Here is a 55253-nt window from a genome sequence, read left to right as displayed (position 1 = left end):
CACATTCGCCCTCACATCCACTTCTCGGCGGTTTTCTATATTTCCAGCCACGAATCGGAATAGAGCGTCTGCCCCATGAGCACCCGGGTTGTCCTGGCATAGTCGCTCTCTTCCTTCGAAAGACTCGAATGGTCCACTTCCTCGCCATCCATGACGAGGTGGATGAGGGCTTCCACCTGGGGCGCCTCTCCGTGAGCGATGGCGATAAGCTCGGTGTCGAAGGCGTCGACAATGGCAGCATACATACCGTAGCGTTTAAGCATGACGAGGTATGTCCTGTTCATGATGCCCCTCAAGTGTGCCGGCACACCATTGGACACGTTCGACAGGCCGCAGGTGGATTTCGACGACGGCGCAATATCCGGGAGCATCATGACGAATTCGGTGCACCCCTGGATCTGGAGCTGCTGGGTGTTCACGGGCAGGATGATGGGGTCTATCCAGATATCCTCTTCGGATATGCCATGGCTCGCGGCCGCCGCCAGGATCTCGGCGGCGCAGAGTCCCCGTTCGTTCGCATCACGGGGAATCCCCTCGGCACTGAGGGTCAGGCCGATGAAAGGTGCATTGTACCTCTTCGCCACGGGCATGAGGGCCTCCATCCTTTCCGGTCTCGCTGAGATGGAATTGATGAGCGGTCTCGTCCTCGCAATCCTCAGACCGGCCTCTATAGCCTCTATGTTGGACGTGTCGAGGGAAAGCGGAAGGTCCGTCACCTCCTGCACGACGGCGACAAGCCATTCCATGAAATCGGGACCGGTCTTCCGCGCGGGCCCGATATTGAGATCGATCATATCCATCCCGGCTTGAGTTTCCGCCTCGGCCATCCTCTGAATAGGTCCGGCATCCCGGTTCTGGAACGCTTCGCCAAGCTTCTTGGACATAACGTTTAAGTTCTCGCCTATCAGAAACATGTCTGCCTCGCTTACGTAAACAGTCTTTGTTTGCTGCTGTCTCAGCTATGTCAACTCTTTAATAACCAATGACCAGGAAAGATATTTTTCCTTTTGGTTATTGAGATTCGGTCATTATCTTTTTCATCTGGTTATTGTAATTTGGTCATTGGTTATTATTATTATCCCATCGTCCACGTTTTCAAATACCCCGGTAAATGCGCGGCTTCACGGGGGCCTATCATTATCTTCCAGCCTTCCAGTTCCTCTTCGAGATCGCCAAGTATGGCGGCGGCGTAGCCGGGAATGATGAGACTGCGGTGCTTCACCCTGTCCTCCACGCCGGACTTCTTGACGAAGGACCCCACGAGGTCGCCGACGAATTTGCCGGCCGCCCAGGCCGTCATCACGGAGAGCCCTTCGGTGTCCATGATGCAAAGCCAGCTCGGCACGCGGGAATTCTCGATCTCGCCGCTGACTATGAAATAGGTGAGGGAGAAATTGCACGTTACAAGTACCGGCGAGTTCTCATCGGGATTGTTGATGGGGTAGATGCCTTCCTTCGTCGTCATCGGGCGCTGAGGATCGGTATATATGTTCAGCCTCTGAAGGAGAAGGGGGAATATGGTCTCACCGGTGATATCGCCAAGAACGATGATGCCCGCATATTTCGCGACGAAGAGCGATGCGATAAGGGTCTCCTTCATGGGATCGTCCGTCATCTCGCAGGGAAAGGTGATCGTGGAAAAACCGAGGGGTTTGAACTTGGCAAGGAGCGCGGCCCTCCTGATGGCCACCTGGTCCGTAAAGGAATCCCTTATGCCCCGTGTGGACGTATCGATGACAAAGTCCTTGAGTCCCATGGCCGTCAGTTTCCCGGTGAGGGTCGCCACTTCATCCAACCCGCTGCCGACAACCGCGAGGGGCAGCCCGTATTCCTTCGCGAGGGAACCGAAGACCTCGTAATTATCCGGTGTCGCCCCGTAGATTAGGGGCTTCCTGTCCCTCGCAATATCCAGAGCTTCCTTCATAACCGGCGCCTCGCCGCACATGAGGATGATGGCGCAAGGCCTCACAAGGGCTGCCTTCACGATGGCCATGAACCTGTCTCTGTTCCCGGTGAACTTTATGGCGGCCATCTCGGGCTTCATTGTCACCCCGACACGTTCATACTGGAAATATTCAAGCGCAGTGAGGCGCCGCTCCACCTCACCCTCATCCATCGCGTCAGTAATCAGGATGGCGATACCGGGCTTGTTGAAAAAGGTCTTCTCATGACGGAAAAGCACCGTCTCCCCGCCGATCCTGACGCCGTAATCATCGACGCCGATGGACAACTGCCTGATGGGCGGTGCGCTTGCGTCGGAAAGCTGGCCCTTCGCCTCGGCAGTGACGTGCGGGCACAGGTCAAGCTCCGTTTTTCCCGCGGCCAGCGCCATTGCAAAGGCAAGGCACGTGGGAAACTTACACTCCCCGCAATTGGTCTTGGGAAGAAGTTTCAATATCTGAATCCCCGTTAACGCCATCAAAGTCTCCTTTCGTTGAAGAGAATAACCAAAAGGAAAAACATCTTTCCTCCTGGCTATTGATTACTGGTAAATTGGTTATTGTATCTTCTTTTGGTCATTGGTGCCTGGTTATTGGTCATTGTCATTTCTTCTATAGTAAATCTTCCATCCCCAAACAGGGATGTCCTTTCTTTGTTATATATTCCAGCACCTCGTCCTCCGTCCTGGCCACTGTTTCGTCGGCGATCATGTCGGGCAGATCGGGGTAACCCAGTTCCTCGCCTCTCTTCTTGAGCCGTTCATAGACCTCGTCCTTGAGCCGTTTGGGCATCCAGGCCATCCTCAGGAGACCGCCATCACCACTCAGGAACTTCTTCTGCGTGATATTGTACTTGCTGTGGCCAAGGAACCCCGGCACCTGTGCCCCACCACCGACGGAACCGGCGAGACTGGTAAATTTCATGCCGCAGGGCGTCATGTCGGTGAAATCGCGGTCAACGGTCATGATGGCATTGCACATGGGCAGGATGGCGGCGATGCACTCGCAGCATCCGCATGTCGTCATGGGATCGACCATGAGGCTGTAGAGGCTCACGTTCTCCACCTTCTGGCGCGAAGCTTTACGGATATATTCATTACAGCCGCGGAACTGGCCATACCGTTCGTCGATGACGACGCCCTTCTGCACGGGCTGGTTGGGGCCTTCGGGGCTGATCTCGTAGGCCGCGCGGCAATCAAGCCAGTTGTATGCGCCGCAAAGACCCGTCCGTTCGGGGCTTATGACGCAGACATGGCTCGGCGCGAATGACTGGCACAGGATGCAGCTGTAAAAGGTCTCCACGCTCTCGTCCGTCATGCCCTCGATCCGCGCGTCTCTGTGCGCGTAAGAGGCCCTCGCAGTCTCGAGGATCTCACGGACCCTGGCCTCGTCGGTGTAGATCTTTACCTGCACCTTGTCGAAGATGGCTCCGAAGTCCTGGTGGTACTTGGCATGGATGATCCTGCCGATGTGTTCCAGGGCGAAGCCTTTGTCGACCGCCTGACGAGATATCCTGATCCAGGCGATGTCGCGCTGGCCGATGTGCATGATCCCCTGCGCCTGATTGATGAGATGATGATTCTGGCGTTCCAGGATGGGTTCGAAATCCTCCTGGAAATTGCGTCCCGCAACCTCCGCCACCATTGCAAAATGCAGCCGCGATCCGGGCGTGATATCGGAAACGTCGGAGCCGATGACCTCGATACGGCCGTCCTCCACCTCTTCCATTTTCTTTGATGTCGTCCATTCGACTGCTATCGTCCGACCTCCGCCCATTTCGAGATATATGTCCTCACCGCGGACCCGTTCGCCCTCGAATGCGGGCCCGTATGAAACCGGGATGGGCACCTTCGCTACCTGGACCTTGAGGCCCCGGACCTCGACGGCCTTCTGGACTATCTGGTCATGAGGGATGTCGGACACAACGTGTTCATAGGTGCAGATGCCCGTGGGAAGGACCTGCGGTATCGGTGTGTCGGCAATCGTCGGGAAACCCCAGTTGATCGCCCCCGCGGCGTTGGCATACCACTCGTCCGTCACGTCGCCGAGAGCGAGGACAAAGGCATACGTCCTGTCCTTGTTGTATATCAGGTTCCGCCTGAAATCGCCCGGCCGTACGCCCCCAAAGGCCATGGCGACGCGGCAGGCAAACCCGATGGCAAAAACGGCCTGATGTATGTCGGGCCCGAAAGGAACAAGGCGCGTGGGCCAGCCTATCTGCACGCCGGCCTCCCGAAGCTGCTCGGCAAAGCGTTTGCCGCCGTTCTGTCCGACCATGAAGACGTAGAGGTTCTTCTCCTGCAGTTCAAGGGCGATCCTCGACGCCGTGGCTGCGTCCGGCGCGGCACCGGCCACGGCCGCGAAGCCGGGGGCGGTTCCGTCGACGAACTCCACGCCCCTCTTCCTGAAGATCACGTCGTTCGCGGCGCCAAGCCACATCGTCCCTTCGGTGATCTCTTCGGAGTCGGCCGCATACCTGTCTGGCTCCTCGAGATACCGGACGGCCTCTATCATCTCTTCCGCGAAAAAGGTCGCCATGCCCGCATCGAGCGCCGGGGCCAGGTACGGCAGCGGCGTCGTTTCCCTGACGGGCGGCGGGATAAGTCTGCCGCACATCCCGAGGACGCGCTCCATGTCCTTCACCCGGGAGACAGCCATACCCGTCATCGAGTATATGATGGGAAGATAGTACGCCGTGTTGGGGAAACCTATCTCCTGATCGGGCCCGTATTTCTCCATAGCCTCGCGGTATTTCCCTTCGGCCTGGGTGAGTATCTTCCGGGCGCCCCGTATTGCCGCCGAAGCTATGATCTTAGACATTCATCCACCCCTTCGCCTTGCCGTTCTGAACTGTAAGCCTTGTCCGCGCAGCCATCAATCCATGGCCCTTCTCATGGCCATATCGTAAAGGACGCGCTCCCTCGCCTTGTCAATGCCAAGGGCCTTTCGCTTCTTATCGATATGGGCGATCATAAGCTGCGCGGCCTTCACCGGGTCTTCCTCGTAGGCCCACATGCCCTTGTATATGTCCTCGTATTCCCCGAAAAGATGCTCCGTGACCTTGTCGCTCCCCAGCGTGGGCCATGTGGTGCCGAAAACGGTAAATATCCCCGAGGTCACAAAATATTGACCGATCGCGATGGCCTTTTCACTCATCCATTCCGGGGCAGCCCCGGCGACAGGCAGGTCCGAAAGGTCATCGCCGAGACCGCCCTCCTTGACCATGGCCGTCGCCGCAATCAGGATCCTCGAGTTATCGACACAGGAGCCCATGTGGAGAACCGGGGGAATGCCGATGGCCTCGCAAACCTCTGCGAGCCCGCTGCCTGCATATGTATGGGCCGCCTCCGGAGTGAGCAGACCCGCCTTGCCGCATGCCATGGCGCTGCAGCCTGTCGTCAGAACGAGCACATCATTCCTGATAAGCTCCTTTATCATCGCGAGATGCGCGGCATCATGCTTGGTCCGCACATTGTTGCATCCCACGACGCCCGCGACGCCCCTTATCCTTCCGTTCGCGATATTGTCGTTGAGCGGCCGGTAGCTTGCCCGGAAAAGACCGCCCAGCAAATAGGTTATCGTTTCATGACTGAAACCCGCCACCATGTCCTGTCTCTCATTCGGTATGCAGACAGCGTGACGTCTGTTCGGGTAGTTCTCGATGGCCATCGCAAGGATCTTTTTCGCCGTGTCGAGACCGTGTTCAGGATGGAACTCGATATGCTCCGCACCCTCTATCATGGCCCGATCAGAGGTGGTAATGAGCCTGGTGTGAAAGCACTCCGCCACATTCGCCAGTCCCTGCATCTGGCACTGGACATCGACGGTCATGAGTTCGACCGCGCCCGTGATAAGGGCCAGCTCCTGCTGGAGGAAATTGCCCGCGCACGCTATGCCGTGGCGCATAAGCACCTCGTTGGCACTGCAGCACATACCGGCAAGATTGATACCCTTTGCTCCCGCCTTTTCCGCAAGTTCCTTGATGACCGGATCGCGGCTTGCCACGACGAGCATCTCCGGCAGAAGCGGCTCGTGTCCGTGGACAACGAGGTTGACGTGATCTTCCTTTAGAACACCGAGGTTGATCGACCCAAGCACGGGAACCGGTGTGCCAAACATGATGTCCTGCAGCTCCGTTGAGATCATCGAACCACCCCAGCCGTCGGCCAGGGCCGCCCGTGCTGCCTGCTGAAGGATGTGACGATAGTCCTGGTCAACACCCATATGCGTCCGGTGCATGACCTCCACGATCTCTCGGTCGATACCGCGAGGCATGACGCTGTGTTTCCTCCATATTTCCTGCCTGCGGAGAGGGGCTTTGTTCGCATATGCAAGTTCCCCGCTCTGTTTGCCGAACTCGTTCAGGGCCTTCTCACCAAGCTCTATGGCGATGTCCTTCACATCGCGTTTTTCTATGGTGATACCGAAATCAAGGGCCACCTCGAGGAGCTTTATCTCGTCCTTGATGGAGAAATCCTGCGTTTCGCCGCGGGCCACCTTGAGAAAGGTCATGACCACCTCGCGGGCGTGGTCCGAGTGGGAGGCCGAACCGGCGGCGACCTTTCTGGCAAAGTTTCGCGCCACAACGGTATCGATCGTAGCTCCGCAAACACCTACACGCCGTTTGCCTTCGTCCTTCTTTGAGCGCGGCATCCTGCAGGGACCCATGGAGCATACCTTGCAGCAGCTTTCCTCGACGCCTATGGGGCAGGGTTTTATCTCGTCGGCGCGGGAGAAAACGGTGGAAATGTTTTCCCGCTGCGCCTTGTCGATGAGCTCAATGGTTGCCTTGTCGATGCTTTTTTCCTTGCCGTCGGCCATTCTCTCTCCTTATTACGCGCAGAGCTCGCCTATCATATCCCTGACGAGGGATATGCTGTCGGGGTGACGCATCACGACGACATCCGCCCCGGCGACGAGGAGCGTCATCGCGGTGACCGCCTCCATAAGGACGGAGCGGCGCTTCTCATCGCCCAGCTTCGGGTCCTCATCTCTTGTCAGTCTCGTTTCCCTTGTCTTCCATACCTCCGGGGCAACGTTGCAAATGATGGGAAACTGAAGCTTGGCGTCCTCCTGCGTGAGCGCCGCCATCCTGTCGCGTTCTATCACCGAATAGGAATATTCGAGACCGTAGCCCAAACCGCCCGTGGTGGGATCGATAACGATCTTTTCGTCGTTGACGCCCAGATTGCCAAGGAGGATGTTGAGCTGTTTCGCCAGGTTGACGTCTATGGGAGACGATGCCATGACGACCTGACCATAGCCGATGGCCATGGCGCCTATCTGCTTGTAGTTCTTGTCAGAAACGGGGCCGATGGCGACATTCTTGCCCTCGCAGACCTCGGCGACCGATCTGAGAAGCTCGCTGTCCTTGTCATCATTTGCCGTGCCCCAGACAAGAAGGGGCACATCGATGGCGTCGGCCACCTTCTTGACGACCTCCACGACCTCTTCGGTCCCCTTGTTCTCACCGTTGGGGTCGGCGCTCCTGAGCTGGAGGACGATCATTTCCGCGCCGTAGACGTCGATGCACTTCTTTGCCCATGCGACGGGGTCGGAAAGTACATCCCCGTAGGGTTCGATGGCCCATTCCTGCCATTCATCGGGGGGACTGTCCCAGACCTCGAAGGCAACCCTGGGAATATTGGGCATATCGCCCTCGAAACGGTAGAAAGGATAACAGCCGGCGCCGCCTATCTTTACCGCCTTCGGCCCCGTGCCCAGCACAACCTCCTTGATCCGCCCCGTGTATTTTATCTTAGAAATTTCGAAGGCCATCTGTTCCTCCCCTGTCTTGAACCATATGATAATGTCATTCTCAGGCTTCCTGTTTTCTCTTTTCGCTGCCGTACCAGTCCGCACTGTACCAGTAGCGCATGGCGGAGCGGATGTAGCCAAGCCTTTCATCGCGGGTGGCAAGCTTCTCGCGCCAATCCCCGCGCCCGTCGGGCTTGCCTTCCTCGAAGGTGGCGCCGAGGACCCTTACCTTCCTCCCGGCATTATCTTCCTTTTCATCATATATATACCCTTCCATGCGTCATTTCCCTCCCGCGGCCATCCGGGCCGCCTTAAGCGTGTTCTCCATGAGCATGGTGATCGTCATGGGCCCTACACCACCCGGCACGGGCGTGATGACCGAGGCCTTCTCCTTAACCGATTCAAAATCGACGTCACCGCAGAGCTTAGCCTTACCCTCGGGCGTCATGCCTATCCGGTTAACACCCACGTCGATCACGACAGCGCCCTCCTTCACCATGTCGGCGGTTATTGCCTTCGCCTTCCCCGCTGCGACTATGAGAATGTCCGCCCTTCGGGTATGTTCCGCAAGGTCGCGGGTCGCTGTATGGCACATGGTCACGGTGGCGTTGGCATTCGTCTCCTTCTGGACAAGCATCATGGAGATGGGCTTGCCGACAAGATTGCTTCGCCCGACGACGACAACCTCGGCTCCTCTTGTCTCAATGCCTCCCATGGAAAGAAGCTCTCTGATACCGAAGGGGGTGCATGGATAGAACCGCGCCTCGCCTATCATCAGCCTCCCGAGGTTCATGGGATGCAGGCCGTCGACATCCTTGTCGGGGTCGATGGCGTAAAGGACCCTCGTTTCGTTGATGTGCTTCGGCAGGGGAAGCTGCACGAGAATGCCATGGATCGCAGGGTCATCGTTGTACTTTCCGATCAACTCCACGAGACTGTCTTCAGATACGTCTTCCGGCTGGTCATCCTGGACGGAATAAAAGCCAAGCTCCCTGGCGGTTCTCTGTTTGCCCGTGACATAACTCACCGAAGCGGGGTTGTCGCCCACGAGGATGGTCACGAGACCAGGCGTTACGCCCGTCGTCTCACGGAGCGTGATCACCTCTTGCGCGATCCGCTCCCGAACCTGCTTCGCGACCTCTGTTCCGCTGATGATCCTCGCCGTCATAAACGCTCCTTTATCACAGGCTCCATACTCCGTTCAAAAACCTGTCGTTCTGTCGAAAATGGCCCAGGCGTCAGCAAGGGACTTTGATGAGGGCTCCAGTTCAAAGACCGTCTTTCCCGCTGCATCGGCCCGCACGAGATCTTCGTCGTTCCTCACCGTGCCGCCGATGGCCACGTCCCTGTCTTCCGCCGCCCTTTGAAGAACGACGCTGTCCCTCTCGTTGAAGCGGTTGACGAGGACAACGGTCTGTCGTATGTGAAGACCCAGTTCCCCTATTATCGACAGTATCCGCGACACCGTGAGGATGCCCCGCGGTGTCGGGTCTGATATCACGTACAGCACATCCACATCCTGCGTCACCAGCCTGCTCATGTGTTCCATACCCGCCTCGTTGTCAACCACCACGAAGGCGTAGTTGCCTTTCAATGCGTCGATGTATTTTTTCGCCATGCTGTTCGCCGCGCAGTAACACCCGGGGCCTTCGGGCCTTCCCATGACAAGAAGATCAAAGCCTTTTGCCTCGATGACCGCTTCCTGCACCTTGTATTCCAGCCAGTTGTCCTTGCTCATGCCGGCGGGAACATCCTCCTTGAGCTTTTCCCGGGCCTCGCCTATGGTGGCGTGGACGCTCACACCCAGAACCTCGTTGAGGTTGGAGTTCGGATCGGCATCCACGGCAAGTACCGGCCCCTTTTTCACCTTTTCCACGAGATACCTGACAAGCATCCCGCCTATGGTCGTCTTACCGACACCGCCCTTACCCGCCAACGCAATAACTTTAGGCATAGTCGCCACCTTATATGCTTTCTTCCCTCCACGACAACGCTCTTCCTGGATTCCGGCCTTCGCCGGAATGACGGATGGAAGATCGTAGCGCCCCTTCACATCTTCCTGATGCATCCTCTACAGTTCGTAACCTGCAGCATCTCTTTTCCTTTTCCTGTCCCCTTCACGGCCTGGGACCTGGAACCTGAGACCCGGAACCGTCCTTTAGCACCCGCATCACTTCCGGAAAGGCCCTGTCATCCGTGTGCGGCAGGAACATGGCGGCCATGAACTCGCCCATGAACTGCACGCTGTCTGACAGTTCTAAGTTTGTCATCGACCGCGCCACCTCACCTGCCTTTTCAAAGAAGCCGCGCGAAAGCGCCGCCACCCGAGCGCCGCCAAGAGACGCATTCCCTATGAACCGGAAACGCTCTGCCGGCAGTTCGGGCAAAAGGCCTATCGCAATCGCCTTTTCAACATCGATGGAGTGACCGAAGCCTCCGGCAATAATAACCACACCGAGATCGCCAAATGCAAGACCCCCATGGCCGAGCAACACCTTGCACCCGGCATATACGGCGGCTTTCGTCCGCATGATGTTGTCAAGGTCTATCTCCGTTATGACAATGTCCCGCTCGATATTCGTTTCGGCGGCAAAACACAGGACATATTCGCGGCCGTTAACACCCTCCCTCACCCGCTCTGTCGTTGTCTCCAGCGAGAACTTGCCGTTGCGGTCGATAGCACCCGCGAGGAAAAGCTCGGCCACAATGTCGATAAGCCCGGAACCGCAGATGCCGAGCGGCTTCATCCTCCCGATGGTGAGGATCATCGGCTCAAGGGTGATGGGATTGACGCGCACCTTTTCAATGGCGCCCGGGGCCGCCCGCATCCCGAACTGGATCCCGCCGCCCTCGAAAGCAGGGCCGGCCGAACAGGAGGCACACAGGAGCCACTGCCCGTTTCCGAGCACGATCTCACCGTTGGTCCCGATATCCATGAAAAGTGAAACCCCGTCGCCCTCAGTCATCCCTGACAGCGCCACGCCGGATACGATGTCTCCACCCACGTAGGACGAGACGCCCGGGATGGCAAAAAGGCGTGTGTTGGCCCCGGCAGCGAGGCCGACCTCTCCGCAGGCGACAGGCGCGAAGGCCGTCGAAAGTGGTGTATAGGGCGCAAGCATGATATGCTTCGCCTCGATCCCGTAGAAGAGGTGCATCATTGTCGTGTTCCCCGCCACGACAATGTGACTGATGTCGGCAGGATCGATATGCCCATCTTCCAGAAGTTCACCGATGAGCAGATTTACCGTGGACACGACGACACCCTGAAGCTTCTTGAGCCCCCCGCGCTTTCTCGTGTACATGATCCTCGAAATGACATCCTCACCAAAACTGATCTGCCCGTTGTAGTCAGAGGACGAGGCCACTATCTTCCTGTCCCTTTCGCCCCGGTCGCAGGCAAGGAGCTGGGCCGCGATCGTCGTTGTCCCGATGTCGACGGCAACCGCATAGTGGAATTTTTCCCTGTCACCCTTTGCGATGTATGTGACCTCTCGCTGACCGCTCATCGTCACGTCAACGGTAACATTCCAGTCGGCATCCCTGAGCCTGGTGCCAAGGTTGCGCATCACCCCGAGGGACAGAGCAAGCTCTTCACATCCGACCCTCGGCGCCAGTTCCCGCACCATTCTCGCCGCATCGGAAACGCTGTCCTGCATGTCGGGCCGGGGAAGTGTGAGGTTCAGCCTTTTCACCAGGGGCTCGAGGCCATATTCACACAGAAGCGCTTCATCGATGGCCCCGGCGTCGACGTCGCTCATGATCGTGGACTTTCTCAGGACGCTTCTGTCAACCTGCGATTCCAGGGGGATCTCGACCACGGCATCCCCTGCGACCGAGGAGGCGCAGGCAAGACGAAAGCCTGCGGCATAGTCGCTTTCAGTCAATGAAGGATGGGCGGATGATTCCAGGGGCCCCTCGGCGATCCGTACCCTGCATTTTCCGCACACACCCCTTCCGCCGCAGGATGCATTGATGTGCACCCCCGCCTTCATGGCGATCTCGAGTAAATTCTCTCCCCTTTCTGCCGGAATGATCCGATCTATCGGCAGAAATCTTATCCTGTATTCTGGCGGCATAGTTTGGAATTTTTATTGTACCAAATTATCCCCTCTTTGAACATACCCTAATTTGGGCAAATCCCGTTCTCGCCATGACTGCCGTAAGGCTCTGTGTTCACCATCATAAATCTAGGAGGCCTTCGGCGAACGTAGCCTTCTAAAAGCTGTATTATCAACAAATTAACGTTGACAACAAAACTCAAATATTATATAGTGTTCATCATAATGAATTATGTATAGCGCGCCCGTCATAAAGAAAACCTTCGAAGTCCTTTCGCTCGTTGTTGACAGCAAGAGACCTCTCGGCGTCACGGAGATAGCGAGAACTCTTGCGTTGAGCAAGAGCACCGTCTTCGGCATACTCAAGGCCCTCCAGGAAGAGAACCTCATCGTGAAAAGCAAATCCACCAAGCGTTACACCATTGGGGAAGAGCTCTTCAAGATCGCAAAGAGAGTGCTTCAGGGCGGGGAACTCAGTTCCGTCGCCCGCCCGTTCCTTGAAAAGCTTGTCGAAGATGTCGATGAAACGGTCTTTCTCTGCGTCCGCGAGGATAGCGTCGTCAAGGTTATCGATACCATAGAAACGCGAAAGAAGCTGAAGATATCGTCCCCCGTGGGGACGCGGCTGCCGATTACGGCATCGGTCTTCTGCAAGGCCCTTCTCGCTCCCATGGAAGATAACGAGATCCGTGATTTTCTCAAGGAAAAAGGCCTGCCCAGGTACACCCCGAACAGCATCACCGACCTCGACCGCTTCATCGATGAGATACGGGTGACACGGAAGCGTCACTACAGCCTCGACCTCGAGGAATATCTCATGGGCGTCAGGGCAATAGCCACTCTCGTCTATGCCAACGATTATCCCGTCGGCGCCATCTGCATCCTCGGCTTCACCGGCTCCATGCCCACCGACAAACTGCCCGACATGGCTCAACGCCTCATCAACACCGCCCAAAAAATATCGGAAAGGCTCTCACAGTAGAGACAGTCTCAGGTCTCAGGTTCCAGGGAAAGACCGAGTCTCTCTGGGCCCGCGTGTCATCCCCGCCAGGCCCGGCTCGCCGCGAACTTCTTTTGCGTTTTTGCTGTGCCATGGCATAATATCCGGAAGGAAAGATCAGACAGGGGGACAATGAACCATGACAATTCCGTACAATCCCGTCCACGCCGAACTCGAAGGCCTGCCCAGAGAAACACTTATTGAACTCATCAAGATGTATTCACTGAACTGGCATACCTGCGACGGCCTCTGGTTCTCCGGGGTGGAGGACCGCTGGGGCACCGAGAAGGCGCTGGAGATCGACATCCACATGTGGGATGTCTCCTCGAGGCTGGAGGCGCGGAGGATAAAGGAGGTGCTTGCCATACCGGACAATGCGGGACTGGATCAGGTTATGCGTGCCATCAATTTTATGAGCTGGGCCGCAAAGTGTTCTTATACCATCGAAAAGAATGATGGAATAGCTGTTCTCACCGTCACATCCTGCCCTCCCCAGGAGGCCCGCATCAAATCGGGGAAGACGGTATTCGCGTGCCGGCCCACCTTCGAGCATGGTTTCACCAATGTTGCCGCCGTCATCGATCCCGGCGTCAAGGTATCCTGCACATATTGCCCTCCCGGCCCCCACCCCCCGGACAGCTGGTGCCGGTGGGAGTTCGCGAGCCCGAAGACGGCAGGATAATAATAACAGGGACGGGCATTGCCCTGCCCCGCACGGCCCGTTGCCTCGTCTCTTACACGTTCATCTCAGGTACGTCGTCTTGTCCTTTACGGCCTTTCGCGGGACCTCACGAAGAGGGGACGCGCATTTTCCCAGGCATATGAGGGCAAGCGGCATCTTTGCCCCGTCGATGCCCAGTATCTCCCTTATGGCCTTCTTGTCGAACAAGGTGAACCAGAGCGAACCGAGCCCCAGGGAACAGGCGGCAAGGTGCATGTTCTGGATTGCGGCGGCGCATGCCGCCTGGTAGCCCATACTACCCTCTTCGGTGAACATGTCGAAACCCGTCTTTTTCGGGTCGCCCACCACCGCGATGATGACAGGCGTCTGCTTCAGGAAACCCACCTGGTAGGAATCAAGCCATTTCCAGCCGCTTTTCTCAAATGCCCACACCCTGCATCGCTCGGCTTCATCGAAGATCTTGCCCCTCATTACCGAACTTGTGACGACGAGGAATTCCCAGGGCTGCATGTTGGCCGGTGACGGGGCCCATGTGGCAGCCTCCAGCACCTTTTCGATCACGTCATCGCCCACCGGGTCCGGAAGGTAATCCCGACAGCTCCTCCTTGTGCGCATAGCCGTGAATAGATCCATCTTCATCCCCCTTCTGCATGTATTTCCTTCAACACGGATGTTATCAGTCGATCAGGTTTATGTCAATCCCAACCTAATCCACCGGCAAATGATTGACATCATCGCCGGAGCGTTGTAAAATTAGTCATAGTGCCGGCGCGACCATGGATATCCGGCTCACAAACATCTCTCACCGGCTTGCGTTGAGACAAACCCTCGTATTTACCAATCCCACACTGAAGGTGGCTCAACTACAGGATAGCTTTATGTTTGACGTTCTACACTCTAAGTTTTTAGATGAAGGACCTCGAACATGGAGCATTGACCTGGCAGGGACTGACAATGAAAAAGAAAATGGCGCAAACAGTACTGGGCTCTCGAAACAGTCTGGCGGATGAACGTCGAAATACCGCCGATCCCACCGGGGAAGAGCTTTATAAGACTCTCGCCAACAATCTTCAGGTGGGCGTATACATCTCGGCAAACAAGCGGTTCCAATTCGTTAATCTCCACATTCAGGAATACACGGGTTATCCGGAAGCGGAGATGCTGGAGATGGACCCCCTCAGCGTCGTCCACCCTGACGACACGGAGAGGGCAGCCAGAGACGCCGGCGACATGCTCAAAGGTCTTCGGTCGGCACCCTTCGAATATCGGCTGATAACGAAGGAGGGACAGATCAAATGGATCATGGAAACGGTGACACCCATCATCTTCAAGGGACAGAAGGCCACCCTCGGCAATTCCATGGACATCACGGAACGCAAAGAGGCGGAAGAGAGTCTCCAGCAGCTTGATGCTCTCAAATCTTCCATCCTTGATGCCATTCCCCAGGCCGTTGTAGGGCTCGAGGACCGGCGGATCAATTTCGCGAACACCGCCGTGGAGGAGGTGTTCGGCTGGCATCCCGAGGACCTTATCGGCAAAAGCGTCACAGTCTTCTACCGGAACGATAAGGAGGCGGAGGAGATCGGCCGCCACTTCTACGGCACCCTGGAGCATCAACGGACATACGTGACTGAATTCAACTGCCGCCGCAAGGATGGCAGGGACATCCTGTGCAGAATGAGATCGGCCCGGATCGGAGACGCATTGCACCAACGGCGGATAGTCATCACCTACGAGGACATCACCGAGCAAAGGAGGGCGGAGCAAGAGCTGGCAAATTCGCGGGAACAGCTTCGCGACCTCTCCATATACCTTCAGTCCGTCCGGGAGAAAGAGAGTACCAGAATAGCCCGGGAAATACACGACGAACTCGGCCAGTCGCTGACGGCCCTCCAGATGGACCTTGCCTGGCTGGGCTCCCGCTTGCCCCCCGGAGACCTCTCGCTTGGTGTCAAGGTGCAGCGCATGAGCAGTCTCGTTGACACAACAATAGACAGCGTGCACCGGATCTCCACCGAGCTCAGGCCCATCCTCCTCGACGACCTGGGCCTTACGGCCGCAATGGAATGGCAGGTCGGGGAGTTTCAGGAACGAACAGGTGTGCAATGCGATGCCCGTTTTGACTGCAAGGAGGGCGCCGTGGAAAAGGACCTGGCCACAACCATTTTTCGCATCTTCCAGGAAACGTTGACGAACGTAACCCGTCATTCCGCGGCAACACAGGTCCGCGTCCGCCTTATCCAGAAGGACGGGGAGCTCCATCTCGAAGTTGCCGACAATGGAAAAGGGATCACCCGGGAACAGATCGCAAACCCCAAATCCTTCGGGATCGTGGGCATCCGGGAACGGGTCAACCTCTGGGGCGGAATCGTGCGTATAAGCGGCAAACAGCGCAAGGGTACGACGATCAAGGTTCGAATACCCATGCACCACAGGAGGGGATGATATGATACGGATCCTTGTTGCTGACGATCATACGGTGGTCCGTGAAGGCATCAAGCAGATACTCGCCGGCCTCGACGACATGATCGTGGAGGATGAGGCGGAGAGCGGGCAGGATGTACTCGCAAAGATAACCACAAAGGATTATGATCTCATACTTCTCGACATCTCCATGCCCGGAAAAAGTGGATTGGAGGTCCTTGAAGACATAAAGGTCATCCGGCCCAAAGTACCCGTGCTCATTCTCAGCATGCACCCCGAAGAACAGTATGCGGTCAGGATGCTCCGCGCCGGTGCCGCCGGGTACCTTACGAAGGCGAGCGCACCCCAGGAGTTGATAAGCGCGATCCGAAAGGTCTCCAAGGGCGGGAAGTACGTCACCGTCTCACTCGCGGAAAAGCTTGCCTTCGAGCTCGATGCCGGGGCCCAAAAATCCCGCCATGAGCGGCTCTCCAACCGCGAATACCAGGTCATGCTCATGCTCGCCTCCGGCCAGTCCGTAAGCGAAGTGGCGGAAGAAGTCTGCCTCAGCGCGAAGACCATCAGCACCTATCGAACCAGGATCCTCGAAAAGATGGGCATGAAAAAAAATGCGGAACTGACCCTCTACGCCGTGAAGAACAATCTCATTCTTTAGCGGCCCATCCTGTCGACCCCCCTAACGGAAACACCCTGCGTCGGGTTTTGCCCCATACGGCTGCCCGACCTTCAGGACCACCCTGTCAGCAATACACCGTCACAACATCCCTTTCTATATCCGACATAAGAAAGAGACAAACCCCGATACCGCCCGCACCAGCACCATGCAATAATAGACTACCGGTGTCCGCGGAATAATTGATACCGGCGCGGGGTGGATAAAATGAACTTGAAAAGGGACCGATACGTCAAAGGCAGTCACGGGCGACAGAATACCACCGCCCGGATACTCGGCCGGGCCCGATCCGAGAACCGCGAATACCTGATGGAACATGAAAGCAAGGCGATCCTCGAAAACGCCGGCGTCAAGACAACGGGTACCGTCGTCGTCGCCACCGAAGAGGAGGCCGTTAAAAGGGCCCGCGGTCTTGGTTATCCCGTCGTCCTCAAGGTCGTCTCTCCCGACGTGGTCCACAAGACCGACTCGGGCGGCGTAAAGCTGAACCTCGGGAGTGATGATGATGTCAGGCAGGCCCACCGGGATATCCTGTCGTCATTCAAGGGCAAAAACATCGTGGGGATCTCCGTACAGGAGATGGCGCCGGCGGGCGTGGAGGCCATCGTCGGATTCACGCGCGATGAGAGTTTCGGCCCCGTTCTCATGTTCGGATTGGGGGGGATCTTCGCCGAGGTCCTCAGGGATGTGACGTTCAGGGTTCTGCCGATCACCGCGGACGCTGTGCAGGAGATGATCGAAGAGATCAAGGGTTTCCCCATCCTGAAGGGATACCGAGGTCACGCTGTCGATATGGCGGCCCTCAGGGAACTGCTCCTCAATGTCTCCACTCTTGCCGTCACGCACCCCGAACTCAAGGAACTCGACATAAATCCCGTGTTTCTTTACCCCACCGGCTGCGTCGCCGTGGATGCCCGCATATTTGTCGACCATTCCCCCCGGGTCTCTCCAAAAACAGCTTCCCGGACAAAGGACGATCTTCGCGCGTTGTTCTATCCCGAGAGTATCGCCGTGCTGGGAGCTACAGATTCCGGAGGTAAACTCGGATACAACGTGATGCAGAACCTTCTTTCCCATCAATTCAAAGGGAGGCTCTACCCCATTAATCCCCGCAAGGAGTCCATTCTCGGAGTGAAGGCCTACCCGTCGATCCTCGACGTGAAAGACCCCGTCGATACGGCGATCATCATCGTTCCCGCCGCGGCGGCCCCGAAGGCCATCGAGGATTGCTGCCGGAAGGGGATAAAGTATCTCGTGGTCGAAACGGCGGGCTTCGCGGAGACGGGGGAAGCCGGCCGAAAGATGCAGACCAATATAAAGGACCACATCGCGACGGGAAGGCACCGTCTGCTCGGCCCCAATTGCTCGGGCATCATCAACACCCATCACGATATGGTCCAATCCATCGGGCTCATCGGCACATTGCGCAAGGGCAACGTCGGGCTCATCGCACAGGCCGGGGTTTACGCGGCCGGCATCCTTACGGGACTGCGCAACGTCCTCGATTTCGGCATCATCGCCACCATTGGCAACAAAATGGATATCAGCGAGGCCGACATTCTCGAGTTTATGGGGAACGATGCGAACATCAGTGTCATAGCCCTTTACATGGAAGATGTGACGAGCGGTCGGCGTTTTGTCGATGTGGCGGAACGGGTATCACGAAAGAAACCTGTCATCGCCCTCAAGACGGGACGGACGGAGGCGGGGAAAAAGGTCGTCTCCTCACATACCGCTTCCATGGCGGGAAACGACGAGATCAATTCAGCGGCATTCCGGCAAACAGGAGTCATCCGCGCCAGGGACAACGAGCATCTTTTTTCCTTGATGCGGGCCTTTTCCAAACAACCTCTGCCGAAAGGCCCCGGTGTCTTCGTCGTTACCTACACGGGATCTCTCGGGGTTGCCGCCACGGATATGCTCTACGCGAGCGGACTGAGGCTCGCTGTCCTCGAGCCTCATGTCAAGGAGCGATTGGCACCCTTTATCGACGACTATCTCAACATACAGAACCCGGTGGACTGCTCCTTCAATATGGACCCAAAGCAGACACGGGAGATCATCCGGATCGGAGTGGAGAGCAGCGATGTCCACAGTATCATCGTTGTCGTCCAGGGTGAGATCCTTGAATCGTATGTCGAAACCCTGGCATCCATCGATTACAAGGGAAAGCCGGTCGTCTGCTGCGTGGCATGCAAGGAATTCATGATGGATCCTGTCATCCGGATGGAGCGGAAAGGCATCCCCGTATATTCCACTCCTGAAATGGCCGCGCAGGTCCTTTCGGAGATGTACGGGCACGGCCGTTTGCGCAGCAGGACACGCCTCGCCGATCTCAACCGATTCCTCGCCGATCGTTCATTCGACATAGCGGACCGCCGCGTTCACCTGAGATTGCTGACACAGCATGATATCGATCTTTGGACGGACTTTGTCAGGAGTTGTTCCCCTCAGTCCCTCTGGATGCGCTTCCTCTCCCCTTTCGCCCCCACGCCTGAGACCGCCCGCCGTTTCTGCGACATCGATCCCGACGAAGAGGTGGCGGTGGTTGCCGAAACCATCGAGGAGGACCGAAAAAGGCTTGTCGCCATAGCCCGCCTCATAAAGTGCGGTCCCACCAACCAGGCGGAATACGCCGTTATCGTCACCGATTCCTGGCAGAAAAAGACGCTCGGCCGTCTGCTCCTCGAAGCCTGTCTTGACCTTTCAAAGCATCTCGATATCCGCATAGTCAATGCGGAGATACTCCAGGAAAACTTCCCAATGAACAAGGTCCTTAACCACTGCCACTTCACGATGTACGCGAAAGAAAGAAACATGCTGCTCATGTCGAGAAGTCTCGAATAGGATCGGACACCACTCACCCTTTGAAATCTGTGATGTGAAAGGACTTTACTTTTGCTCGCCGTTGAAGTATAGATAGTGAGTTGAGGGGAATGTGGGTTGGGAATAGAATCCCCCTCAACTCTGGCAGACGCCGATCGCAATACGGTTACGATCGACAGAAGTTTACTTAAAAAGAATTGAAGCTTTGAGGAGAAGAACCCGGCCGCTATCCGGCCGGGTTCTTCTTTTATTTCCTTATTTTATTTTCTTTCTTTCCGCTACCAGGTCATCAACAACACCGGGCTCGGCCAATGTTGACGTGTCGCCGAAGTCCTCGAATTTCGCAGCCGCGACCTGCCTGAGCACGCGGCGCATGATCTTGCCGGATCTCGTCTTGGGAAGCCCGTCCGCCCACTGGATCAGGTCCGGTGTGGCGATAGGTCCGATCTCCTTGCGCACGAGGGCGACGAGATCTTTCTTCAGGGCATCGTCTTTCGCAACACCGGTGTTCAGCGTTACATAGGCGTAGATCCCCTGGCCTTTAATTTCGTGCGGAAATCCCACGACTGCCGCTTCTGCAACCTTCGGGTGCGTAGTAAGCGCCGCTTCGATCTCCGCGGTTCCCAGCCTGTGGCCGGAGACGTTGATGACGTCGTCGATCCTTCCGGTGATCTTGTAGTCACCATCGGCATCTCTTTCGGCACCGTCGCCGGAGAAATAGGCCCCCGGGAACTGTGAAAAGTAGTTATCTTTGAACAGCTTGGGATTGTTCCATACGCCCCTCATCATGCCGGGCCATGCTGTCTTCATGCAGAGTGCTCCCTTGCCCGGGCCCACGATCTCCTTGCCGTCCTCATCAAAGATGGCCGGTACAACACCGAAGAAAGGCCTCATGCACTTTGCGGGCTTGATATCGATCGCGCCGGGAAGAGGCAGGATCATGTGTCCGCCGTTTTCCGTCTGCCACCAGGTATCCACGATCGTGCACCTGCCGCCGCCGACCTTATTGTAGAACCACCACCAGGCTTCAGGGTTCAGCGGTTCACCGACGGAACCCAGAACACGCAGGGAGGAGAGGTCGTGTTTTTCCACCCACGCATCGCCTTCCTTGGCCACTGCGCGGATAGCTGTAGGAGCGGTATAGAAGTTGTTGACGTTGTATTTTTCCACCACTTCCCAGAACCGGTCGAAACCGGGATAGCTCGGAAGCCCTTCGAAGAGGATGCTGGTATGCCCGTTGGTGAGAGGGCCGTAGGCAACATAACTGTGACCGGTCACCCAGCCGATATCGGCCGTGCACCAGTAGACATCTTCGTCACGAACGTCGAAGGCGAGCTGCTGTGTCATGGATGCATACAGCAGGTAACCTGCGGTCGTGTGCTGAACGCCCTTGGGTGTTCCCGTGGAGCCTGACGTATAGAGGATGAACAGCGGGTCTTCCGCGTCCATTTCCTCGGGTTTGCAGAATTTTCCCGCTTTTGCCATCAGGTCGTCCCACCAGATATCGCGGCCTTCCTTCATGGTGACGGGCGTGCCGGTACGCTTGACCACGATCTCGGTCTTTATCGTCGGGCACTGCTCGGCTGCCTTGTCCGCGTTGTCCTTCTGCGGGACTGCCTTGGCGCCGCGGTAGGTGCCGTCACAGGTGATGAGCACAGTGGACTTGCAGTCGTTGATCCTGTCCCTCAACGCCTCTGCGGAGAAACCGCCGAAGACGATGGCGTGTACAACGCCTATCCTGGCGCAGGCGAGCATGGAGATGACGAGTTCCGGGATCATGGGGAGATAGATCGTGGCCACATCACCCTTCTTCAGACCCATGTCTTTGAGAACGTTTGCAAATCTGTTTACTTCCCTGTACAGATCCCAGTATGTGAAGACCTTCCAGTCATTGGGGTCGTTGCCCTCAAAGATGATGGCAGCCTTGTTCTTCTTCGTTTCCAGGTGCCGGTCAAGGCAGTTGTAGCTTGCATTCAGCTTGCCGCCCTCAAACCATTTTACGTGGAGGTCATCGCCGAAGGACCAGTCGGAAATCTTATTCTTGTCAAAGGGTTTGAACCACGTCAGTCTCTTTTCGGCCTCTTTCGCCCAGAAGGCGTCAGGGTTTTCGATGGACTCTTTGTAGAGCTTGTCGTACTCAGCCCTGCTCTTGATGTACGATTTTTCCCTTACCCTGTCAGGAACGGGAAATACCTTGTCATAAAAATCGGTTTCATTAGGCTTTGCCATTCTTCTTCTCCTTGTCCTTCAGATTTACGCACGCGGCACTCACAACCGCGTTTTCTCATCAATTACCAAAACCCACAGCATCAGATTAGAACAAAACCTGCGCCTTTGGTATCGGCATGGGGATGAATTAGATGTAGGTGATATACCTACACGTGATAGGCCGGAACCGGTCAAGCGCCAGGCATGGAAGCCCGTATATGAGAGCTGCCAGGGTCAGACCACCTCTATGCCCCGCAGAGGGCCTGAGAACGGATAAATTCGAATGGCAATGTGCCAGCTGAAGGTGATTGGCATTTAGAGCACGAGAACAGAGATCTTCCCCGAGATGGACTTCAAGCCTTCAACGGACCATGTTGTCTTCAAGAACCGCTACAGCGCGTTCCTGGCGAATCCGCCTGAGCTGGAGCGCAGGCTCGACGTGCTGAAAAGAACCCAGCTCATTATCGCCGGGATCGCCGCGAATGTGTGCGTAGAGTCAACTGCCAGAGACGCCATGCAGCTTGACTACGAGGTGGTGGTTATCGCCGACGCAGTAGACACCTTCGATAAAACCCTCCTCAAAAACACATTAAAGAACATCATGCTCTTCTTCGGGGACGCCCGCACGACGGAAGAGGTCATGGACGAGCTCAGAACTCACGGGGGCAGCAGGTATGTGCCATAAGACCCAAACGCTGGAAGATGCCCTGTCCCGGTACATAAGTGATGCGTGTGTGTGGGACGCCTCCGAGAAACGCCTGACGGGAAGGAAAAGCATGGTCGATTACTGGACCAATTACCACGCATCCTTCAAGGAGACGCTGGGAAAACCCGAAAAGATCGTTTTCGGCGACAGGGAGGTATATCTCCAGGTAAGGATTCGTCTTGATTTTCTGGAAGACAGCCTTTTCTACGGAAAATCTTACAACAAGGGGGATGCGCTGGAGTTCGGCTGCGCCGATTTCTATGAACTGGACGAGGACGGCAGGATACGATCGGGATGCGTATATATAAAATTTTTCAATTGATCCCGGATTGTAGTAGTCTATACGCTGGTTCGCATTGCGCACTCATCAGGAGGAGATGGTCATGAAAACTGTCTTGAAGTTCATTATCGTTTTTCAGGTCATTGCTCTGGCATTGAGCTTCAGTATGCCCGCCCTCGCCGATACCCCGGCTCCTCCCCGGGACTACACGAAGGTGACGGAAACCGGGGAATATGTCTTCGTCATGCTCGCACCGCCCGAAAAATGGGTACGAAAGGACCTCGAATTAAGAAAGACCTACAAAGAGTCAGGACTTTACAGGAATGACGGCTCAACAACACCGTTATGGACCGTCCACTGGTATTCCTTCTCGGTCTATCCCAGTTCCGACGGAAAGCACGTCGTCCGCATGGGGCCCTGGGCGACGTCTGTAGAGGACCTGGCCCTGGCCTTCTACGAAAACGGAACACCGCTCAAACAATACCTGATAAAGGACCTCATCAAGAATCAGCTCGCATTACGCCGCACCGTAAGCCATTTCTTCTGGAGTTCGGAGAAGAGTTTCAACGACAAAGAGGGCACGATGCTCCTGAAGACAACGGACGGACAAACCTACCTCTTCTCCGTAAAGACCGGGGAGATCCTGACCAAATGAAGCCTCACCGTTGACGCCCTGGTAATACCGGCTCCGAGAATACAAAAGACTGAAAACTTGTCTTTATCTCTTACCTTCAGACTCGAGACTATCGCTTAGAACAATCCTTTTACTTTTCCCGTTTCCACATCCACGTCTATGCGCCGGAAGGCAGGGTCTGAGCTTGTTCCGGGCATGAGGCTTATGGCACCGGTGACGGGGCAGAGGAACCTGGCACCCGTGAAAACGAGGACGTCGCGAACGGGAAGTCTCCAGCCCTTCGGGACACCTTTGAGCTCCGGTTTGTGGGAAAGGCTCAGGTGGGTCTTGACCATCATGGTGAAGTAATCGCTTTTTGACGGATCGGCCTCGAGGCGGCGTGCCTTCTCCTCGGCCTCGGGGATCCACAGCACGCTGTCGGCACCATAGATATTCTTTGCGATCACGTCCACCCTCTGCATAAGCGGCATCTCGAGGGGATAGAGGTATCCGAACTCAACCTTCTCATTGCAGGCATCAATGACGGCATCGGCAAGCTCCAGGGCCCCCTCCCCGCCCCTCAACCACTGTTCGGACACGGCAACCCGCGCACCTTCAGCCTCCGCAAGCCTTTTGACAAGGGCGATCTCATCCTTCGTGTCCGTGGTGAACTTGTTTATGCACACGACAGGCCTTATTCCGGACATCTTGACGATCCGCACGTGATGGAGAAGATTCGGGATACCCCTCTCCAGGAGCCCCAGGTCTTCCTGGGTGTATTCCTTCGGAAGCGGTATGCCGGGGGCGACACGAGGCCCCCCGCCGTGCATCTTGAGGGCCCTGATCGTGGCCGTGATAACGGAGACATTCGGCTTGAGACCGCTCAGTCTGCATTTCACGTTCCAGAATTTCTCGAAACCAATATCGGAGCCGAAACCGCTCTCGGTTACGTGATAATCGAAAAGCTTAAGTCCCAGGAGGTCGGCAATGATTGACGACTGGCCAATGGCTATATTCCCAAAGGGGCCGGCGTGCACCATGACGGGTTGGCCCTCCACGGTCTGCATGAGTGTGGGATTGATGGTGTCCTTCATGATCGCGCACATCGCCCCGGCAACCTCAAGGTCCTCGGTGGTGACGGGATCGCCGTTCTTGCGATAGGCGACGGTGATCTCGCCAATGCGTTTGCGCAGGTCCTTGAGGTCCCGCACAATGGACAGGATCGCCATCAGTTCCGAACTGACCCCGATATCGAAATGGGATTGCATGGTGAAACCGTCCATTCTGCCGCCCATACCGACAACGATATTGCGAAGCGCCTGCGCGCAGAAATCTATGACCCATCCCATCTGAATGTTGGTCGGGTCCACATCGAGGCGCTTGAGGCCCCTCTTTGCCAGCTCTTTGTCCCCGTAGTTCCGCTCGTGCTGCATCCTCGCCGTCAAGGCGACCATGGCGATGTTGTGGGCATTCATGATCCTGTCGATATCGCCGGTAAGCCCCAGGGAGAACTCCGTCAAGGGAACGACCTGTGCATTGCCTCCGCCGCCGGCGCTTCCCTTTACGTTCATGGTGGGACCCGTAGACGGCTGACGGATAGCTCCGCCCACATTTTTCCCCCTTTTTCCAAGGCCTTCGAGGAGGCCCACCGTTGTCGTGGTCTTGCCCTCGCCAAGAGGTGTGGGGGTGATGGCCGTGACGTCGATATATTTCCCGTTCACCTTGTCATTCAAACGCTGCATTATGGCGGCATAATTGAGGCGGCTCATCTTCCCGTAAGGTATGAGTTCCTCATCACCAAGGCCCATCTCGTCACGCATCTGCCAGATGGTCTTCATCTTCTCTTCAGCGGCCTCGGATATCTGCCAGTCCGGCATCTTTGTCGCGTCATAAGGCATCTTTAAACTCCTTTTGTATGAAAGACATGTAGCTTATTTAGCCGCAGTATTGACAAATATACAGGGTTTGACCGAGTTTCTCAAGTACTTGGGGCCGTTATGCCCGATAGACAGCCTGGTGCCCGCATCCCCATTGCAGGTTTCGGATTGAATTTTTCTTGGTCTTTTGGTAGTGTTACCATCATTGTGATGATCAATCGACCGTACCAGTCAGAAAAAGGGGCATGTGTCGGTCTATTTTCACGGAAAAACCCGGCGGTGAGGTGAGACATGGATTTACTGGCATCAGGGGATCTGAAGGGAATACTTGACATCCTGTCCGTTTTGGAAGAATCGGAGAAGGCCATCGCCGAGTTTTACCGGACCTGCGGCGAGATATGGACAGAACGACAGGAATTCTGGTTGGGCATAGAACGGGAAGAAATGAAGCACATAAACAATTTACAAAAGATGAAGGACATCATCGCTAGAAAACCGGATCGTTTCGAAAAGGGACGCCCGTTTAATATCATGGCTGCTCAGACACTCATAAAGGGCATAGAAACCAATACGGCAAAGGTTAAGGCCCCTGAGTTCAGGATGGCAAATGCCCTGTTCATGGCCCGTGATAACGAGCAGTCTTTTATTGAATCCCGGTACAACGAGATAGTCAGGACGCAGGATATTGAATACCTGACCCTGGTGAATGAAATCGTAAAGGACACCGTTATCCACAAAACCACAATCGACAGAGAGATCGGAAGTATCACAAATTAACCAGCGATCACGTGAGCATGGTTTCCTGTCTATCCTCCCTGAACCGATCTCGTTTTATATGAAGCAACCAGGTCGAGGTAATATCTTCCCTCCTCTTCTTTTCCTCTTTTTAGGGCGCCGGCGGCGTATATGCGGCATTTCTTTCCTAGCTCCTTGATCGCCATTTCCGCAAGGTCCGGCCCCAGTGTCCCGGCGTCGAGGATCTTTGCGATGCTCGCTATCCTGAACCGGTCCATGCCCTCATAGGCACGCGAGAGCTGGTCGGGGTGGCCTCCTGCCTTTACGATGAGCGGCTTTTCGATGAAGGTCACGGGATACCGGGCCGTTATCCTGAGCCACATGTCGTAGTCCTCGCACACGGGCAGCGATTCGTCGAAACCTCCCACGGCATCGAAAACGCTTCGGTGGATAACAGCGGACGAAGGACTGATAATACACAACGGCAGGCAGTGTTCGAAAATGCATCCCGAATACTTGCGATGCCTCAGTTTCTGGTTGAGCCTCTCTCCGTTGCGTATCCATATCTCGTCCGTGTACGACAGAAGCGTGCCCATCCGTTCCATCACCCTCATCTGGGTGGAAAGCTTCTTTTTTTTCCAGAGATCATCGACGTCGAGAAAGGCGATATACTCACCCCGTGCCATGTCGAGGCCCGCATTTCTTGCACTGCTGATACCACCGTTCTCCTTCCACAAATAACGCACAGGCAGACCGAGGGTCTCTTCGCCCGAGCCGTCCGTCGAGCCGTCATCGATCACGATCACCTCATTGTCGTCGTAATCCTGGGCCAGGACAGAGGCAAGGGCTTCCTTAAGAAAGTGCCTGCGCTCGAAGGTTGTTATGATGACGGACACCGTGGGCATCGGTCTCTTGGGGCCCCCGTTCATGATTGTTGAGATTTGCTCTCCGTCAGGCCTGACGGGCCTGTTCCAGGCGGACCTTCAAACGGATCTTCTTCGGACCGTCGGTGAGGCTGGTCAGCCAGACAGGCATGACCATTGTGCTCTGGTAATTGCGCTCGAAACCGTTCTCCGAGAGCGAAACAACCTCCACGGGAAAAGTCCAGAGTTCGGCGGGTTCACCAATATCCAGGAAAACCTCGATATTCTGGTAGGGATCATGGAATCTCAGATTCGCTGCCGCCTCGAGAACCCCATTCAGCGTCAACTCATATCTGCCTTTCTCGGTTTCCAGATAGCGGTCCCCTCCACTTCCCAGAAAGGCGAAATTGAACTCGATCCCAAAGAGGAATGGAACATCAACCTTTCCCGTAAGCTCGTAATCAACTGTGAGTTCCGCGGTTCCCTCGCTGACGGTGATCCGCTTTTCGATGGAAAGGGGGGAGGCGCTGCCGCCCTGCCGGAAATGCCCGTCCCGGCGCAGAACAAGTTCGAGCTTTTTCTTTCCCTTCTGCATTTCTGCGGTGTAGGGCTCCATGACAAAATCACCCGGCTCGGCACACTCGCACCGGTAAAACCCCTCCAGCGTAGCGCCGGTGCCCAGGACATGATCCACAAGGGAGGCCCTGCGGTACCAGTCGTAGTGCAGGTAGCGGTCAAGGCCCTCCTCCTTTGCCATTACCATGTCATGGATCGTCTTCGTTCCATCCGCCGAGGACTCCATGAGAGCCTCTTTGATCTTCTCGTGATATCCCTCGTATCGTCTTTTGAGCGTGGCCATAATGTTGACAGAGGAGGGCTTGTAGTCGAGGCCATACAACACCCCGCCCTCCCTCAGGCGAAATGATGCCTCCATCTCGTTATTCCTGATAACGGCCTCGTCATGACCGTCCAGATTGATGTCCTCAACATAACCGTTAACGAAGGGTTTCTTCGGGTCGAGAAGCTTCGCCGCCTCGATGAGATGACGCCAGACCGCTCCCCTCAGGTGCGGCAGGTACAGGCCGCCGAAAACCCCGTGCCAGTAGCTGTCGTTGGCCTGGGCCATGTAGACATGTTTCTTTGCCTCGGGATTGCTCTTCGCGGCCCTTGAAAGGCGAACCATCCTTTTGTGCATATCATTGCTTTCGCTGTATTTTACCAGGAAATGCCGGTAATAGCCGCCTTTGAGAAAATCGCGGTACTGAAGACCGTCCGTGTGAAGCAGTTGCGCGTACTCCCTTGCACGGGTGGCAGGCAGGCACCATTCCTCCATCTCCTTGTAGGATTCACAGGAAAGGTAGATACGGCCTTTGGGCGGAACGGAGTTGATATATTCACCGAACTTTACCGTCTCCAGCCAATCGGCGTTGTCACTGAGGTAGCGAAAGAAGGAGTCGAGCCAGTGCTCCTTCGCATAGACATAATCGAACGTACCCGGCCAGAGCCCGAATTTTTCACCGTCATCGCCGAATATCGCGACATCCGCCCCGGCGGCCATTATACCCTGAAGACTCTCGTGCACCTTTTCTATGCTTTTGAAGGGGATCACGTAACGCAGAGATTCCAGACCGGGAAAGATAAAAAGCTTCTCTCCGCCGGATTCGGTGACGAAGTAACCATACAACTCCTCTTCCCTCAGTCCGATGGACTTGAAATGGTTATCATCGATGATGGTATACTCGATACCCGCCCGTGCCATGATCTGCGGCAGCTGCGGTTCATAGACCCGCTCTGCGAGCCACATGCCCCGCGGCCGCACACCGAAGGTCTCTTCCATCAGGTCACGATGAAGGTCTATCTGGGTAAGAGCATCGTCTTCGGGAAGGAGCGCAAGGATCGGCTCATACATGCCGCCGGAGACGATCTCGATCTGTCCCCTGTCATGAAGGGCCTTGAGCAGGGCGATGTACTCGGGTTTGTGTTCCCTGAGCCATTCGAAAAGAAACCCGGTGAAATGGATATTCACCTTGATGCCGGGAAAATCTTTCAAAGCTGCAAAAAAAGGCATATACGAACGCGTATACGCCTCTTCTAAAATGGAATCCATATTCCCGACTGGTTGATGATTATGAATGCAGATAATCAATTTCATGTGACACCAGTCTTTTATTAAATGGCGGGGTCGACGAGAATTGAACTCGCGGCCTCCGGCGTGACAGGCCGGCGTTATAACCAGGCTTAACTACGACCCCGCGTAAATGGTAGGCGGAACAGGTTTTGAACCTGCGACCCTCGGCTTGTAAGGCCGATGCTCTCCCGCTGAGCTACCCGCCCAATAGCCGTCAATATAACAGCTTCAGCTTGAAATGTCAACCATTCACGCACTCTCCGCCTCTTCTTCGTAAATAAGAATAGGCCTTTCGTGGTTAATGATGACCTCTTCGCTGATGACACATTCTTTAACATTGGACAAGGACGGTATCTCGTACATGACGTCGAGCATCACCTTCTCCATTATGGAGCGCAGCCCACGCGCGCCTGTTTTCTTCTTCATCGCCTCCTTGGCAATGCCGCGCAGGGAACCCTCTGTAAAGGTGAGCTTGACATTCTCGAGATCAAAGAGCTTCTTGTACTGCTTGACAATTGCATTCCTCGGCCTCTTCAGGATCTCAACGAGGTTTTCTTCGGAGAGTTCCTCAAGGGTTGCCGTGATGGGCAAACGGCCGATGAATTCCGGTATGAGCCCGTATTTCAGGAGGTCTTCGGGTTGGATGTCCCGTATGAGCTCCGAATACATCTTGTCCCGGCCGCCCGACACATCGACACCGAAGCCGATGCTCTTCTTCCCTATCCTGCCCGCAATGAGGCCTTCTATGCTATGAAAGGCCCCGCCGCAGATGAAGAGTATATTCGAAGTGTCGACCTTGATGTAGTCCTGCTGGGGATGTTTCCTGCCGCCCTTGGGGGGCACGTTGGCAACGGTCCCTTCAATTATCTTGAGAAGCGCCTGCTGGACGCCCTCGCCCGAGACATCCCGGGTGATCGACGGGCTGTCCGTCTTGCGCGAGATCTTGTCGATCTCGTCGATATAGACGATGCCCCTCTCCGCCCGCTCTACGTTGTAATCGGCGGACTGGAGCAGATAGAGTATGATGTTCTCGACGTCCTCTCCAACGTATCCCGCCTCTGTGAGCGTTGTCGCGTCCGCTATGGTGAAGGGTACGTGAAGGATCTTCGCGAGCGTCTGGGCAAGGAGTGTCTTTCCCGACCCTGTGGGCCCGATGAGGAGGATGTTGCTTTTCTGGATCTCCACATCGTCGAACTGCGTCTTGGATTCGATCCTTTTGTAATGATTATAGACCGCAACCGAAAGGACCTTCTTTGCGTGCTCCTGTCCGATGACGAAATCATCGAGAAGCTTACTTATCTCGTGGGGTTTGGGGATTGCCGTCTTGATATAATCGAAACGTTCCTTTTTCGCCTCTTCCTGAATGATCTCGTTGCAGAGTTCGATGCATTCATCACATATGTAAACCATCGGTCCGGCTATAAGTTTCTTGACCTCGTCCTGACTCTTTCCGCAAAAAGAGCAGTTGAGCTTGATGGTCCTGCCGTTTGTCTTCTTGATCATGTTCTACAACCTCTTCTCAAGGATTTGATCTACTATACCATACTCGATGCCCTGCTGGGCGTCCATGAAATAGTCGCGTTCCGTGTCTCTGGCAACCTTTTCGAGGGGTTGGCCGGTGTGTGCGGCAAGTATGGCGTTGATAGCTTCCCGCATTCTTAAGATCTCCTTCGCCTGGATATCGATGTCGCTCGCCTGCCCCTGCGCCCCGCCGAGCGGCTGGTGGATAAGGATCCGTGAGTGAGGCAGGGCAAAACGCCTGCCTTTCTCCCCCCCCGCCAGGAGCACGGCTCCCATGCTTGCCGCCTGGCCGATACAGGTTGTCACGATGGGTGCCTTTACGTACTGCATCGTGTCGTAAATGGCAAGCCCGCTGGTGATAACGCCGCCGGGACTGTTGATATACAGATATATTTCCTTTGAAGGGTCTTCGGATTCAAGAAAAAGCAACTGGGCAATGATAATGTTCGCTACCATGTCGTCTATGCCGGTGCCGAGAAAGACGATGCGCTCCTTAAGGAGCCGCGAGTAGATATCGTACGCCCGCTCGCCCCGTCCGTCTTTCTCTATGACTATTGGTACAAGGCTCATTCCTTCTCCTTCGGTGCATCCTTTATCACGGCACTTGCAAGCACGAAATCGACCGCCTTCTCTTCAACGATGCTGTCCTTGAGCCCGTCCACAAGCCCGTATTGCTCGTAAATACCCTTGACCTCATTGTATGTTTTATTCGCGTCTTCTGCAATTGTTTTCAGACGATCTTCAACGTCCTTGTCGTCTGCCTCAATGCCTTCCTTACGCCCTATGCCGGAGAGAATGATCTCAACCTTGATCCGCTCTTCGGCCCGTTTTTCAAATTCACCGTGCATCTTCTCGGAAAGGGCCTTCATCTCCTCAGCGGAGAATTTGTCCGTCTGGTAGCGCGACTGTGCTTCCTCGATCATCCCATACACCCGCTTTTCCAGGAACCGTTTCGGAACGGGGATGTCCATGTCCTTGAGGAGCGCGTTCAAAGCCTTCTGGGTCAGTTCGCGCTTGCGAAAACCTTCCTTCTCCTTAAACAGCTCTTCCTTCACGCCCTTATGCATGACCTCGAGATTTTCGAAGCTCATATCCCTGGCAAATTCATCGTTGACCTCGGGAAGCACCTTCCGCTTGATCTCTTTCATGGTGACCTTGAAAAGGATCTTCTGCGAAGCGAGCTCTTTGTCGGGATAATCGTCGGGGAAGGTCACTTCCGCGTCCCTCTCCTCGTTCTGCTTCATGCCGATGACGGCATTTTCGAAGTCGGGCATCAGCATTCCGTTTCCGAGTTCCAGGGGATAACTGTCGGCGGCGATCTGCTTCAAGGCCTCGCCATCGCGGTAGCCCTGGTATTTGATGACGATAAAATCGCCCTTCTCAGCCGCGGCTTCTCCTTCCTTCGCCTCGAAACTGGCATGAAAGTTGCGCATGCTCTCGATGCGCTGTTCCACATCCGCATCGGAGATGACAATGGGCTCCGCCTCGATCTCTATGCCTTTGTACTGGGGCAGTTCGATCTCCGGGAGGATCTCGCATTCAAGGGTATAACCCTGTTTGTCGCCTTCCAGGAAATCGGCCATGGGCTCCATGACGGGCTCCACATTGGCTTCTTTCAATGCCTCGAACATGGTGTTCTGGAGCATCCTTTTCCTTGTTTCCTCTTCAATATAGTCCTTGTAATACTGGGTGATAACGGGTCTCGGGACCTTTCCCTGCCTGAACCCCTTGATCTTGGCGTTCTTTCTTATCTCATCATAGATCGATTCCCTTATCCCGGAAACCGTTTCCTCGGGAAGAAGAACTTCCACTTTTTTTCTCACTCTGTCGAGCGCTTCAACCTGAACTTTCATAAGACCTCCGACATGAAAAAGGGACTCTAAGTCCCTTGAAAACTGCCCTATTATAAACTGAAATTTCACAAATTAGCAATAAAAAGGCTGGTTATAGGGTGATGGCCAGCAGGCGAGAGGCAAGAACCTGGCGGGCCATACGAGACCCGCAGGGCCTGCAGAAGCAATTCCCGTGCTTCTATTCTGCCTCTTGCGCATCTGCCGGGATGGCCTGACAAATGAGGCGCTGGGGATCCACTTCCTCGCGCAGTATCTGAAGCTCTCCCACGGTGGGGGCGGCGGCCTCCACGGCCATCGAAGTGTCTATGGGAAAACCGGTGTTCTCCACGATCTTTTCTATGGTGACTCCCGGGAAATACTCGGTGAGATACATCTCCTTCGTTTCCTCGTGGAACTTCAGGACGCCGAGATTGGTAACAACAGCCAGTGCTCCTCCGCGCCTGAGACCGAGCTTCTTTCTCGAATCCCCTCCCTTATACCAGCCCACGCTGGTGAGATAGTCGAGCTTCTGGACGAATCTCCTTTTCTCATGCTGCATGAAGGTGATCACCCCCGATGCAAAGGTTGCGGCATCACAGGCGCCGCCGCTTCCGGAAAAACGGGTCTTCGGTTTGAAGTAGTCGCCTATGGACGTTGTGTTAAGGTTCCCGTAGCGGTCTATCTGGGCCGCGCCGAGAAAGGCTATGGTATGGAGCCTGCGGTGGCCCACGATGGAAAAGGCCTCAATGAGACCTGAATTGAGGGACGTGCCGCTCATGGCCCTCAAGTCGGCAACGGCCATGGGTATCTCATCCAGAGAGGGATCGATACCGCCAGTCTCAAAGAATATGACCGCCATGGGTGCGAAAATTCTCTTTGCAGCCGTGGCCGCCAGTATGGAAACACCTGTGCCCGCAAATACGATATCGCCGTTCTTTATGAAACGTCCCGCCGCCAGGGCCATCATTTCATTGTCGCTGTACTGGATCATGAGGTGACCTCCTTATTTCCTGTCGAGTCCCGGCGCGTAACCGATCACCGGATTCGCCTTGATCTTAAGGATCATCTCCATCCCCACCTTCATGAGATAATCCTCCCAGGAGTTGACGCCATAGACCCATTCATCGAGGTACTCCCTGAACAGGTTGTCGTCCCCGGCCATCCTGCGGTAGAGGTTAAGGTGTTTCGGGTCGTAATCGTAGAAATTGAAGCAGGCCGTCGGATGGGCACCGTAGGGGACCTTCACGATGGCATCTATAAAAAAGGGCGGCAACGAATTCTGGTCGGGGTCCATGCGTATGAAGGACCGCGGCACGATCTCTTCGCAGGTAACGATGACGGCGTCCGCGGCCTTGGCCTGCTCGATATCGGCAAATGTCAGGCCCTTGATACGGACGGTGCCGTCGTCCCCAACATACTGGGCATGGAGTATGGTCACGTCAGGGGTGAGTGCCGGCAGGAGAACCACTTCGTCCTCTTCTTCACTGAAGGGGTCGCGCATCTTCGAATACTTCTTGTTTGCGACCTTCTCCTCCCTCCTGATCTCGGGTGAAAAGCCTTCGTAGTTCATGAGGTCCGAACCGAGCCCTGATTTTGTGGGAATAAAGGGAATGCCGAGGGCCCCCGCGAGGAACCTCAGTGACATTTGATAGTTCGAGTAATCCTCGAACTGGATATCCGAACGCTGGACGGCCTTCTTGAACCTGACGCACGTCGGAGCGTAGCGTCCGTTGCCCCCGTAAGCGATCTCCAGTCTCTTTACACATCCCGCGCCTATGAGCACATCAAGGGCCTGCCCGTGAGAGTGGCAAACGAGATGAATGTCCTTTATCCTCTGGCGTACGATCTCGTAGGCAACCGCCATAGGGTTACGGGTTATGGTGAACCCCCCTATCGCGAGCTGGCAGCCATCCCCCACGAACCGTGCAACAGCCTCATTGAGACCCATCAGCCTGTCAGCGATCTGTGGATACCTGTTCATTCGTTCTCTCCTTTACGAATATTCGGCTCAAGATCATCTTTGATTCGGTGGATCAATATTCAGTTTTATATCGAATAGGTGCTGTGAACAACTCGCTAAGTGATTATAGCATATAACCTCGGGTAGACAAATCCCGAATTGCCGCAATAACGAAACTTTTTGCGACAGAAGACCGTTCCCTATTGCAGCGACAGCAGATAGGACCGGAGGTTCACTTTTGCCTTGCCGAGGCCCAGCTTGTTTCTGATGTGATGACGGTGCAGTCCGATGGCGCTTCGTGTCACTTTCATGATATCGGCGATCTGTTTCGTCGTCTTTCCCTCACGGATAAGCGTGGCTACCTGGATCTCCTTTGGCGTAAAGTGATATTGCTTGGAGGTTATCTTCTGGAGGAACGACGAAAACACGTTCTTTATGGTCGTCTCGATGATCTCGAGATAGGTCAGCTGTTCAATGTTGAGCTCTGTCACCTTAAGCTTCTCGACATAAGGAAGCACAAGCTCCTTCACGTTCGACTTGATCCGGTCTTCAAGGATCCTCTTGTCGTCTTCTCCGCGGGCAAGCAATGTCGTCAGGGCCTCATTCTTCTCCTCGAGACCGTGGATCTTCATCGCTGTCTCTTTGTCCATTTTTTTCGTTCCTGTTGCTCTGGGGGATTCGCTTGATTCTGTAGATTTCATGATGCTCACCTCTCGTGATGCATTAACAGGATGAAAGCCGAGGTCATGTTACGGCTATTCTCAAAGTCCTTATATAAATACAAGGTACGATACTTTGTCAAGAAAATCTTATTAAAAAACCGATAATCGAGTGAATCTCCCTCGTTACCGCATTTCACCGATGTCGACGTTAATCCTGGCGGCGATGATGACCCTTCCCGCCTGTAAAAAGCAGGGGATTTTATGGTATCATAGCTCGTCCCTTGAGGGGTGCCGGCACCATGATGATACGGGAAATAGTCACGAAGAATGCGCTCGCGAAAACGGGCATATCAGGGTACGATCGTTGTCTGAACCCTTATATCGGTTGCGGACACGGGTGCAAGTATTGTTATGCGACCTTCATGAAAAGATTTACCGGGCATCTCGAGCCGTGGGGCGATTTTGTCGACGTGAAGATCAATGTCGCCGATGCACTGCGCCGGCAACTGAGGCGCATCAAAGAAGGCACCCTTATTATAGGCACCGTGACAGACCCCTACCAGCCGCTGGAAGAAAAGTATTGCGTTACCCGGGACTGCCTGTCGGCCCTCGTCTCGTCGTCCCTGAAGGTGCACATACTGTCCCGCTCCCCGCTTGTCGTAAGGGACATCGACATCCTCAAACAACTGCCTGGCGTAGAGGTCGGTCTTTCGATAACAACAAACAACGAGGACGTGAAGAGGGTCTTCGAACCCCGGGCACCTTCCATCGTCGCCCGCGTCAATGCCCTGAAGGCCCTTCACGATGCGGGGCTCAAGACATACGTATTCGTTGGGCCCATGCTTCCCATGGAACCGGCGGTTCTCGCCGAGATGATCGGCGATGTCGCCGACGAGGTCCTCATCGACAGGTTGAACTATGCCGGCAAGGTCGCCGGCCTTCTTCGCTCCTCGGGGTTTGCCCCGCAGATGACGATGCCGCACTCACGGGCCGTTGCCCGGGTACTTCATGACATCCTGACGGAAAAGGGCGTCCCCGTTTCGATCCTCTTCTCGTGAGATCTCAGCATGCGCCCGTCTCTCGCCGGCACGCGCCTCCCCGGTGGACATTTGAAGGCTATTTCAGTGAAAGAAGATAGGAAGGGAACCCTGAAACCCTGGAACAGCCCCTAGGATTGCCTGTTGCGGTAATCCCCGTAGCGGAATCGTTTTACGATCTCTACCCCGCCGCCCTTTCTCAGGACCGATATGTCGGGAAGACCGATGCCATTGAAGGTGGTGCTTTTTACGATGCTGTAGAGGGCCATGTCGGTAAGAACGAGCCTTGTCCCGCGCTCGAGGGGCCCATCAAAGGAGTAGTCCCCGATAACATCCCCCGCCAGGCAGCTTGGCCCGGCCAGACGGTACGTATGCCTCTTCGCTCCCCCTTCGGCGGAGCCCATCACGTGCGGTCTGTAAGGCATAAGAAGAACATCGGGCATGTGCGTTTCGGCGGATGTGTCGAGTATGGCGATCTCCATCTCATTCCTTACGACATCGACAACGGCGGAGACAAGAACTCCGGCATGGTAGACGCTGGCTTCGCCGGGCTCAAGATAGACCTGCACCCCGTATTTACTCTTGAAATTGTCAATGAGGTCTATCAGGCGTTCGAGGTCGTAGTCATCCCGCGTTATGTGATGGCCCCCACCGAAATTCACCCATTTCAGACCCCTCAGGTACGGTGCGTAGAGCCTCTCGAAGGACCTCAGGACCCTCTGAAGGACATCCGAATTCTGCTCACACATCGCGTGAAAATGCAGCCCCCTCACACATCCCGCAAAACCGGGGAAGTCGCGTTCGAACTCGTCGTGGACTATTCCCAACCTCGAGCAGGGGGCACAGGGATTGTACATCAAGGACTCCACCTCGGCGTGTCCGGGGTTGACCCGAAGACCCACTTCGCGTCCAAGGCGACGCGCCATGGCGCCGTACCTGCCGAGCTGATGAAAGGAATTGAAAATGACGAAATCTGAATACCTGAGCACGGCCCGAATGTCCTTTTCGCCATAGGCCGCACCGAAGGTATGGACCTCCTTCCCGAACTCTTCCCGCCCCAGCCTCGCCTCGTTGGCGCCGCTTGCACACACCCCATCAAGATACGGGGTCATCACCCCGAAGGTGGCAAAGGACGCATATGCCTTCAAGGCGTGGAGTATCCGGCAGCCCGTCCTGTCCTTCACATACCTCAGGACGCGCATGTTCTCCTCGACAAGGCTCTCATCAATGAGGTATGCCGGGGTGCGGGCAACGCCGGCTGCAACACCTGGGATCCTTTCCTCCGCCTCCCGGAACACCCTCTTCCGGGACTTCCTGATGAGATGTGTCAGTGTCTTCAACCCCGCCTTATCGAGGGACTTGAGGATCTTCCGCCTATCACCGTCATTCAGGGCATGGTACATCGGGGCGGCACGGGTATCCCTTGCAGCCACGGTCCGCAGGGTTTCGTCGATCTTCAGTTCAGCGCCCATATGTGCATCATGGCCCTTCCGGCAATGGAGCGTGCTCGACAACCTGCCAGGGAAGGCCGTATGTGCCGAGGGCCTCCATGAACGGGTCGGGGTCGAACTGTTCCATATTGAACACACCTGTCCCCTGCCAGGCCCCGGTGAGTACCATCATCGCCCCGATCATTGCGGGTACGCCCGTTGTGTAGGCGATCGCCTGCGTACCTGTCTCCCTGAATGCCTCTTCATGATCGCACACGTTGTAGATGTACCGGGTGATGGCCTCTCCGCCCTTGATACCCGTCATGACATTGCCGATGACGGTCTTTCCCGTGTATTTCGTTCCCAGGGAGACCGGTTCGGGAAGAAGGGCCTTGAGGAATCTTATGGGAACGACCGCCTGCCCCTCGTAATCAACCTCGTCTATTCTCGTCATGCCCACATTCCTCAAGACCTTGAGGTGGGTCAGGTAGTTCTCGGAAAAAGTCATCCAGAATCTGGCCTTCTTCAGTCCTTTCACGTTACGGACGAGAGATTCCAGCTCCTCATGATAAAGGAGATAGCTCTCCTTCACTCCCGCTACGGGATAGTCGAAACTGAAATGAACGCCGTCCTCATCTATTATTGCGGGCGTTTCAATCCATTCTCCCTCTCTCCAGTGACGCACCACCTGCGTTACCTCGCGGATGTTGATCTCGGGATTGAAGTTCGTGGCGAACACGTGGCCGTGGGTCCCGGCATTGCAGTCGAGTATGTCCAGGTAATGTATCTCGTCGAAAAGATGCTTCCCGGCGTAAGCGGTAAAGACATTCGTCACTCCGGGATCGAACCCTGAACCGAGAAGGGCCATGATCCCTTTCTGCCGGAACCGGTCATGATATGCCCATTGCCAGCTGTACTCGAAATGCGCCTCGTCGAGGGGTTCATAATTGGCCGTGTCTATGTAATGTACCCCGGCCTCAAGACAGGCATCCATGATGTGCAGGTCCTGGTAAGGCAGGGCCAGGTTGAGAACAGCATCCGGCCTGAACGACCCTATGAGGGTGACGAGTTCCCGGACATTGTCGGCATCCACGCGGGCCGTCCGGATATCCCTGCCGTATCTCTTCCTGATGTCGTCCCTTATGGCATCGCATTTGGAGAGGGTTCTGCTGGCGACAAGGATCTCCTGAAAGACCCCGGGAAGCTGCGCGCATTTGTGGGCAGCTACCGTGGCAACGCCTCCCGCCCCTATTATCATGATCCTTCCGTGGTTGTTCGTATTCATAGGTCACTCTCCCGAAAAACGAATTAAATGCGGCTTATTTGGTGGGGGAATTCAAGAGCATGACGATCTCCCTGGCGACCTTGGAGGCGCAGATGGAAGAGACAAAGCTGGTGTCATAATCGGGCGCGAGTTCCACCACATCAGCGCCTATGATGTCCATTCCCCTGAGAACATGCAGATAATCCATAACTTCTTTGAACATGAGCCCTCCAGGCTCCGGAGTGGTAACACCGGGCACCAGGGAGGGGTCGAAAACGTCCATATCGAAGCTCACGTAGACCGGCGTTCTCCTGTCGAGACGCTGCTCCAGCATCGCCAGCGATGTCACGGCGGAGAGTTCCTTGAACTCCTGCCTCGTCCCCGACCGTATGCCTATCTGATGCATCTGCGTTACACCGAGTTCCCTGACGAGGTTCATTACCGTGGCATGCGAGAGCCTTTCGCCCTCATATTCGTCCCTGAGGTCGCAGTGGGCATCGAAATGGACGAGCTGAAACAGGGGAAAGGACTTCTTCATGGCCTTCAGAATGGGATACGTCACAAGGTGCTCTCCGCCGAAAAGCAAGGGTCTGCAGCCACTTGCCGCCATCCGTGCCACGGCTTCCTCGATGATGTCAAGGGATTCCAGGAGGTTTCCCGGGGGAAGCTCAAGGTCGCCTGCATCGGCAAAATCGATCTCGCTGAGATCCAGGTCAAGGTAGGGACTGTACGTCTCCAGGGTCCATGACGCCCTTCTCAGGCTCTCGGGGCCGAATTTGGACCCGTTCCGAAAAGACGACGTGATATCCAGCGGACAGCCGAGCAATGTAATGCCTGATGGCCCTTCGTTGGGTCTGGAACACATATACTGGTTGTGAAAAACACCTTTCATCAAAATAGCCTCTGGGAGTTTTCGGTTACACGAATGCTGCTGTTGTCGACGTCCCGATTAGAGGATGACCTTGCTAGTCCCACAGTACCACACCGGCGAAAACCGCGCCGATGGCAACGACCTTATGCGTGGCCGATATGGCCATTATCTCTTTGATCGGCCGCTTGCGGACTTCCATCCCCTTCTCGGCCATCTTCTTGACCTGCTCCACTACGACCCGTTCTTCGGCCCTGGCCGAATACTCCATGATAAGGCCTGCAAGGTTCGGGTCTTCCGGTATTCCTATCGCCACGGCGGCTGAAATGACTTCTCCCGGAACGTCGCTCGTAAGGGAGGCATAGGCGACGGGCACGAGAGCCCCCTGGGGGAGAGCGGCCGGGCGAGGCTTCATCTCCTCGCAGCGGGGAGGCAGGATACTACTCATTCTCACCAGGTTCGTATCGCCCACACCCGAGGCCAGAAGGGCCCCGTCAAATGCGTTCAGCAACGAAAAACCGTTGGACGAACCACTGACAAGAAAAAACTTCGCAGGCGTTTTGACAATCAATTCAACCACCTCCCAAATGGATTAAGCCCCGGCAGTTCATGGGTTCCTCATTTGCCGGCCAACCTCGGCCGTTCTATAACAGAATGGGCGAAATAAACCTCGCCCTCGTCTTATTCTCTCTCGATGACCTCTCTTCCCTTATTGGCATCCCCACGGGGGATATCTAAAAATTAGGGGGAGAAGATACCCACAACAAGACTGCCATTGCTCTTCGTCTGTTTATAATGTAATGCTTCCTGGTCGCCTTATAATAGAAGCACTCGCCTTTCTTCAATTTCTGCGGTTTTCCACCCAGCACGAGGTCAACACTGCCGGAAAGGACAAACCCGAACTCCTCACCCTCATGGGGTTCCTCCTCCGGAGTCTTCTCGCCCATGCCAAGCTCGAGAAGCGCCGGATCCAGGAGCCGGTTCTGCGCCGCCGGTACAAGTATCTGAAAACCCTTTACGCCATTGATCTCAAGATCAACCCTGTCTTTGAGCTTAAAAACGATCTTTTCATCGAAAGCGCCGTTAAAAAAATTCGAGGGCTTTTCATCGAGAGCATCCAGTATGCCGATCAGGCTCTCGACGGATAGAGATGTAAGGTTCCGCTCTATCTGGGAGATAAAACCCTTCGTCAACCCCGCCCGGGTCGCCAATTCCTCCTGGGTGAGATTCTTGGCCTGTCTCAGAACCTTGATCCTCTCCCCAATGCTCACTTCGCCCGATTTAGCCATAACAGTATACGCCCACTAAAAGTTTACAGTAGTAAACTAAATTATTATTTTTCTTGTCAAGGTAATTTTTATTTAACTTTCAGGTTCACTATGCTAAACTGTGCATACTAGGCATATTATGCAAGGAAAACAGGCCCTTAGAGCATTTTTTCGGGAAGAGGATATTTCTCATATCTTCCAATTACCCGGTTTACATACACTTGCCCTCAATGCGGAGCTTTTTTGCGATGAAAACATCAAAACGATAACTGCGCGTCATGAAACAAATCTTGCTTTCATGGCCGACGGGTATGCCAGGGTCTCGGGCAAACCGGCCGTTATTGTCATAACACCCGGGCCCGGCCTCGGCAATATTGTGTCGGGCTGCATGGAAGCTTATTCCGACGATGTTCCGCTTTTCATCATCCATATCGACACGGACAGAAAGGATATCGGAAAAGGCATCCTTCACGAACTGAAGGCGCCGGAGGACATATTCAGGCACTTCATCAAGGCCTCCTTCAGAGTCGATGGGCCCCCGGCCCTCAGGTCATCACTGGAAGACGCCCTGAGAACCTGCTCAACGGGTCGCAAGGGGCCCGTTCTCGTGTCTATCCCCTTCGGTCTTCTCGATAAAGAGATCCCCGCATCAGACCGAAAAACCCAACCGCCCCCGGGAGAGCCTGCGGATTCCGGCAGGACACAAGCCTTTGTCGCGGGCCTGGAGCGTATCCTTGAAGGCAAGCGCAGGCCTGTCCTTTTGGGCGGCAAGGCGCTCATGAATCCTCGGGCAGGAGGTCTTGTGGATGAGATCTGCGGTCGGGGGATACCTTTTTTGACCTCAACGGGAGGAAAGGGGATAACAAGCGACCGAAACCCCTTCTCCTTCGGGAATATGATGGCAAAGGGCGTCTCCCGCGATATCCTCGCATCGGCAGACGTTGTCATCGCCGCCGGCACAAGGCTGCGGGACGTGGACGCAAAGCGCAGGGGCGTCAAGATCGATGAACTGGTGCATATCGATGTCGATGACCGGTGGATCGGAAGGAACTACCCCACCGTGCTTCATTGCGCGGGAGACGTCGACGGGGCGCTGGAAGGGTTCGCCCGGATCGTCCGGGAGAAAACGTTTTCCTGGGACATCGCGGGCCTGAGGAAGAGACGGGATTCGGAAATGGGCGAACTGAGCACATCGCCAGGCGGCTATGCCCTTATCGAACTGTTGCGCAATGCCGTGCCCGAAGATGCCATAATCGCCTGCGACCTCAATATGCCTTCCTACTGGGCGGAGTATTATCTGCCCGTTTACTTCCAGCGAAGCTTCATTATGCCCAGGGGAATATCACCCATATTTTATTCCCTCGCGGCGGCCCTGGGAGCAAAGACTGCCCGACCCGACCTTCCCTGCCTGGCCCTGTGCGGCGACGGGGGCGGGCTTCCGCAGATGGCCGAGCTGGCGACCATCATGAAATACACCATACCCATCACCATTTTCGTCCATAACAACAACAGCTATTCCATCCTTGAGGATGCAATGCAGAGCCGGCATCACATCAGCGGCTCCATGGAACTCTACAACCCCGACTTCGTGAAACTCGCCCGTGCCTTCGGCATCAAGGCCAGGAGAACGCGCACCCTCCGGGGCCTCAGGGAGATCTTTTCCCGCGATGTGCACTGGGACGAGCCCTTTCTCGTCGAATTTACCGACAATGTCTCATCCCCGCCATGGAATCAATAGACACCATCGCGCCGACTATTTTGTTTCATGCCTCCACAGGGGGCTGCCCGCATATGGGACACAGGGGGTTCCTCTCCACAAGGATGTTCTGGAACGTCATGCTCATGCCGGAAAAGTACAGAAGTGTACCTGCAAGCGACGGGCGGTCTCCCAGAAGGATCTTGATGGCCTCCAGCGCCTGTATCGACCCTATGAGGGCCGGCACGGGACCCACCACCCCTTTTGCCTTTTCCTCCTCGGAAATATGGGAAAACAGGCACTCAAAGCAGGGGGTTTCGCCGGAGATAAAGGTGGATGCCATTCCCGAAAAGGCCTCCACGCCCCCGTATATGAGGGGTATCCGGCTTCGGACGGTCGCAAGGTTGAGGATCCTTCGCGTCCTTATGTTGTCGAGCGCATCGATGATCACCTGACAATCACCGATCACCTCAAAGATGTTGCCCTCATTGATGTCCGCTTGCAGCGCCTCCACCCGGCAATTGGGATTAAGCCTCTCCAGTTTGTCGAGGGCAGAGAGGACCTTCGGCTCTCCCAGATCCCCGGTAAAGTGGAGTATCTGCCTGTTCAGGTTCGAGAGCTCCACCCTGTCGCGGTCGACGAGCCTGATGCATCCCACGCCGGCAGCGGCAAGGTAATATGCCGAAACGGACCCCAACCCCCCCGCACCGGCGATGCACACCTTTGACTTCTTGAGACGTTCCTGCCCCTCGAGCCCGATGGCGGGGATCATCATCTGCCGGGAATAGCGCTGGATCTCCTCGGCCGAAAAATGAATGGCCTGCCCGTCCCTTTTCTTTCCCTCCGTCATTCCCTATCCGTCTCCTTTCAACATGATCCTGTATTTTTTAATGAAATGGTCCGGGCCGTAGGAAAGCTTGGCGTCCCTGAGCCCCTGTATCCCGAGGTCCTGTTCCCGATTGATGAACCTGAAATTCCGCCATCGCCTGGCGCAGAACTGCTGATTGATAAGCTGGTAGAGACCGGGTATCTCGGGATCGGCCTTTTCTATGTGGATCACCGTCATGTCATCTCCCATCGACTCGCCAAGTGTAAAGCCCCGGACCTCCGCGTCCACGATAATAACAGCCCCCGCCGTATCCAGGGCACGATAGTTCATGAGGATCTCTTTTGTTGCGTCCCATTCCCCCTGCAGGTTGAGATCCTCCTCACACCGCCTCAGAAGGCACCATTTTTCCTGAAGCGCGAGGCATGCGTCAATGTGCCGGTCGTCGAGGTCTTCATACGTATAAGATCCGCAAGCGCGATGAAACTGGTTGATATGGTTGCGTTTCGTCCTGTACCTGCTGCCAGCCAGATCTATGAGGTCCTGCGCCAGGTAAACATAATCAAAATGTTCCCGTCTTTCCTCCACCACGAATCCCGACATGTCCGACAACTCAACGGCAAGCCTCTCGTCGGCGCGCTCAATGCAGGGCTCTGCCTCGCCCATGTTCTCCTTGAGCCATTCCAGAATGAGCCTGACGATATCCGCACGCCCCGGCGGCCCAACGGGCCCCATGGCAAACCTTGGGCACACGTCCTCCTTGCCGATGATACACAGCCAGTCTTTGTGGACCGACCATTGCAGGTCGAAATGTTTTCTCCATATGAAAAGGTTCGTAAAGGTGAGTTCCGACGTTACGGGCCGATACCCCTGTAAGATGTCAGTGACAGCCTGCCTGTCCCCAAGCTCGATGGGCTTGAATACAGGAAACCGAGGGACAGTCCGCATGCCTCTATTCAAGCCGAATTACCCCGGTTTGTCAAGAAGAGGGATGGAAGACAATAACGAATTCCTCGGTTTGGTCATTGAGATTTGGTCATTGGTCATTCTCCTTTCATTGTGTTACAATGACCCGCATGGACAGCAAGGATCTCGCCATTGGATTGGACGTCAATAAGATCCGACACATTACCGATTCCCTCTCGATGTATCTGCAGGGCAAGGAAAAACCCCTCGGGCTGTCGCTTATCTCCTTCTTCTCCCGTGGCCATCTGCTCATAGAAGACCTGCCCGGCCTGGGAAAGACGACTCTCGCCATCGGGATCGCGAAATCCCTGGGGCTCACATTCGGCCGGATCCAGTGCACCAGCGACCTTCTGCCCACGGACATCACCGGTCTGTCGATATACAACAAGACGTCGGGAGATTTTGAGTTCCATCCCGGGCCCATCTTCAACAACATCGTCCTCTGCGACGAGATCAACCGTGCAACCCCGAAAACACAGAGCGCCCTCCTCGAAGCCATGGAGGAAAAGCAGGTCACCATCGAAGGCAAGACGTACAAACTCCCCCGGCTTTTCTGCGTCATAGCGACACAAAACCCGGCGGAGCAGTTCGGGACCTTCCCTCTTCCCGAATCACAGCTCGACCGCTTCATGATGAAGATAAGCATCGGTTATCCCTCGCGGCAGGCCGAGAAGGAGATCCTCAAGATCGGCAGCAAAAGGGAAAACATATACGATATCGAGCCCGTCGTCAGCCAGGACGAGGTGTCGCGCATTCAGGAAGAGATATCCCGCAGCATCCACGTCTCCGACAAGATCCTCGAATATACCCTTTCAATCATACAGGAAACGAGAACGAGCGAATACCTCTCGGCCGGACTCTCGACGAGAGGAGCGCTTACCATCGTCAATACCGCAAGGACCAACGCCTTCTTCCGTGACAGGAGCTTCGTTATACCCGAGGATATCAGGGACCTCGTGGAATACACCATTCCTCACCGGGTCATCTTCAGGGAGGAATACGAGAACCTCAATAGAAGGGAGATTATACGATCAATCGTAGACGCGGTTCCCACACCCCTGTAATAAAAATATCCAAGGCGGGTTTCACATACATAGCGCTTACCATCTTTCTCGGCATCGCGGCGGCAAACACCAATAACAATCTCGTCTTTCTCGTCGTTTCGGCACTTCTGAGCTTCATGAGCATTTCAGGGGTCTTCGGGAAGACGAACCTGTCAAAGCTGGACCTGTCCATCGAGTTCCCGCAGGAGGTGTACGCGGGAAGCCAGGTCCCCGTCAAGATAACAATCCACAACCGCCGCAGATTCCTGCCTGCCTTCCTCATCGGCCTTAATGCCGAAAGGATCTCGGCGCTTCTGCCCTTCACCCCGAGCAAAGGCGCCTCATCGCTTTACGCCAGTGTGACCTTTCACGAACGGGGTCTTCATACCATCGAAGACCCCCACGTGTACTCTGTATATCCCTTCAATTTCTTCACGCGGTTCAAGAAATTGCACCGGCGGTACACAATAACTGTTCTCCCGAAATTGAAGGCATGCGACCTGACTAGCCTCTACCGAAAGGAGCGACAATCAAGGGGAGAAAAGATGTCCGAAAAGATAGGCTACGATTCGGATATCGTTTCCATCAGGGAATATGTTCGAGGCGACCCCATCAAGTACATCCATTGGAAAGCGACGGCCAAAACGGGCAAGCTCAAAACAAAGGAGCATTCGTCGCTGTCGTACCGGCCCATTATTATCGAATTCGACAAGGTCCTCATCGGGGACATCGAAGAGCGCATATCCTGCGTCGCCTATACGATCGTTCAGCTCCTGAAGAGCAACGTGCCCGTGGGCCTTAAGATAAACGATCACCTCTACCCCCCCGACGTGACGGGGACACACAGGATGAATATGCTGAGGGAGCTGGCGGTGTATGAAAAAGACCGGTGATGGGTGACAGGTTATGGGTTATAGAAAAAGACGCGGAGTCCCTGAAGACCAATGATAGGAATCAGTTTTACGCAACTGAAAGTGCGGACCGTTGTCGACGTCTTCACCTACCTTACCGGGGTGCTTTGCATCGTCGCCGTGTCGGGTCATATTGCGTTTTCCTATCCCCTTGTCCTTCTCGCGGCCATGGGCCTCTCGGCCTATCTCGAATTCAGGAAGATCTTCATTCCCCGATGGCTTCTGACGGTTTTATCGGTGGCGGTCATCCTGTACTTTTTCCTGCGCATCGATGTGCAGGACCTGATAGGACAGATCATGGAAGCCCTTTTTGTCCTCATGGGGATAAAGTTCCTGGAGCGCAAGGAGGTCCGCGATTTCATGCAGATATACGCACTGGCCCTCTTCGTCCTCGCCGGTCTGGGCCTCATGACCCTCGGGATGGCCTTTGTCGCCTATCTTCTTGTCTTCTTCATCCTCCTCTCCCTGTCGCTCATCTTCCTCACCTTCTATTCCCAGGACCCCGGCCTGGAACTCACGAACAGCACCGTGAGGACGATGATCGCCAGGTGCCTCTGGATACCTCTTCTGGCCATTCCCCTCTCCGCTGTGATGTTCGTCGTACTCCCGCGCACCAGCTACCCCATCCTCACCTTTCTCAACAGACCCGACAAGGCCCGGGTCGGGTTCACGGACAATGTCAGGCTCGGACAGGTCTCCGATATCCAGGAAGATGAGAGGATCATCTTCAGGGCCACCATGGAGCGGATCGACGAGTCCTCGCTTTACTGGAGGGGCATCACCCTCGACCATTTCGACGGAACCTCGTGGAAAGGCACCCGCAAGGGCCCCTATATCCCGACAAAGACCCGGGGGCCCGTCGGGAGGATGATAAGCCAGACGATCTATCTCGAGCCGTATGGGAACTCTTACCTTTTCGCCCTCGATAAACCCGTCCATGTCGGTCTTAGAAGGGTCAGAAAGAATGATGATCTTACATTCACCATGCCGGGCTTTATAGAAAGGCGGGTCCGCTATACCAGCCTGTCAACCATCTCCAATGTCATACCCGAGGAGACCGTCGATCTGAAGACCTACCTCCAGCTTCCGGCAAACCTTTCGCCGCTCGTCATATCCCTCGCCAAAGGGCTTGCTGTCAGGGGCGACAAGGAAGCCACGGCGAAACGGGTTCTCGGCCATTTCAGCCCCGACAGGTTCAGGTACTCCCTCAAGGGCCTCCCCGTGTCAAAGAACCCCCTGGAGACCTTTCTTTTCGATTCCCCCACGGGCAATTGTGAATATTTCGCATCGGCAATGGCCGTCCTCCTGCGTATAAATGATATCCCCTCGCGCCTTGTCGGAGGGTACCGCGGCGGCTACTACAATGAGATGGGAAACTACTACCTCGTTCCCCAGAAACATGCCCATGTATGGGTTGAAGCCCATATCGCCGGCAGGGGGTGGGTCCGCTTCGACCCCACACCCGCAGGGGAGGAGTTGTCATCCACCTCCGGCATGGGGGTCTTCCTTCAGCTCCGGATGTTCCTGGACACGGTCAATTACTACTGGTACGGAATAGTGCTCACCTACAATCTCGAGAGGCAGGTCTCCATCACGAGAAGCATCATGTCGGGACTGAGAAAGCCATCTCTCTCCTTTCCCCCTTTCACGAGGAAAGCTCTGCGATACTCGTCGTTCATCCTGGCCGGCATCGGTCTCATGGTCCTCGCATGGTTTCTCGTCACCTTGATGAAGCAGCGGGAAATGGCGGTGCTCGACCGTTTTCTGAAGAAGCTCAAGGGGGCAGGGTATGAAAAGAAGACATCGGAAGGTCTCGAAGAATTCGTCTCGCGAATCGCCGATGACGATCTCAGGACACAGTGCCTGGAATTTGTCCGGGAATTCGAGAAGATCTATTACGAGGACAGGCGATTTACGGCGGACGACCTGAAAAGATTGGACCGTCTCGCCGGGCGCATCGATGTAAAGGTGAAGAACTCAGACACAGCCGCCGCTGCCGGGTAACACCCTGGTCGGCGAAGAGACGCACGCTTCCGCGCATCCCTTCGACTATGCTCTGTTTTTCTGATATACTCGAATGCATGCTGGACCGGGCCCGCGAAATAAACCTTCTCTGGGAACCTGTTTATCCCTATCTTGCACGTCATATCGCCGACGTGTATGGCCGCAGCGATGGAGCGGTGCTTGAAGTCGGGCCTTTTTGCGGTGCTATCTATGACCTCGTCAGGCAGCGGACAGGCAGTTCCTTCTGCATTGCCTCTTTTCCCTCCGGCATGGAAGCGTTCTATACCGAAGAACTGGGGAAAAGAGACATGGAGAAGTTGGTCCGCGTCCTCCCGACAACCCCGGAACTTGCCGGCATCGGGGACAACACCGTTGACCTTCTCATCTTCAGAGGGGCCTTGTTCTTCCCAACACTCTTCACGATCGACCACCAGGCAATCCTCCGCGTCCTGAGATTCGGCGGGACGGCCTTCGCAGGCGGCGGTTTCGGCAAATACACACCCCCTTCGGTCATCCGCCCACTGGCGAACCGCTCGCGGGAACTCAACTATCTCCTGGGAAAGAAGGAAGTCACCGTCGATGAGATACAGAAAGACCTTGAAACAAAAAGCATGACCGGAAGCGTTGAGATAATTACCGAGGGGGGATTGTGGATAGTCATGAAAAAACAGATCCGGTTATCCGACACCTGTGAGTGACCTTCACCCTCCCGCCAGGGGATCCATATAAGCTTCCACGCGGACCGTGTCACCTTCGGTTACCTCTCTCTTGAGCCCTTCGGAAAATGAGAAATGGCTTTGCCCGTTGAGGTACAGGTGATGCAGGTCGTCGCCCATCTCTCCCTTCTCCAGGAACCTCAGGTAGGGATACCTTTCGGAAAGCCTGCCGAGAACGTCCTTCAACGTATTCTCGTCTTCCCCCAACTCGACTTCCAGTGGAGGCTCAAAAACATTCTTTATCCTCAGGTTGGAATCGACCTTGACCTTGATCTTCATTTTCGCACCTCCAACCTGCATAGTATAAGACAATGAAAAGTAAAGGTCAAAGATACATTAAGGCATCTTTTTCGCTGCCTCCGCCACCGCTTCGACGATCTTCTTGTAGCCTGTGCAGCGGCAGATGTTGGAGGAGATCGTTGTGACGATCTCTTTCTTTGTCGGCTTCCTGTTCCTGTCGAGGAGGGCCTTTGCGGTCATTATCATTCCGGAGGTGCAGAAACCGCACTGTACCGCCCCTTTCTCCATGAAGGCCTCCTGCAGCGGGTGGAGGTTTCCGTCCTTTCTCAGCCCTTCCACCGTCGTGATATCCGCCCCTTCCACCTCAGGGGTCAGGACGAGGCATGACCTCAGGGGTATCCCGTTGACTATGACCGTGCAGGCCCCGCAGGAACCCATGCCGCAGGCATCCTTTGCGCCCGTAAGAGAGAGCCGTTCGCGAAGGGTTTCCAGAAGGGTCTCGTAGGGTCTTACCTCGAAGGTGACCGATTCATCATTTATCGTGAAATTGACTTTCGTGGTCTTCATCGTTTACCCCCCTCGAGAGCTCTTTTGACGGCCCGCTTTAAGAGGACACCCACCATTTTCTTCCGGTAAGGAGCCGAGACCGTAGCATTCGGCACCGGCTTCGCATCAGCCGACGCCTTTTCGGCCAATTCCCGGATGGAGGCCGCATCAGTGATATCCTTGAGGACATACAGCCGGGGGGCAGCACCCACGCCTCCCACACAAACCCTGGCCCTTGTGGCGATCACCGAAACGGCAACACCGACGAGGGGATAATCCATGGATTCCCGGACCCGCAATTTCTCATAGGCGCCCCTGGTCTTCTTCATGGGGATAAGTATGTGTGTCAGGATCTCGCCATCCTCAAGGGCAAAAGGCATCCTGCCGTCGCCAGTGAACAGGTTTTCAAGTTTCACCGTGCGGTCACCGCCTGGGCCAACGAGCTTCACCTGAGCCGAAAGGGTGATCAGGGATGAGGCGTTGTCGCTGCAATAATTCGCAAAACACATCTTCGCTCCCTTGACGACATTGCACTCCCTGCCTCCCGTCTTGACGCAGAAGCCTCTTGCCGTGCGCCATTCGAGAGACTGGTTGTGTTCCAGGCACCGTGTGTCCTGAAGAATATTCCCGCCCAGGGTGCCGCGCATCTGGAGTGTTTCGCAGGCCGTGGCCTCCAGCGATTCATGGAGCGCAGGAAAATACCCCGCCGTCAGGGGGTTGTTCTTAAGGTCGAAGAGTGTAACGCCGGCACCCACCGAGAGCGATCCGCCGCGGGAGGAAACAGCCTTGAGGTCCTCAATTCCTTTTATGTCGATAACTGCCCTCGGCGTCAACAACCTGAGCTTGATGAGCGGTATCAGGTCCGTTCCGCCTGCAAGGTAACGCGCCTTTCCTTTCTGTTTCTTGTAGAGGGCGACCGCGTCGGCCACGCTCCGAGCTTTCTTGTATTCAAACTGTGGCAGGATCATTTCTTCACCCCCTTGTGACCTTCCAGCATCTTCATTACTCTGTCAGGTGTCAACGGCAATTCACTGAACAGTTCCCCCGTGGCATTTGCTACGGCGCAGGCAACCGCGCTATACGCGTTCATGCGCACTGTAAGACCCCCTTCCTTCGCTCCAAAAGGCCCCGCGGGATCCTGTGAGCTTACGATGATGGTGTCGATATCGGGCATGTCGCAGGCCAGGGGGACCTTATATTCGAGAAGGTTCGGATTGAGAAGGTGCCCCTTGTCCCAGAGATTTTCCTCGGTGATGGCCGCCACACCCGCCTGCTGGATGGAACCCTCCATCTGGCCCTCGACGGCCATGGGGTTTATGGCCCGCCCGCAGTCGTGGGCGGAGGTGAAGCGGGGCATGGTGATCTTGCCCGTGTCCCCGTCGATCTTTACCTCGGCGACGGAGGTACCAAAGGAAAAAGTTCCCGCCATCTGTCCCCAGGGCCTTGTCACCCACTCCCTCTCAAAATCGATGTTCGGAAAGAAGGAACCCGTTGCAACGATGGGCTCTCCCCTGAAGAAGGCCTCGCGAACCACCCATGATATGGGCATCTTCTTATCGGGGTCCTTTACCGAATAGGCGGCACCGTCCTTAAGGCCGATGTCGGCTTCCTTTAGCTTGAGTTTTTCGGCCGCTATGGCGACGATCCGTTTGCGCGCGTTCTCACAGGCAACCCTTACGGCATTGGCCCCCACGAATGCGGCGGCCTGTGAATAGGCACCCGGGTCAAGGTTGGTCACCTCCGTATCGGCGTTCACGAGATTGATGTCTTTCATGGGCACCCCAAGGACCTCAGATGCGACCTGGATCACCATCGATTCATTTCCCTGGCCATTGTCAACAAGTCCCGTCACCAGTGTTACCTGACCATCATCATTGATCTTGACGTAACATGACGAACCCGACCGAAACCCCATGGGAAAACCGCACATAATGGCGACGCATCCCATACCTACGCCCTTGAGCTTCGACGGTTTCGCCCATCTCTTCTTGAAATTGGTCTTCTCCGAGGCGGCCATTATCGTTTCCTTCAGGCCGCAGCTCGTGATCTTCGACTTCGTCGCCGTCACCTCGCCGGGTCTCAGGCCGTTCCTGAGCCGCACATCCACCGGGTCGATGCCGAGTTCCTTCGCCATGATGTCCATCTGCGCTTCGTTCCCGGCCAGAAAGGCCCTTCCGTGGCAGCCGTACATACCGCGGATACCTTTGTTCGTGAACACTCTGTAACCGTTGTACCGGACGTTCGGGAAACGGTAGCACTCTTCATAGACGTAAAAAGGTATGGACGTGGCAATGGGCCCCGTCGAACTGTAGGCTCCGCCGTCATATATGACCTTGTAATCCTTGGCAAGGATCGTGCCGTCCTTCTTCATTCCCGTTTTCACGGTGGCAATGATGTCGTGGACCTGTCTCGAACTCGTGGCGTTCTCTTCACGGGAGAGAATAAGCTTGACCGGCCGGCCGGATTTAATGGCCAGAAGCGATGCGACGAGATCACCTGGCGCCACCTCTGAACGTCCTCCGAACGCGCCTCCGGAATTGATGTGACGGATGCGGACCCGGTTGAGGGGCAATTTGAGCATATTCGACAGAGCTTTCGCACGAACATGCGGCCCGGCGTTCGGCATATAGAGATCGAGATATCCGTTCATGAAAGATGCGACGACGGCGTAGGGCTCCATCATCGCATAGGCCTCACCGGCCGCCTTGAAGGTGTCTTCCCTGACAAGAAAGGCCTTATCCATGGCCTTGTCCACCTCGCCGACGTCTATATGGATATGGATATTGATATTGTTCTTGTGCTCTTCATGGATCTGCGGCGCGCCGTCCTTCATCGATTCGAAGGGATCAAAGACGGCAGGCAGAGGTTCATAGTCGACCTTTATATACGAGAGTGCCTCCATCGCCGTCTCCTCGTCGACGGCAGCCACCGCGGCGACATCCTCACCGATGTATCGCACCTTGTCGGTGTGGAGCATGGCATGGTCCTGAGTGTACCGGAAGACACCCCATTTGACCCCGTAGGAATCGAAACCGCTGACGGCAGCCTTTACACCCGGCACCTTCAAGGCCCTGCTGACGTCGATCCCGAGTATCTTCGCATGTGGGTAAGGGCTCCTTAAAACCTTTGCCACAAGCATGTTGGGGAACTTGAGGTCGGCCGTGTAGCGCGCTTCGCCGGTCACCTTGGCAAGGGAATCGCTTCGCACGACCCTTTTTCCGACGATATTGAGATCATCCTTCATTCATTACCCCCTACCCTTTAATATTTCTCGCTCACGTAGGCCATGGATTCATCCATTGCCTGCACCGTCAGGTCCAGATCCTCTTCCGTATGCCTGTAGCTGATATATGCATGGTGATGGGGCGTGAAGAAGAAGCCTCTGCGGATCATCTGGGTGTAGAAATCGGTCCGCCTGTCTCTCTGTGTTCCGGGGTCGCCCTTTGTGAAAGTCACGTGGAACATGGGGGCCACGCCTGTCAGTTCCGCCCCGGTATTATCATATTTGTCAATGATGCCCTGGATCCTCTTCATCATGCGCTCGCCTTTGTCCCATATCTGGTCGAGAACCTTCTCGCGTTCCATGATCTCGATGGTCTTGAGGGCGGCGATGTAGCCCTCGCTGTTGGGAAAGAACGTGGATGAGATAAAAAGCTTCGACGCCGCAGCCATCATGACATCCGTTTTCCCCGTAACAACACTTATCGCATAGCCGTTCGCCATGCCCTTCCCCAGAACCGTAAGATCGGGTTTGACCCCATATAGCTCCTGCGCACCGCCCATCCTGAGTCTGAAACACGTGCGCACTTCGTCATAAACGAGGACCGCGCCATAGGTGTCCGCAAGCTTCCTCACTCCTTCGAGAAAACCGGGTTTCGGCAGCTGCATCTTCTGGTGAAGCGGATGGCCGAAAGGGGTCATAATAATGGCCGCCGTCTGGTCTCCGTGCTTCTTCATCAGGTCCTCGACCATATCGAGGTCGTTGTAGTGGAATTCGTGGACGTCCTCATAGAACTTTTCCGGGATGCCTCCCTTCATTTCCACGCACCAGTCATGCCAACCGTGATACCCGCAGCGAATGACCTTTACCCGTCCCGTGTAGGCCCTGGCGATGCGGATGGCTGCCGTTGTGGCATCCGAACCTGTTTTGAGGAAAATGCTCAGTTCCGCCGACGGGACAAGTCTATTGAGCTTTTTTGCCAGCTCGTTCTGATAAGGTTGGGTGAGACTGAAGCAGAACCCTTTATCCTTGACCTGCCGTATGACCGCGTCGTCAACCTCATCTTCCCTGTAACCGAGGATGATCGGCCCATAGCCGCAGAGAAAATCGATAAACTCGTTCCCGTCAACATCGGTAAGACGACAGCCTTTTCCGTGGTCGAGGAAAATGGGGTATTCTCCCATGATGAAATCTCCGGGCTTTCTCGCCCCCAGCACCCCGCCGGGAACCAGGGTCTTCGCCTCTTCGAAAAGCTCTACGCTCCTCGTTATGTTCAATTTCGGGACCTCTTTCATATGAACCCTCCTTAATTGGAACCCTTGACGGGTTACAGCGTAAACATGGACTTGATCGTCTCGGTCTGGTGAATGCGTGCGCCCCTCTTGAGCAATTCAGCAAGGAACCGGTCGGGATCGATGCAGCCTTCCGGCGCAACGACACCTTTCACCGTTACCTCGCCGGCGTCCATCATGAGCGCCGCTATCGATGCGGGAAGACCCGTTCCGGGAGCCATCCTGCCGACGATGTCGGCCGTATAGGTCACCTGTTTTCCCTGCCGTTCGCCCTTTACGATCACCTTGAGACCCGACGCCGCGGGGCCGTTATCCCTGTCCTTCGGGATGGAATCCCAGAGCTTGAGTGCCAGGTCGTAGGGCACCACCTTGCCTCCCTTCACATCCACCGGTTCGCCCGCGAGAAGTCCCATCGCCTTCTGCTCCTTGATAAGTTTGTCCACCCACACCGGTATGAGGGCACCTTTTATGACAACCGTCTTCACCCCTTTCAGGTAGCGGGGTATCGTGATCGGCTGGGGATGGCCCACATAGCTTATGAGACACTCGCCCAGCGGTTCAAGGAAGTGTTCCAGTTCTTCACCGCCGCCGCCGTCCACTTCCACAAGTTTGCCGTCGATGTACTGGGGAATCTTCCCGAGGACCATGTGGAGGCTGTGGTCCCATGCCGCACCGGCAAGTTCAGCGATGCTCACCACCCAGTACAGGTAGATCTCATCGACGCGGTCCAGTCTGTCGGCATACCACTTGACGAGGACGTTGTTCGTACCCGGGTCGGACCCCATCCCTGTCAGGACGGTTATTCCCGCAGCCTTCGCCTCCGCATCTATATCGGACGCAAAGAGGATCTGGGCAGCCTCGTAGTCATCGCAGATGTCGATATAGTTGACCTTCGCCTCCACGGCGGCCTTCGCCACCGCCACGGCTGTCTTGTAGAAAGGCCCGGCGCAGTTGACGACAACATCCTTCCCTCTTATAACACCGACCATGCCGGCGTGATCGTTGACATCGATCTTCACAAGAGACACCTTCGCACTGGCACGGAGTTTCTCCTGTACCCTTTCAGGGTCGGTATTGATGTCACCGAGTATGACGTTCTCTATCCGCTCCTGCTTGATCAGGTCCCTCGCAACCCCCTGACCCATACCTCCCGTTCCTCCCAATACCAGTACCTTCAT

General features: G+C 55.5%; 48 protein-coding genes and 2 tRNA genes. 15 read left to right on the top strand and 35 right to left on the bottom strand.

Annotated features, from left to right (window positions below):
• Window positions 1-35: 35 nt before the first annotated feature.
• The 9 genes from PHC90_03365 to PHC90_03325 form a co-directional block, all read right to left on the bottom strand.
• On the bottom strand, window positions 36-914 hold the full coding sequence (locus tag PHC90_03365; protein ID MDD3845380.1) for a dihydropteroate synthase: 879 nt from the start codon (window positions 912-914) through the stop codon (window positions 36-38).
• 161 nt (window positions 915-1075) lie between these two features.
• A complete protein-coding gene (gene acsC, locus PHC90_03360; GenBank protein MDD3845379.1) occupies window positions 1076-2419 on the bottom strand; it encodes an acetyl-CoA decarbonylase/synthase complex subunit gamma in 1344 nt (447 codons plus the stop codon).
• Between the two features lie 133 nt (window positions 2420-2552).
• Complete coding sequence (acsB, locus tag PHC90_03355) at window positions 2553-4760, bottom strand: acetyl-CoA decarbonylase/synthase complex subunit alpha/beta (protein MDD3845378.1); 2208 nt, start codon at window positions 4758-4760, stop codon at window positions 2553-2555.
• Window positions 4761-4814: 54 nt separating this feature from the next.
• On the bottom strand, window positions 4815-6761 hold the full coding sequence (gene cooS, locus PHC90_03350) for an anaerobic carbon-monoxide dehydrogenase catalytic subunit (GenBank protein MDD3845377.1): 1947 nt from the start codon (window positions 6759-6761) through the stop codon (window positions 4815-4817).
• 12 nt (window positions 6762-6773) lie between these two features.
• Entirely contained in the window at window positions 6774-7718 is a 945-nt protein-coding gene (locus PHC90_03345; protein ID MDD3845376.1) for an acetyl-CoA decarbonylase/synthase complex subunit delta, read from the bottom strand.
• A 40-nt stretch (window positions 7719-7758) separates the two neighbouring features.
• Window positions 7759-7974 (bottom strand): hypothetical protein, encoded by a 216-nt coding sequence (locus tag PHC90_03340; GenBank protein ID MDD3845375.1) that lies wholly within the window; start codon window positions 7972-7974, stop codon window positions 7759-7761.
• 3 nt (window positions 7975-7977) lie between these two features.
• On the bottom strand, window positions 7978-8865 hold the full coding sequence (folD, locus tag PHC90_03335) for a bifunctional methylenetetrahydrofolate dehydrogenase/methenyltetrahydrofolate cyclohydrolase FolD (GenBank protein ID MDD3845374.1): 888 nt from the start codon (window positions 8863-8865) through the stop codon (window positions 7978-7980).
• 33 nt (window positions 8866-8898) lie between these two features.
• Window positions 8899-9651: an AAA family ATPase gene (locus tag PHC90_03330; protein MDD3845373.1), complete on the bottom strand. Its 753-nt coding sequence runs from the start codon at window positions 9649-9651 to the stop codon at window positions 8899-8901.
• A 163-nt stretch (window positions 9652-9814) separates the two neighbouring features.
• On the bottom strand, window positions 9815-11776 hold the full coding sequence (locus PHC90_03325; GenBank protein ID MDD3845372.1) for an ASKHA domain-containing protein: 1962 nt from the start codon (window positions 11774-11776) through the stop codon (window positions 9815-9817).
• Window positions 11777-11990: 214 nt separating this feature from the next.
• On the opposite strand from PHC90_03325, the gene PHC90_03320 reads away from it, so the two are divergent.
• Window positions 11991-12740 carry an IclR family transcriptional regulator gene (locus PHC90_03320; GenBank protein ID MDD3845371.1) on the top strand — a complete coding sequence of 250 codons (750 nt, stop codon included), beginning with the start codon at window positions 11991-11993 and terminating at the stop codon, window positions 12738-12740.
• Between the two features lie 157 nt (window positions 12741-12897).
• Window positions 12898-13440 (top strand): DUF6125 family protein, encoded by a 543-nt coding sequence (locus PHC90_03315; protein MDD3845370.1) that lies wholly within the window; start codon window positions 12898-12900, stop codon window positions 13438-13440.
• A gap of 60 nt (window positions 13441-13500) precedes the next feature.
• Here the strand turns inward: PHC90_03315 and PHC90_03310 are convergent, their stop codons facing one another.
• The gene (locus PHC90_03310; protein ID MDD3845369.1) at window positions 13501-14073 is read right to left on the bottom strand and encodes a nitroreductase family protein; all 573 of its coding nucleotides are present in this window, start codon (window positions 14071-14073) and stop codon (window positions 13501-13503) included.
• Between the two features lie 321 nt (window positions 14074-14394).
• On the opposite strand from PHC90_03310, the gene PHC90_03305 reads away from it, so the two are divergent.
• From PHC90_03305 to PHC90_03295, 3 genes are all read left to right on the top strand, one after another.
• Window positions 14395-15885 (top strand): PAS domain S-box protein, encoded by a 1491-nt coding sequence (locus PHC90_03305; GenBank protein MDD3845368.1) that lies wholly within the window; start codon window positions 14395-14397, stop codon window positions 15883-15885.
• Between the two features lies 1 nt (window position 15886).
• On the top strand, window positions 15887-16519 hold the full coding sequence (locus tag PHC90_03300; GenBank protein MDD3845367.1) for a response regulator transcription factor: 633 nt from the start codon (window positions 15887-15889) through the stop codon (window positions 16517-16519).
• Window positions 16520-16744: 225 nt separating this feature from the next.
• The gene (locus PHC90_03295) at window positions 16745-19384 is read left to right on the top strand and encodes a GNAT family N-acetyltransferase (protein ID MDD3845366.1); all 2640 of its coding nucleotides are present in this window, start codon (window positions 16745-16747) and stop codon (window positions 19382-19384) included.
• A 234-nt stretch (window positions 19385-19618) separates the two neighbouring features.
• On the opposite strand, the gene acs is transcribed toward PHC90_03295, so the two are convergent.
• Window positions 19619-21592, bottom strand: coding sequence for an acetate--CoA ligase (acs, locus tag PHC90_03290; GenBank protein MDD3845365.1), 1974 nt, complete (start codon window positions 21590-21592; stop codon window positions 19619-19621).
• A 313-nt stretch (window positions 21593-21905) separates the two neighbouring features.
• Here acs and PHC90_03285 point away from each other — a divergent pair, with 313 nt between their 5' ends.
• From PHC90_03285 to PHC90_03275, 3 genes are all read left to right on the top strand, one after another.
• Window positions 21906-22256 carry a cysteine hydrolase gene (locus PHC90_03285; GenBank protein ID MDD3845364.1) on the top strand — a complete coding sequence of 117 codons (351 nt, stop codon included), beginning with the start codon at window positions 21906-21908 and terminating at the stop codon, window positions 22254-22256.
• Window positions 22246-22599, top strand: coding sequence for a nuclear transport factor 2 family protein (locus PHC90_03280; GenBank protein ID MDD3845363.1), 354 nt, complete (start codon window positions 22246-22248; stop codon window positions 22597-22599). The genes PHC90_03285 and PHC90_03280 overlap by 11 nt, the downstream gene beginning before the upstream one ends.
• Window positions 22600-22660: 61 nt before the next feature.
• Window positions 22661-23212 (top strand): hypothetical protein, encoded by a 552-nt coding sequence (locus PHC90_03275; GenBank protein ID MDD3845362.1) that lies wholly within the window; start codon window positions 22661-22663, stop codon window positions 23210-23212.
• Window positions 23213-23307: 95 nt separating this feature from the next.
• Here the strand turns inward: PHC90_03275 and PHC90_03270 are convergent, their stop codons facing one another.
• Window positions 23308-25068 (bottom strand): formate--tetrahydrofolate ligase, encoded by a 1761-nt coding sequence (locus PHC90_03270; protein ID MDD3845361.1) that lies wholly within the window; start codon window positions 25066-25068, stop codon window positions 23308-23310.
• 270 nt (window positions 25069-25338) lie between these two features.
• Between PHC90_03270 and PHC90_03265 the strand changes: the two genes are divergently transcribed.
• Window positions 25339-25824, top strand: a complete 486-nt coding sequence (locus tag PHC90_03265) for a hypothetical protein (protein ID MDD3845360.1) — start codon at window positions 25339-25341, stop codon at window positions 25822-25824.
• Between the two features lie 29 nt (window positions 25825-25853).
• Here the strand turns inward: PHC90_03265 and PHC90_03260 are convergent, their stop codons facing one another.
• The 10 genes from PHC90_03260 to PHC90_03215 form a co-directional block, all read right to left on the bottom strand.
• A complete protein-coding gene (locus tag PHC90_03260) occupies window positions 25854-26711 on the bottom strand; it encodes a glycosyltransferase family A protein (protein ID MDD3845359.1) in 858 nt (285 codons plus the stop codon).
• A 22-nt stretch (window positions 26712-26733) separates the two neighbouring features.
• The gene (locus tag PHC90_03255; GenBank protein MDD3845358.1) at window positions 26734-28752 is read right to left on the bottom strand and encodes a DUF1926 domain-containing protein; all 2019 of its coding nucleotides are present in this window, start codon (window positions 28750-28752) and stop codon (window positions 26734-26736) included.
• Window positions 28753-28819: 67 nt separating this feature from the next.
• A tRNA-Asp gene (locus PHC90_03250) sits at window positions 28820-28897 on the bottom strand.
• A 7-nt stretch (window positions 28898-28904) separates the two neighbouring features.
• Window positions 28905-28979: transfer RNA gene (locus tag PHC90_03245), tRNA-Val, on the bottom strand.
• Between the two features lie 43 nt (window positions 28980-29022).
• A complete protein-coding gene (clpX, locus tag PHC90_03240) occupies window positions 29023-30276 on the bottom strand; it encodes an ATP-dependent Clp protease ATP-binding subunit ClpX (protein ID MDD3845357.1) in 1254 nt (417 codons plus the stop codon).
• A gap of 3 nt (window positions 30277-30279) precedes the next feature.
• The gene (gene clpP, locus PHC90_03235) at window positions 30280-30864 is read right to left on the bottom strand and encodes an ATP-dependent Clp endopeptidase proteolytic subunit ClpP (protein MDD3845356.1); all 585 of its coding nucleotides are present in this window, start codon (window positions 30862-30864) and stop codon (window positions 30280-30282) included.
• Window positions 30861-32147: a trigger factor gene (gene tig, locus PHC90_03230; protein MDD3845355.1), complete on the bottom strand. Its 1287-nt coding sequence runs from the start codon at window positions 32145-32147 to the stop codon at window positions 30861-30863. The genes clpP and tig overlap by 4 nt, the downstream gene beginning before the upstream one ends.
• Before the next feature lie 178 nt (window positions 32148-32325).
• Window positions 32326-33117: a CoA-transferase subunit beta gene (locus tag PHC90_03225; protein ID MDD3845354.1), complete on the bottom strand. Its 792-nt coding sequence runs from the start codon at window positions 33115-33117 to the stop codon at window positions 32326-32328.
• A 12-nt stretch (window positions 33118-33129) separates the two neighbouring features.
• Entirely contained in the window at window positions 33130-34107 is a 978-nt protein-coding gene (locus PHC90_03220) for a hypothetical protein (protein MDD3845353.1), read from the bottom strand.
• Window positions 34108-34286: 179 nt separating this feature from the next.
• Window positions 34287-34787, bottom strand: coding sequence for a helix-turn-helix transcriptional regulator (locus PHC90_03215; GenBank protein MDD3845352.1), 501 nt, complete (start codon window positions 34785-34787; stop codon window positions 34287-34289).
• Window positions 34788-35047: 260 nt separating this feature from the next.
• Here PHC90_03215 and PHC90_03210 point away from each other — a divergent pair, with 260 nt between their 5' ends.
• Entirely contained in the window at window positions 35048-35806 is a 759-nt protein-coding gene (locus PHC90_03210) for a radical SAM protein (protein ID MDD3845351.1), read from the top strand.
• A 110-nt stretch (window positions 35807-35916) separates the two neighbouring features.
• On the opposite strand, the gene nspC is transcribed toward PHC90_03210, so the two are convergent.
• The 5 genes from nspC to PHC90_03185 all read right to left on the bottom strand — a co-directional run bounded on the left by nspC (window position 35917) and on the right by PHC90_03185 (window position 40636).
• Entirely contained in the window at window positions 35917-37257 is a 1341-nt protein-coding gene (gene nspC, locus PHC90_03205; protein ID MDD3845350.1) for a carboxynorspermidine decarboxylase, read from the bottom strand.
• A 7-nt stretch (window positions 37258-37264) separates the two neighbouring features.
• A complete protein-coding gene (locus tag PHC90_03200; protein ID MDD3845349.1) occupies window positions 37265-38500 on the bottom strand; it encodes a saccharopine dehydrogenase family protein in 1236 nt (411 codons plus the stop codon).
• 34 nt (window positions 38501-38534) lie between these two features.
• The gene (speB, locus tag PHC90_03195) at window positions 38535-39371 is read right to left on the bottom strand and encodes an agmatinase (GenBank protein ID MDD3845348.1); all 837 of its coding nucleotides are present in this window, start codon (window positions 39369-39371) and stop codon (window positions 38535-38537) included.
• A 73-nt stretch (window positions 39372-39444) separates the two neighbouring features.
• Window positions 39445-39918 (bottom strand): arginine decarboxylase, pyruvoyl-dependent, encoded by a 474-nt coding sequence (locus PHC90_03190; GenBank protein ID MDD3845347.1) that lies wholly within the window; start codon window positions 39916-39918, stop codon window positions 39445-39447.
• A gap of 163 nt (window positions 39919-40081) precedes the next feature.
• Window positions 40082-40636: an XRE family transcriptional regulator gene (locus tag PHC90_03185; protein MDD3845346.1), complete on the bottom strand. Its 555-nt coding sequence runs from the start codon at window positions 40634-40636 to the stop codon at window positions 40082-40084.
• A 118-nt stretch (window positions 40637-40754) separates the two neighbouring features.
• Here PHC90_03185 and PHC90_03180 point away from each other — a divergent pair, with 118 nt between their 5' ends.
• Window positions 40755-42353 (top strand): thiamine pyrophosphate-binding protein, encoded by a 1599-nt coding sequence (locus tag PHC90_03180; GenBank protein MDD3845345.1) that lies wholly within the window; start codon window positions 40755-40757, stop codon window positions 42351-42353.
• Between the two features lie 25 nt (window positions 42354-42378).
• On the opposite strand, the gene PHC90_03175 is transcribed toward PHC90_03180, so the two are convergent.
• Both PHC90_03175 and PHC90_03170 read right to left on the bottom strand, forming a co-directional pair.
• Window positions 42379-43161, bottom strand: a complete 783-nt coding sequence (locus PHC90_03175; GenBank protein ID MDD3845344.1) for a HesA/MoeB/ThiF family protein — start codon at window positions 43159-43161, stop codon at window positions 42379-42381.
• A gap of 3 nt (window positions 43162-43164) precedes the next feature.
• A complete protein-coding gene (locus PHC90_03170; protein ID MDD3845343.1) occupies window positions 43165-44085 on the bottom strand; it encodes a phosphatidylglycerol lysyltransferase domain-containing protein in 921 nt (306 codons plus the stop codon).
• 128 nt (window positions 44086-44213) lie between these two features.
• On the opposite strand from PHC90_03170, the gene PHC90_03165 reads away from it, so the two are divergent.
• The 4 genes from PHC90_03165 (at window position 44214) to PHC90_03150 (ending at window position 48759) form a co-directional block, all read left to right on the top strand.
• A complete protein-coding gene (locus PHC90_03165; GenBank protein ID MDD3845342.1) occupies window positions 44214-45167 on the top strand; it encodes a MoxR family ATPase in 954 nt (317 codons plus the stop codon).
• A gap of 116 nt (window positions 45168-45283) precedes the next feature.
• Window positions 45284-46039, top strand: coding sequence for a DUF58 domain-containing protein (locus PHC90_03160; protein MDD3845341.1), 756 nt, complete (start codon window positions 45284-45286; stop codon window positions 46037-46039).
• Window positions 46040-46090: 51 nt separating this feature from the next.
• Complete coding sequence (locus PHC90_03155) at window positions 46091-48061, top strand: transglutaminaseTgpA domain-containing protein (protein ID MDD3845340.1); 1971 nt, start codon at window positions 46091-46093, stop codon at window positions 48059-48061.
• A gap of 77 nt (window positions 48062-48138) precedes the next feature.
• Complete coding sequence (locus PHC90_03150) at window positions 48139-48759, top strand: hypothetical protein (protein MDD3845339.1); 621 nt, start codon at window positions 48139-48141, stop codon at window positions 48757-48759.
• Between the two features lie 3 nt (window positions 48760-48762).
• On the opposite strand, the gene PHC90_03145 is transcribed toward PHC90_03150, so the two are convergent.
• The 6 genes from PHC90_03145 to PHC90_03120 all read right to left on the bottom strand — a co-directional run.
• Complete coding sequence (locus PHC90_03145) at window positions 48763-49056, bottom strand: hypothetical protein (GenBank protein MDD3845338.1); 294 nt, start codon at window positions 49054-49056, stop codon at window positions 48763-48765.
• Window positions 49057-49113: 57 nt separating this feature from the next.
• Entirely contained in the window at window positions 49114-49584 is a 471-nt protein-coding gene (locus PHC90_03140) for a (2Fe-2S)-binding protein (protein MDD3845337.1), read from the bottom strand.
• Complete coding sequence (locus PHC90_03135; protein ID MDD3845336.1) at window positions 49581-50531, bottom strand: FAD binding domain-containing protein; 951 nt, start codon at window positions 50529-50531, stop codon at window positions 49581-49583. Before PHC90_03135 ends, PHC90_03140 begins: the two co-directional genes overlap by 4 nt.
• Window positions 50528-52807 (bottom strand): xanthine dehydrogenase family protein molybdopterin-binding subunit, encoded by a 2280-nt coding sequence (locus PHC90_03130; protein MDD3845335.1) that lies wholly within the window; start codon window positions 52805-52807, stop codon window positions 50528-50530. Before PHC90_03130 ends, PHC90_03135 begins: the two co-directional genes overlap by 4 nt.
• Window positions 52808-52824: 17 nt before the next feature.
• A complete protein-coding gene (locus tag PHC90_03125) occupies window positions 52825-54078 on the bottom strand; it encodes an aminotransferase class III-fold pyridoxal phosphate-dependent enzyme (protein ID MDD3845334.1) in 1254 nt (417 codons plus the stop codon).
• A 32-nt stretch (window positions 54079-54110) separates the two neighbouring features.
• Window positions 54111-55253 (bottom strand): saccharopine dehydrogenase NADP-binding domain-containing protein (locus PHC90_03120; protein ID MDD3845333.1); only part of this gene is annotated, 1143 nt, incomplete at its 5' end.

The organism is Syntrophorhabdaceae bacterium (genome assembly GCA_028698615.1).
Taxonomy (GTDB): Bacteria; Desulfobacterota; Syntrophorhabdia; order Syntrophorhabdales; family Syntrophorhabdaceae; genus Delta-02.
Note: the sequence above shows the minus strand (reverse complement) of the source record. Positions and strands in the feature narration are given on the sequence as shown.

Bases quoted from the DNA above. Each gene is read 5' to 3' on its own strand.
- PHC90_03365 (MDD3845380.1), bottom strand. From the start codon at position 914: ATGTTTCTGATAGGCGAGAACTTAAACGTTATGTCCAAGAAGCTTGGC.
- acsC (MDD3845379.1), bottom strand. From the start codon at position 2,419: ATGGCGTTAACGGGGATTCAGATATTGAAACTTCTTCCCAAGACCAAT.
- acsB (MDD3845378.1), bottom strand. From the start codon at position 4,760: ATGTCTAAGATCATAGCTTCGGCGGCAATACGGGGCGCCCGGAAGATA.
- cooS (MDD3845377.1), bottom strand. From the start codon at position 6,761: ATGGCCGACGGCAAGGAAAAAAGCATCGACAAGGCAACCATTGAGCTC.
- PHC90_03345 (MDD3845376.1), bottom strand. From the start codon at position 7,718: ATGGCCTTCGAAATTTCTAAGATAAAATACACGGGGCGGATCAAGGAG.
- PHC90_03340 (MDD3845375.1), bottom strand. From the start codon at position 7,974: ATGGAAGGGTATATATATGATGAAAAGGAAGATAATGCCGGGAGGAAG.
- folD (MDD3845374.1), bottom strand. From the start codon at position 8,865: ATGACGGCGAGGATCATCAGCGGAACAGAGGTCGCGAAGCAGGTTCGG.
- PHC90_03330 (MDD3845373.1), bottom strand. From the start codon at position 9,651: ATGCCTAAAGTTATTGCGTTGGCGGGTAAGGGCGGTGTCGGTAAGACG.
- PHC90_03325 (MDD3845372.1), bottom strand. From the start codon at position 11,776: ATGCCGCCAGAATACAGGATAAGATTTCTGCCGATAGATCGGATCATT.
- PHC90_03320 (MDD3845371.1), top strand. From the start codon at position 11,991: ATGTATAGCGCGCCCGTCATAAAGAAAACCTTCGAAGTCCTTTCGCTC.
- PHC90_03315 (MDD3845370.1), top strand. From the start codon at position 12,898: ATGACAATTCCGTACAATCCCGTCCACGCCGAACTCGAAGGCCTGCCC.
- PHC90_03310 (MDD3845369.1), bottom strand. From the start codon at position 14,073: ATGGATCTATTCACGGCTATGCGCACAAGGAGGAGCTGTCGGGATTAC.
- PHC90_03305 (MDD3845368.1), top strand. From the start codon at position 14,395: ATGAAAAAGAAAATGGCGCAAACAGTACTGGGCTCTCGAAACAGTCTG.
- PHC90_03300 (MDD3845367.1), top strand. From the start codon at position 15,887: ATGATACGGATCCTTGTTGCTGACGATCATACGGTGGTCCGTGAAGGC.
- PHC90_03295 (MDD3845366.1), top strand. From the start codon at position 16,745: ATGAACTTGAAAAGGGACCGATACGTCAAAGGCAGTCACGGGCGACAG.
- acs (MDD3845365.1), bottom strand. From the start codon at position 21,592: ATGGCAAAGCCTAATGAAACCGATTTTTATGACAAGGTATTTCCCGTT.
- PHC90_03280 (MDD3845363.1), top strand. From the start codon at position 22,246: ATGTGCCATAAGACCCAAACGCTGGAAGATGCCCTGTCCCGGTACATA.
- PHC90_03275 (MDD3845362.1), top strand. From the start codon at position 22,661: ATGAAAACTGTCTTGAAGTTCATTATCGTTTTTCAGGTCATTGCTCTG.
- PHC90_03270 (MDD3845361.1), bottom strand. From the start codon at position 25,068: ATGCCTTATGACGCGACAAAGATGCCGGACTGGCAGATATCCGAGGCC.
- PHC90_03265 (MDD3845360.1), top strand. From the start codon at position 25,339: ATGGATTTACTGGCATCAGGGGATCTGAAGGGAATACTTGACATCCTG.
- PHC90_03260 (MDD3845359.1), bottom strand. From the start codon at position 26,711: ATGAACGGGGGCCCCAAGAGACCGATGCCCACGGTGTCCGTCATCATA.
- PHC90_03255 (MDD3845358.1), bottom strand. From the start codon at position 28,752: ATGGATTCCATTTTAGAAGAGGCGTATACGCGTTCGTATATGCCTTTT.
- clpX (MDD3845357.1), bottom strand. From the start codon at position 30,276: ATGATCAAGAAGACAAACGGCAGGACCATCAAGCTCAACTGCTCTTTT.
- clpP (MDD3845356.1), bottom strand. From the start codon at position 30,864: ATGAGCCTTGTACCAATAGTCATAGAGAAAGACGGACGGGGCGAGCGG.
- tig (MDD3845355.1), bottom strand. From the start codon at position 32,147: ATGAAAGTTCAGGTTGAAGCGCTCGACAGAGTGAGAAAAAAAGTGGAA.
- PHC90_03225 (MDD3845354.1), bottom strand. From the start codon at position 33,117: ATGATCCAGTACAGCGACAATGAAATGATGGCCCTGGCGGCGGGACGT.
- PHC90_03220 (MDD3845353.1), bottom strand. From the start codon at position 34,107: ATGAACAGGTATCCACAGATCGCTGACAGGCTGATGGGTCTCAATGAG.
- PHC90_03215 (MDD3845352.1), bottom strand. From the start codon at position 34,787: ATGAAATCTACAGAATCAAGCGAATCCCCCAGAGCAACAGGAACGAAA.
- PHC90_03210 (MDD3845351.1), top strand. From the start codon at position 35,048: ATGATGATACGGGAAATAGTCACGAAGAATGCGCTCGCGAAAACGGGC.
- nspC (MDD3845350.1), bottom strand. From the start codon at position 37,257: ATGGGCGCTGAACTGAAGATCGACGAAACCCTGCGGACCGTGGCTGCA.
- PHC90_03200 (MDD3845349.1), bottom strand. From the start codon at position 38,500: ATGAATACGAACAACCACGGAAGGATCATGATAATAGGGGCGGGAGGC.
- speB (MDD3845348.1), bottom strand. From the start codon at position 39,371: ATGAAAGGTGTTTTTCACAACCAGTATATGTGTTCCAGACCCAACGAA.
- PHC90_03185 (MDD3845346.1), bottom strand. From the start codon at position 40,636: ATGGCTAAATCGGGCGAAGTGAGCATTGGGGAGAGGATCAAGGTTCTG.
- PHC90_03180 (MDD3845345.1), top strand. From the start codon at position 40,755: ATGCAAGGAAAACAGGCCCTTAGAGCATTTTTTCGGGAAGAGGATATT.
- PHC90_03175 (MDD3845344.1), bottom strand. From the start codon at position 43,161: ATGACGGAGGGAAAGAAAAGGGACGGGCAGGCCATTCATTTTTCGGCC.
- PHC90_03170 (MDD3845343.1), bottom strand. From the start codon at position 44,085: ATGCGGACTGTCCCTCGGTTTCCTGTATTCAAGCCCATCGAGCTTGGG.
- PHC90_03165 (MDD3845342.1), top strand. From the start codon at position 44,214: ATGGACAGCAAGGATCTCGCCATTGGATTGGACGTCAATAAGATCCGA.
- PHC90_03160 (MDD3845341.1), top strand. From the start codon at position 45,284: ATGAGCATTTCAGGGGTCTTCGGGAAGACGAACCTGTCAAAGCTGGAC.
- PHC90_03155 (MDD3845340.1), top strand. From the start codon at position 46,091: ATGATAGGAATCAGTTTTACGCAACTGAAAGTGCGGACCGTTGTCGAC.
- PHC90_03150 (MDD3845339.1), top strand. From the start codon at position 48,139: ATGCTGGACCGGGCCCGCGAAATAAACCTTCTCTGGGAACCTGTTTAT.
- PHC90_03145 (MDD3845338.1), bottom strand. From the start codon at position 49,056: ATGAAGATCAAGGTCAAGGTCGATTCCAACCTGAGGATAAAGAATGTT.
- PHC90_03140 (MDD3845337.1), bottom strand. From the start codon at position 49,584: ATGAAGACCACGAAAGTCAATTTCACGATAAATGATGAATCGGTCACC.
- PHC90_03135 (MDD3845336.1), bottom strand. From the start codon at position 50,531: ATGATCCTGCCACAGTTTGAATACAAGAAAGCTCGGAGCGTGGCCGAC.
- PHC90_03130 (MDD3845335.1), bottom strand. From the start codon at position 52,807: ATGAAGGATGATCTCAATATCGTCGGAAAAAGGGTCGTGCGAAGCGAT.
- PHC90_03125 (MDD3845334.1), bottom strand. From the start codon at position 54,078: ATGAAAGAGGTCCCGAAATTGAACATAACGAGGAGCGTAGAGCTTTTC.